Source organism: Microbacterium daqui, from assembly GCF_050408675.1.
Taxonomy (GTDB): Bacteria; Actinomycetota; Actinomycetes; order Actinomycetales; family Microbacteriaceae; genus Microbacterium.
This window is the reverse complement of record NZ_JBNTKF010000019.1, coordinates 1-40,733: the sequence shown is the minus strand read 5'-3', so window position 1 is coordinate 40,733 and position 40,733 is coordinate 1. Positions and strand designations below refer to the sequence as shown.

The 40,733-nt window shown below is 63.3% G+C and carries 33 protein-coding genes and 3 tRNA genes; 10 read left to right on the top strand and 26 right to left on the bottom strand.

The window, feature by feature from the left end:
* Positions 1 to 448: 448 nt before the first annotated feature.
* Positions 449 to 1,324, top strand: a complete 876-nt coding sequence (locus ACQUSY_RS10840; RefSeq protein WP_428904495.1) for an endo alpha-1,4 polygalactosaminidase — start codon at positions 449 to 451, stop codon at positions 1,322 to 1,324.
* A 3-nt stretch (positions 1,325 to 1,327) separates the two neighbouring features.
* Here the strand turns inward: ACQUSY_RS10840 and ACQUSY_RS10835 are convergent, their stop codons facing one another.
* The 13 genes from ACQUSY_RS10835 to ACQUSY_RS10775 form a co-directional block, all read right to left on the bottom strand.
* Positions 1,328 to 2,260 carry a PfkB family carbohydrate kinase gene (locus ACQUSY_RS10835; protein WP_428904494.1) on the bottom strand — a complete coding sequence of 311 codons (933 nt, stop codon included), beginning with the start codon at positions 2,258 to 2,260 and terminating at the stop codon, positions 1,328 to 1,330.
* On the bottom strand, positions 2,257 to 3,264 hold the full coding sequence (locus ACQUSY_RS10830; RefSeq protein WP_428904493.1) for an ADP-ribosylglycohydrolase family protein: 1,008 nt from the start codon (positions 3,262 to 3,264) through the stop codon (positions 2,257 to 2,259). Before ACQUSY_RS10830 ends, ACQUSY_RS10835 begins: the two co-directional genes overlap by 4 nt.
* Before the next feature lie 57 nt (positions 3,265 to 3,321).
* Positions 3,322 to 3,398, bottom strand: a tRNA-Met gene (locus tag ACQUSY_RS10825).
* Positions 3,399 to 3,420: 22 nt separating this feature from the next.
* Positions 3,421 to 3,492, bottom strand: a tRNA-Thr gene (locus ACQUSY_RS10820).
* A gap of 60 nt (positions 3,493 to 3,552) precedes the next feature.
* Positions 3,553 to 4,776 (bottom strand): peptidoglycan DD-metalloendopeptidase family protein, encoded by a 1,224-nt coding sequence (locus ACQUSY_RS10815; RefSeq protein ID WP_428904492.1) that lies wholly within the window; start codon positions 4,774 to 4,776, stop codon positions 3,553 to 3,555.
* A 154-nt stretch (positions 4,777 to 4,930) separates the two neighbouring features.
* Complete coding sequence (locus ACQUSY_RS10810; RefSeq protein WP_428904491.1) at positions 4,931 to 5,719, bottom strand: inositol monophosphatase family protein; 789 nt, start codon at positions 5,717 to 5,719, stop codon at positions 4,931 to 4,933.
* Complete coding sequence (locus ACQUSY_RS10805; RefSeq protein ID WP_428904490.1) at positions 5,716 to 8,055, bottom strand: YhgE/Pip family protein; 2,340 nt, start codon at positions 8,053 to 8,055, stop codon at positions 5,716 to 5,718. Before ACQUSY_RS10805 ends, ACQUSY_RS10810 begins: the two co-directional genes overlap by 4 nt.
* A gap of 18 nt (positions 8,056 to 8,073) precedes the next feature.
* Entirely contained in the window at positions 8,074 to 8,646 is a 573-nt protein-coding gene (locus ACQUSY_RS10800) for a TetR/AcrR family transcriptional regulator (RefSeq protein WP_428904489.1), read from the bottom strand.
* A gap of 175 nt (positions 8,647 to 8,821) precedes the next feature.
* Positions 8,822 to 10,813 (bottom strand): BCCT family transporter, encoded by a 1,992-nt coding sequence (locus tag ACQUSY_RS10795; RefSeq protein ID WP_428904488.1) that lies wholly within the window; start codon positions 10,811 to 10,813, stop codon positions 8,822 to 8,824.
* Between the two features lie 206 nt (positions 10,814 to 11,019).
* A tRNA-Tyr gene (locus ACQUSY_RS10790) sits at positions 11,020 to 11,104 on the bottom strand.
* Between the two features lie 132 nt (positions 11,105 to 11,236).
* Positions 11,237 to 12,142 carry a PfkB family carbohydrate kinase gene (locus ACQUSY_RS10785; protein WP_428904487.1) on the bottom strand — a complete coding sequence of 302 codons (906 nt, stop codon included), beginning with the start codon at positions 12,140 to 12,142 and terminating at the stop codon, positions 11,237 to 11,239.
* Positions 12,139 to 12,621, bottom strand: a complete 483-nt coding sequence (locus ACQUSY_RS10780; RefSeq protein ID WP_428904486.1) for an FBP domain-containing protein — start codon at positions 12,619 to 12,621, stop codon at positions 12,139 to 12,141. The genes ACQUSY_RS10785 and ACQUSY_RS10780 overlap by 4 nt, the downstream gene beginning before the upstream one ends.
* Before the next feature lie 9 nt (positions 12,622 to 12,630).
* Positions 12,631 to 13,536, bottom strand: a complete 906-nt coding sequence (locus tag ACQUSY_RS10775) for a bile acid:sodium symporter family protein (RefSeq protein ID WP_428904485.1) — start codon at positions 13,534 to 13,536, stop codon at positions 12,631 to 12,633.
* A 749-nt stretch (positions 13,537 to 14,285) separates the two neighbouring features.
* Between ACQUSY_RS10775 and ACQUSY_RS10770 the strand changes: the two genes are divergently transcribed.
* Complete coding sequence (locus tag ACQUSY_RS10770) at positions 14,286 to 16,046, top strand: HNH endonuclease signature motif containing protein (protein WP_428904484.1); 1,761 nt, start codon at positions 14,286 to 14,288, stop codon at positions 16,044 to 16,046.
* A 175-nt stretch (positions 16,047 to 16,221) separates the two neighbouring features.
* Here ACQUSY_RS10770 and ACQUSY_RS10765 read toward each other — a convergent pair whose 3' ends face one another.
* The 5 genes from ACQUSY_RS10765 to ACQUSY_RS10745 form a co-directional block, all read right to left on the bottom strand.
* Positions 16,222 to 18,102, bottom strand: a complete 1,881-nt coding sequence (locus ACQUSY_RS10765) for a glycoside hydrolase family 13 protein (RefSeq protein ID WP_428904483.1) — start codon at positions 18,100 to 18,102, stop codon at positions 16,222 to 16,224.
* Positions 18,103 to 18,143: 41 nt separating this feature from the next.
* A complete protein-coding gene (locus ACQUSY_RS10760) occupies positions 18,144 to 19,568 on the bottom strand; it encodes an alpha-amylase (RefSeq protein ID WP_428904496.1) in 1,425 nt (474 codons plus the stop codon).
* A gap of 7 nt (positions 19,569 to 19,575) precedes the next feature.
* On the bottom strand, positions 19,576 to 20,484 hold the full coding sequence (locus ACQUSY_RS10755) for a sugar ABC transporter permease (protein WP_428904482.1): 909 nt from the start codon (positions 20,482 to 20,484) through the stop codon (positions 19,576 to 19,578).
* On the bottom strand, positions 20,484 to 22,094 hold the full coding sequence (locus tag ACQUSY_RS10750) for an ABC transporter permease subunit (RefSeq protein ID WP_428904481.1): 1,611 nt from the start codon (positions 22,092 to 22,094) through the stop codon (positions 20,484 to 20,486). Before ACQUSY_RS10750 ends, ACQUSY_RS10755 begins: the two co-directional genes overlap by 1 nt.
* 68 nt (positions 22,095 to 22,162) lie before the next feature.
* Entirely contained in the window at positions 22,163 to 23,425 is a 1,263-nt protein-coding gene (locus tag ACQUSY_RS10745; protein ID WP_428904480.1) for a sugar ABC transporter substrate-binding protein, read from the bottom strand.
* A gap of 228 nt (positions 23,426 to 23,653) precedes the next feature.
* Here ACQUSY_RS10745 and ACQUSY_RS10740 point away from each other — a divergent pair, with 228 nt between their 5' ends.
* Positions 23,654 to 24,142: a YajQ family cyclic di-GMP-binding protein gene (locus ACQUSY_RS10740; protein WP_428904479.1), complete on the top strand. Its 489-nt coding sequence runs from the start codon at positions 23,654 to 23,656 to the stop codon at positions 24,140 to 24,142.
* A gap of 60 nt (positions 24,143 to 24,202) precedes the next feature.
* Here ACQUSY_RS10740 and ACQUSY_RS10735 read toward each other — a convergent pair whose 3' ends face one another.
* On the bottom strand, positions 24,203 to 24,742 hold the full coding sequence (locus ACQUSY_RS10735) for a MarR family winged helix-turn-helix transcriptional regulator (RefSeq protein WP_428904478.1): 540 nt from the start codon (positions 24,740 to 24,742) through the stop codon (positions 24,203 to 24,205).
* Positions 24,743 to 24,855: 113 nt separating this feature from the next.
* Here ACQUSY_RS10735 and ACQUSY_RS10730 point away from each other — a divergent pair, with 113 nt between their 5' ends.
* Positions 24,856 to 27,045, top strand: coding sequence for an MMPL family transporter (locus ACQUSY_RS10730; RefSeq protein ID WP_428904477.1), 2,190 nt, complete (start codon positions 24,856 to 24,858; stop codon positions 27,043 to 27,045).
* Positions 27,046 to 27,069: 24 nt separating this feature from the next.
* Here ACQUSY_RS10730 and ACQUSY_RS10725 read toward each other — a convergent pair whose 3' ends face one another.
* The 3 genes from ACQUSY_RS10725 to ACQUSY_RS10715 are packed head-to-tail and all read right to left on the bottom strand — an operon-like array spanning position 27,070 to position 29,566.
* Entirely contained in the window at positions 27,070 to 27,939 is an 870-nt protein-coding gene (locus tag ACQUSY_RS10725; RefSeq protein WP_428904476.1) for a metal ABC transporter permease, read from the bottom strand.
* A complete protein-coding gene (locus ACQUSY_RS10720) occupies positions 27,936 to 28,661 on the bottom strand; it encodes a metal ABC transporter ATP-binding protein (protein WP_428904475.1) in 726 nt (241 codons plus the stop codon). Before ACQUSY_RS10720 ends, ACQUSY_RS10725 begins: the two co-directional genes overlap by 4 nt.
* Positions 28,658 to 29,566 carry a metal ABC transporter substrate-binding protein gene (locus ACQUSY_RS10715; RefSeq protein WP_428904474.1) on the bottom strand — a complete coding sequence of 303 codons (909 nt, stop codon included), beginning with the start codon at positions 29,564 to 29,566 and terminating at the stop codon, positions 28,658 to 28,660. The genes ACQUSY_RS10720 and ACQUSY_RS10715 overlap by 4 nt, the downstream gene beginning before the upstream one ends.
* Positions 29,567 to 29,935: 369 nt before the next feature.
* Between ACQUSY_RS10715 and ACQUSY_RS10710 the strand changes: the two genes are divergently transcribed.
* The 3 genes from ACQUSY_RS10710 to ACQUSY_RS10700 all read left to right on the top strand — a co-directional run bounded on the left by ACQUSY_RS10710 (position 29,936) and on the right by ACQUSY_RS10700 (position 34,740).
* Entirely contained in the window at positions 29,936 to 30,766 is an 831-nt protein-coding gene (locus ACQUSY_RS10710; RefSeq protein ID WP_428904473.1) for an aggregation-promoting factor C-terminal-like domain-containing protein, read from the top strand.
* 79 nt (positions 30,767 to 30,845) lie between these two features.
* Positions 30,846 to 33,617 (top strand): DEAD/DEAH box helicase, encoded by a 2,772-nt coding sequence (locus ACQUSY_RS10705; RefSeq protein ID WP_428904472.1) that lies wholly within the window; start codon positions 30,846 to 30,848, stop codon positions 33,615 to 33,617.
* Positions 33,618 to 33,720: 103 nt separating this feature from the next.
* Positions 33,721 to 34,740, top strand: a complete 1,020-nt coding sequence (locus tag ACQUSY_RS10700; protein WP_428904471.1) for a zinc-dependent alcohol dehydrogenase family protein — start codon at positions 33,721 to 33,723, stop codon at positions 34,738 to 34,740.
* Positions 34,741 to 34,770: 30 nt separating this feature from the next.
* On the opposite strand, the gene ACQUSY_RS10695 is transcribed toward ACQUSY_RS10700, so the two are convergent.
* Both ACQUSY_RS10695 and ACQUSY_RS10690 read right to left on the bottom strand, forming a co-directional pair.
* Positions 34,771 to 35,280 (bottom strand): lipocalin family protein, encoded by a 510-nt coding sequence (locus ACQUSY_RS10695; protein ID WP_428904470.1) that lies wholly within the window; start codon positions 35,278 to 35,280, stop codon positions 34,771 to 34,773.
* A gap of 174 nt (positions 35,281 to 35,454) precedes the next feature.
* Positions 35,455 to 35,871, bottom strand: a complete 417-nt coding sequence (locus ACQUSY_RS10690) for a VOC family protein (protein ID WP_428904469.1) — start codon at positions 35,869 to 35,871, stop codon at positions 35,455 to 35,457.
* Between the two features lie 151 nt (positions 35,872 to 36,022).
* On the opposite strand from ACQUSY_RS10690, the gene ACQUSY_RS10685 reads away from it, so the two are divergent.
* Together ACQUSY_RS10685 and ACQUSY_RS10680 are read left to right on the top strand one after the other, a co-directional pair.
* Positions 36,023 to 37,315 carry a tocopherol cyclase family protein gene (locus ACQUSY_RS10685; RefSeq protein WP_428904468.1) on the top strand — a complete coding sequence of 431 codons (1,293 nt, stop codon included), beginning with the start codon at positions 36,023 to 36,025 and terminating at the stop codon, positions 37,313 to 37,315.
* Positions 37,224 to 37,643: a GNAT family N-acetyltransferase gene (locus tag ACQUSY_RS10680; RefSeq protein ID WP_428904467.1), complete on the top strand. Its 420-nt coding sequence runs from the start codon at positions 37,224 to 37,226 to the stop codon at positions 37,641 to 37,643. The genes ACQUSY_RS10685 and ACQUSY_RS10680 overlap by 92 nt, the downstream gene beginning before the upstream one ends.
* A gap of 264 nt (positions 37,644 to 37,907) precedes the next feature.
* Here ACQUSY_RS10680 and ACQUSY_RS10675 read toward each other — a convergent pair whose 3' ends face one another.
* Both ACQUSY_RS10675 and ACQUSY_RS10670 read right to left on the bottom strand, forming a co-directional pair.
* Entirely contained in the window at positions 37,908 to 38,063 is a 156-nt protein-coding gene (locus tag ACQUSY_RS10675) for a hypothetical protein (protein WP_428904466.1), read from the bottom strand.
* A 168-nt stretch (positions 38,064 to 38,231) separates the two neighbouring features.
* The gene (locus ACQUSY_RS10670) at positions 38,232 to 40,085 is read right to left on the bottom strand and encodes a DUF2207 domain-containing protein (protein ID WP_428904465.1); all 1,854 of its coding nucleotides are present in this window, start codon (positions 40,083 to 40,085) and stop codon (positions 38,232 to 38,234) included.
* Positions 40,086 to 40,161: 76 nt separating this feature from the next.
* Between ACQUSY_RS10670 and ACQUSY_RS10665 the strand changes: the two genes are divergently transcribed.
* Positions 40,162 to 40,596 carry a MarR family winged helix-turn-helix transcriptional regulator gene (locus ACQUSY_RS10665; protein WP_428904464.1) on the top strand — a complete coding sequence of 145 codons (435 nt, stop codon included), beginning with the start codon at positions 40,162 to 40,164 and terminating at the stop codon, positions 40,594 to 40,596.
* Positions 40,597 to 40,733: the final 137 nt, after the last annotated feature.

The following is a 40,733-nucleotide window of genomic DNA, read 5'->3' as shown; positions in this document are numbered from 1 at the left end:
CACCCAGCCGAAGCTAGACGAGGATAATTTGGCATTTGACAAGTGCACGCTGTTGAGTTCTCAAGGATCGGATGCTCCCCCACCAAACCATCACTGGCCTGCCAAAGGGCAACTTCTCTATCTTACCCAGCCGCTTCGTTCTGTCAAACCGACACGCGGTTTGTTTAGAACAGTTTGGGGCTGGATTTCCACTGTAGCTCATCCTTGCGGATCTTGCTAACCGGGATGTTCACCAGCTTGAGGGGAGCCAGGCCTTCTGGCCTTTCGCTCTACCCTGTGGGGCGAACAGGTAATAACTTACGCGGCTTCCGGGGGTCGGGCAAATTCGGCTCAAACCTCGGGCGTGTCGCAATACTGATTCCGCGGAATCACGCTAGTTTTTGCCTTTTGGGCGCTTTTCGCGTCATCGCCCTCGCGTGCGGTGATCTGTCGTCCGTACAGTGAGCACATGCTTTCTGCTGCTCCCCGCCGCACCACCATGGCGATCTGTGCGAGTCTTGCATTGGCGGCGTGTTGCACGGCATGCGCGCCCACGACGTCGACGGAATACGCGCTTCCTCCCGCGCACGGCTCCCTCTCCTACCAACTCGGTGGTTCCTATTCCCCGCCCGACGGCACCGCGATTGTGGTGCGCGACCGCACCGAGCTCCCCTCCCCCGAAGCCGACTACAACGTTTGCTACGTCAACCTCCTGCAGACGCAACCCGATGGTTCCGCTCCCGACGCGGCGGCCTACGGAACCACGGCATGGTGGCTTGCGAATCATCCGACGCTGCTGTTGCGAGACGGGGCTGGCGCGCTCGTCATCGATGGCGAGTGGAACGAGGCGCTGTTCGATGTATCGACTGCCGATAAGCGACAAGAGTTGTTCGGCATCCAGCAGGAATGGCTGAGCGGGTGCGCGAGCGCCGGGTTCGACGCGATCGAACCCGACAACCTCGACGCCAACGAACGATCCGACGGACTCCTCACGCATAGCGACATTCGCGACTACCTCACGATCGTCGTGCCCTACGCGCATGACGCTGGCCTCGCGATCGCACAGAAGAATGCGATCGATACCGAGCACGGGTTCGGCAACGAGGGTGCGACCTTCGTGAACGGAACCGAGGGATTCGACTTCGCAATCGTCGAGCAGTGCGGAGCGTTCGATGAGTGCGCCGACTACGCGGCGGTGTACGGCGAGCGCGTGTACGACATCGAGTACGACAGTTCCGGCTTCGCGCACGCGTGCGAGGAGTATGGGTCTGCGATCTCGATCGAGCTGCGCGATCGCGACCTCTCCACGCCGAGCGACGACGCCTACGTCGAAGAGCGCTGCTGACCGTTAGTGCTCAGCGGGCGACAGCAGGCTGTCGAGGTGCTCACGCGTCGGCGCGGTCGCCGGCCCTGGCCGGGTGACCGAATCGGCCGCCGCAACATTCGCTCGACGCAACGCCGTCGGCAAGTCGAACCCTTCCGCCAATGCCGCAGCCATGGTTCCGGTGTGGGTATCTCCGGCGCCCGTCGTGTCGACGGCGACAACGCGCGGCGCCGACACGTGACCGTGCGCACCGTTCGAGCGCCACGTGCATCCGGTGGAACCACGGCGAATGACGGTCGCTGTCTCCGGTCGCAGCCGAAGGCGCTCGCGAAGCGCGAAGTGCTGCTCGGCGGGCACGGAACCAGGGGTCAGCTTTTCGGCTTCTTGCTCGTTGAGCGTCAGCACGTCGGTGCGAGCGAGCAAGGCGTTCCACACCGGCTCCGGGATATCGGCGACCAGCGGACCCGGATCGAAAATGATCGTGGTGCCGAGCGGCAGCGACATGACCCACTCGGTCAACGCATTGCGTGAACCTTCGTAGACGGCGTCGTATCCCGAAACGCACACGACATCGGCCGCCTGCGGGCGCACCGCATCGAGGTGTTCAGGAGCAAGCCGAGACTCGGCACCCGGCGACGTGATGAAGGTGCGCTCAGCGTTTTCGTCGACGAGCGTGATGCACACGCCGGTGTCGCCGGTCGCGGCGGCGCCCGGAATGCGGGTGATGCCTTCGGCAGCGAGCGCGGCTGAAGCGAGTTGTCCGTAGGGGCCGGTTCCGATGACTCCGGCATAGACCACGTGCGCGCCATGTCGGGATGCGGCGGCCGCGAGGTTAAAGCCGCCGCCAACGAGGGCTTGGAGTGGCGACGCGAGGACGTCGCCGCCGGGTTCGGGTACCGCCGGAACCGTCACCGTGAGATCTACGATGATGCTTCCCGTGCTGATGACCCGGCTCATGCGGCCGCCCGCAACTCGAGGAGGCCATCGACGAGCGCGTCGAGGTCGAGGCCCGCGTTGACGGCGATGAGCTGTGCGCGTGCGTCGGCGGGGAAGGCGGCGGAACCATGGTGGGCTCCGAGCATCGCGCCGGCCATCGCGGCGATCGTGTCGCAATCGCCGCCAATGCTTGCGGCTTCGCGCACCGCGCGCCACGCATCGCCACGGAACAGGTGTGCGATGGCGATGGCCGCCGCAACCGACTCTTGCGTTGCGACGCTCGTGCCGACGAGGTCGGCGATCAGGTCGAGCGCGGTCTGCTCGTCGTTCTCATCAACGATGTCGAGTGCCCACTGCACGCGAGCAAGCATGTCGGGTGCCGGAACATAGTGACCGCGAGTGGAACCATCGGCGATCGCATCGAAAGCAAGGTTGATGCTGTCGTGCCAGTCGTATCCGGAGATACCGGCAGACACGATCGCTGCGACGGCAGCAGCTCCGGCGATCGCAACGCCCGTGTTATGGGTGACGAAGCTGGCATCGACAACGGCATCGACGAGTACGGTCGCGTCGTGCGCTGGCGTCGCGATACCGACCGGAGCGACGCGCATCGCAGCCCCGTTGGTGTCGCCCCATCTCCCGGAGTCGTGTGGCGAGGTTCCATTCGCCACCGCCGTGAGTGCACGGATCGTCGAGGGGCCGAGCAGGTCTGCGGAACCCCGTGCCTGCATGCGCTGCTGCCACGCGAGAAAGCGCTCGGCGAGCTGGTGCGGGTTGACGTGGCCGTGACCGTTGATGAGGAGCTCGGCAATCATGACGGCCTGATCGGTGTCGTCAGTGACGCGGGCAGCGGGCATGCCCCGGCTGATCTCGTTGTCTGCGGGTGCCTGCTCGAATCCGGTGAGGACGCCGTAGCGCTCGTGGATGAGCTCGCGCGAGAAACACTGCGTCGGCATGCCGAGGGCGTCGCCGATCGCGAGCCCCAGGAAAGATCCGAGTGCCCGGTCACGCAATGCGGCAGTCATGCGTTCAGCGTAGCGCGCGGGGGAAAAGCAAAAGGCCCCTTGCGGGACCTTTTGATTTGGTAGCAGGAGCGGGGCTTGAACCCGCGACCTCACGATTATGAGTCGTGCGCTCTAACCAGCTGAGCTACCCTGCCACAGTCATCCAGAAGATGGCTGAGCCCCGAGTCAGGATTGAACTGACGACCCCTTCCTTACCATGGAAGTGCTCTGCCACTGAGCTATCGGGGCGTACCTGAGCGATTCAGGCAACTAGAAAATCGTAGCATCACTTTTGAGTGGTTTTGACCACTACCCAGCGTGCTCCTTCATCCACGGCATCGGGTCGATGGTGGAACCATTGACGATGAGTTCGAAGTGCAAGTGCGCACCAAACGAACGACCGGTGTTGCCGGTCAATCCGATTGGGTCTCCGACCTTGACTTCTTGTCCTTCGACAACAGCGAGTGAGCCGTACTGCATGTGCGAGTAGTGGCTCGTGATGACCTCGCCGTCGATCACGTGATCGACATAAACAGTCACGCCATAATTGCCACCATTTTCGGTGGCGATACGAACGACACCATCGGCGATGCTCTGAATAGGAGCACCGGCGCCGGGGGTGAAGTCGATTCCTTCGTGCAGACGGCCATCGCGCATGCCATAGCCGTACGACATGTCAACACCGACCGCAAAGGGCCACTGAATAGCAGCGTTGCGGTTGTTGGTGAACACGTTGGACGAGTAGTTGATACCGGTCTCGTCGGCGATCTGCGCCGCGGTGACCTGCGAGTAGTCGCCCTCACGGGTGACCGTCGCGTTGTTCACTTCGCTCGATGCGACGAAGGCTTGAATCTCGGAGTCATCCACCGGCGTCAGCGATGCGGCCGCGGCCGTTTCAGGCTTCGCGGTTGGTGCGCCCATGAACGGCATGCTCATCGAGAGAACGAAAGCACCGATGACACCCATCACGCTCACCGAGAAACCGGCGGTCGCGATCTTGCGGAAGTTCGAGCGAGCCTTGCGGGGCTCGGAACCACGAACGTCGCTGAGCGGGTCGTCGGCGGTGGGCACGGTGGTCGGCTTTTCGACCACGTCGGTCAGCGCGATCTCACCGGTAAAAGCAAAGAGTCGAGCAGCGTGCTCGAAGGCGTCGGCGTGGTCGGCCGGGGTGTCATCCTTGACGGACGTCGCGGCGGGGCCGAAAGCAGCGCCGGGTTCCGAAGTGTGTTCAGCGACCGGTGCGGGTTCAGCAACCGGTGCGGGCGGGGCATCAGCAGCGGGGGTCTCAACAACCTCGGCCGCGGGAGCCTCAACGACTGTTGCCGCCGAGCGAACACGAGAGCGACGAGTCGGAGCCGGAGTGATAACCGGCGCAACTACGCTCTTCTCGACAAAATCGCCGAATTTAGTTACTGGTTGCGCAACGACTGCGGCGGTCGCCAAGGCGCGCATGGCACGACGAGTCAGAGGTGAAGTGGGTGTAGCCAAAGCCTCTGATGGCCGTGCGCCACCGTGTGCGCGTGCTTCGGTCACGCGCTCAGCTTGATTCGTCAATCGGGGAGGACTTTCGGGGTGTTCGCCATTCGGGTGGCGATTGGGGGGACTTGCACTCTCTCAGAGAGAAAGTAACGAATAGGTAAACACTACATGCGAGCGCCTGAGAACTCTATGGCAACGCCCACTCTTGTTAGGAATCTATCCGTTCAAGAATTTCACGCACGAGTTCTTTTGTACCGGCTACACACATGGGGCGGCCGGAATCGAGCATCGTGCGCCGCACTTCTCCCCCGGCTTCGGCAACGAGGAGAGCCCCCGCCGCATAGTCCCACGGCTTGAGTCCGCGCTCGAAGTAGCCATCCAACCGACCGGCTGCGACAAAGGCTAAATCCAATGCCGCTGAGCCCATACGGCGCAAGTCACGGGCGATCGGCATGACCTTGGCCACGTTAGCGAGATCACCCTCGTGGGTCGCGGGGTCGTATCCAAACCCCGAAGCGAGCAGTGCGCCAGCGGGCCACGCCGTCGACACCGCCAGACGCCGAGAACCCAGCCAGGCACCACCACCACGCGAAGCGGTGAACGTCTCACCGAGCGCCGGGGCTGACACCACGCCGGCGAGTGTCGTCCACGATTCGAGTGCGTCGCCACCTGTGACCGCAGCAATACTCACCGCATAAGAAGGGATACCGAACGAGTAGTTCACGGTGCCGTCAATCGGATCCACGACCCACGTCACATCCGTGGTTCCGCTCGCATCGCCAAATTCTTCACCGATGAAGCCATCGCCCGGGCGCTCCGCGTTGAGCCGGGTGCGGATGAGGTCTTCGACTTCGCGGTCAGCTTCGGTGACGATATCAGCCAGGGTCGACTTGCTCGCGGCAACCGCGACGCCCTCAGCACGGCGCCGCGCAGCGAGCGATGCCGCCTCGTCGGCGATGTCGACGGCGAGGGCGAGCAGGTCAGCTTCCGAAGTCATGCCTCCACGGTAGCCGGTGACGGCGTCGGTGCGGCTGGTTCGTCGTCGAGGTTCTCTGGCTGTTCACCCAACTCATTCGCATCGGTTTCGGCGGGGTCATCAATGTCTTCGAGCGTGTCGGGGCTCGTGACAGCGGAGCGCACACGATGCGTGCGCCGTGCGAACAACGCCGCCAGCGTCGAGATCAGGAGCGCCCCGACGAGCCAGCCACTGAGCACACCGATCGCAGCACTCACGCCAAGGTTGCCGCCCGCAATCATCGAGCGCATTGCCTCGAGCGAGTGCGTCAGCGGGAGTGCGGTATGGATGCTCTGGAAGAACGATGGCGCCGTTTGGATGGGGTACGTGCCACCGGCCGCGGAAAGCTGCAGCACGATCATGATCAGCGCGAGGAAACGACCGGGCGCGCCGAGGAGAGCGATGAGCGCCTGGTTGATGGCAACGAACGTCAGGCTCGTCAGCAACGCGATACCCCACAGCCCCCAGGGATTGACGGCGTGGATACCGACCGGGCCGGTCAAGATCATCACCGCGAGCACGCTCTGCGCGACCGCCATCGTTGCACCAGGAAGATATGACTTCACAGCCGCACCGATGGCGGTCCGCGATGAGACCAATGCGCGCTTGTTCATGGCCGGGAACATCAGGTAGAACGCGAGTGCCCCCACCCAGAGCGCGAGCGATAAGAAGTAGGGTGCGAGGCCGTGGCCGTATCCGGCAACCTCATTGAGGCGCGAGTTGTCGGTCGCGATGGGGTCGCTGGCGACGGTGCTGAGAGATTTTGCTTCGCCGTCGGTATAGGTCGGAACCTCGTCTGCGCCGTCGACGAGACCGTCACGAAGTTCGGTGGTTCCGTCGGCGAGTGTGTTGAGGCCCGTGGCGAGATCTGATGCCCCTGTCGACGCGTCTTGAGCGCCGGTTTCGAGGGACGCGGTGCCGTTCGCGAGAGTACTGGCTCCGGTTGCGAGGTCACCAACACCGGCCGCGAGATCGGTCGCGCCGGTGGATGCCGTCGCGATTGCGGAGGTCAGGGTGGGTGCGGCGTCGGCGAGGGCCTGCGTACCGGTGGCGAGTGTGGCAGCCCCGGTGCTGAGCGTGGTCGCCGACGTTGCCGCCGTCGTCGCGCCAGTCGCGAGTGCTGTCGCACCGTCGGCGAGCGCGGAGAGCCCGGTGCCGTCTTCGGACGAGCCGACGAGCTGGGTGCCGCCGGTGGCGAGCTGCTGAACAGAGGCGTCGGCCACGCTGAGTCCGTCGGCGAGATCTTGCGCTCCGGTGCTCAGCGCGCTGAGGGAGGCAAGTTTCTGTTCGTCGGTGAGCAGGGACCAGGCCGCGGTGAGGCTGTCGATTCCGGTCTTGAGGTCTTCGGCGCCGGTTGCCGCCGACGGTGTTTGAGCGGCGAGCGCGGTCAGCCCATCGCTCAGCAGCTGTGCACTGTCGCGAGCTGTTGCTGCTCCCGTCGCGAGCGTCGTGGTTGAGTTCGACAGCGTCGAAAGCCCCGTCGATAGTTGCGAAGCACCGGTGGCGAGCGCGGATGCTCCGGTGTTCAACTGCGTGGCCTGTGTCGGCAGATCCGCGGCGTTGAGCGACAGCAGCGCGAGACCCTGCGCCAACGTGTCAGCACCGGTCGAAGCTTCTCCTGCCCCCGTTGCCAACGTTTGTGCGCCCGTATTCAGCGTCACGGTTCCGCTCGCCAAATCGGTCAGACCCACCACGAGAGTGTTGGAACCATCTTTCGCTTCGTTCGCGCCGGTGGAGAGCTGGGTGGCGCCATCGCGTGCGTCAGTCATGCCGGTGTGGATGTCGGTGAATCCGAGGTAGATCTGCTCGAGGTACGCAGCACTCACTTCGCTCGCGAGACTCTCGCGCACCGACGTCGCAATCGTTGCGGCGATGGTTCCGCTGATCATATTGGCGCCATCGTTCGTTTCGATCGAGATGGTCGCGACCGAGGCGTCCACGGGATTCGCTTCTGCAGGCGATGCTGCGTGCTGCGAGAAGTTCTCGGGGATGGTGAGCACCGCGAGCACGTCGCCGTTTTCGAGTGCCGCTGCGGCGTCAGCCGCGTCATACTCAACCCAGTCAAAGTTGTTCTTTGCGGTCGAGTCGACGAGTTCTTTTGTGACCTCATCGCCCAGCTCAATTGTGCTGTCACCTGCCTTCGCGGGAACGTCGTTGTTGACGACGGCGGCGGGAATCTGGTCGAGATTGTGCGTCGGGTCTTGATTCGACCACGTCAACGCCCCGGCGTAGATCAGCGGGATGGCGGCGATGGCCGCGATGATCACACCGGTGCGGAGGCGAGAAATCAGGCGCGCAGAGGGGCGCTTTTTCGACATGAGTCGGCTTTCGGGGTTTCAGGCGGTGAGGGGCCGTGAGCTAAAAGAGAGGAAGACCGTGACGATACGCTCGGTCATCCGCGCGGGCGACTCAGGCTCATCGCCGTCGAGCCAACGGCCGATGAGAGCAAAGAGTCCGGCGGCGAGCACCAGAATGTGGTCAGGAATTTCACCCGCGGGAAGATCCCGGTAGGCAGCGCCGAGCGGCGAGGCCCGAATGATGCGCTCGGCGATAAACGCGATGACCCGATCGCTCAGGCGGCGGGAGCCGGCCTCACGCAGCGCGGTTTGGTAGAAGGCGTGGTGCGCATACAGGTGCGTGGTGAGCGCCGTCCAGGTCGGAGCGATTTGCGCTTCGCCGCGCTGCCCTTCGCCGGGCATTGGAATCAGATCAAGCTGCCGCTGAATACGAGCGAGGCCCGTTTCGGCGTAGGCCGTCTGCAGGTCACCGAAGTGCTGGTAGAACGTCGGTCGGCTCACGCCGGCGCGCGTCACGATGTCGGTGACGGTCGGGGCGACGCCCTGCTCGAGGAACTCCGCGATGGCGCGCATCAATCCTTCGCGCGAGCGTACGACGCGGGGGTCATCCATCAGTAGCCTTCTTTACATCTGTAAGTTATTTACATATGTAATTTAGTTCGCTGGCTGTCACGGCGCAAGGTGACGGGGCGCTTGTCAGCAAATGCAAAGAAAATGCCGGAACCACGGTGCGAGTACTTCCGCTTGTTGCGGGTCGAACCGTGGTTCCGGCAGGTGTTCTGCGACGTTACGCCTTCGGCGACTCGCCCTCTGCTGGGTCTTGCTCTGATGGTTCCGGAGCAGCAAGGGCCTCGCGATGAGATGCCTCGATCGCCTCGTGTTCGACCGATTCGAGAGCCTCGTGCTCGACGGCTTCGAGAGCTTCTTGCTCGGCCTTCTGCGCGAGGATGACATCAATCTGGCCGGTGCGGGCGTCGTCGTACCACTCGGTGAGCTCGGGGTTTTCGGTGTCGAGCCAGGCTCCGGCACCCTCGTCGGGCGCGGTCGCGGAGGCTTCGAAGACGAAGTCATCGCCGTGCTCTTCGATGCCGCGTTTGATGCCCTCTTCGATCGCGACTTCGGCGAACCTGTTACGGAGAATGAGCGGGTCAGTGGAGAGGTCGCGCCACCACGCGAACATGATGCCGATTATCACGAAGGCGAACGGGAGCGCAGAAACCGTGACGAGTGCTTGGAGCGCTGTGAGGGCGTCGCGTCCGCCGGCGAGAAGAAGTGTTGTCGCGATTGCCGAGAGCGCCACGCCCCACGTGATCGTGACCCACTTGGTCGGTTGCGGGTTGCCGCGCTGGCTCATCTGACCCATCACGATCGACGCAGAGTCGGCGCTCGTGACGAAGAAGATGATCACCGCGACCATCGCGATCACCGACGTGACAAGTGGGATCGGCAAGTTACCGAGCAAGCTGAACAGGATGTCTTGACTGTCTTCTGCCTGCGAGAGACCCGCGCCGCCTTCTTCCATGCGCATCGCGGTTCCGCCGAAAATACCGAACCAAATGAGGCACACAATGGACGGCACGATCATCACAACGAACGTGAACTGCCGGATCGTGCGACCGCGCGAGATCTTCGCGATGAACATGCCGACGAACGGCGTCCAGGAGACCCACCAGGCCCAGTAATAGGTGGTCCAAGTCTTCATGAACTCGGCGGTTTCAGCACCGTCGACGGGAGAACGCTGCATCATCGTGGTGAGGTCATTAAAGAACGCGACGCCGGATGACGGAATGAAGTTGAGCAGGAAGAGCGTCGGGCCGCCGATGAACACGAAGGCCGCAAGAATCGCCACCATCAGCATGTTGATGTTGGAGAGCACGCGAATACCGCGCTTCACGCCCGATACCGCCGACAGGATGAAGGCGCACGTCAGGACGGCGATGATCGCGATGATGATGCCGTTGCCGACGGGGCCAATGCCACCCACGATCTCGATGCCACGCGCGATTTGGAGCGCACCTATGCCGAGGGAGACGGCGGTACCGAACAGGGTCACGATGATCGCGAAGATGTCGATGACGGTGCCGACCGGGCCTTTCGTCTTCTGACTGAAGATCGGGTCGAAGATCGAGGAGATGAGGGGCGAGCGCGCACGGCGGTAGGCAACGTACGCGATCGCTCCACCGACGAGGGCGTAGTAAGCCCACGCCATCGGGCCCCAGTGGAACATCGTCTGCGCCATCGCGTGAAGCATGGCGTCGCGGGTTTCGGCCTCCCCCGAGAAGCCCGACGGCGGCGCCATGAAGTAGACGAGCGGCTCGTACGGGCCGTAGAAGAGGAGTCCGATGCCCATACCGGCGGAGAACAGCATCGCGACCCATGACACCGTGGAGAACTCGGGCTTCTCATCATCGGCACCGAGCACGATGCGGCCGCGCTGGCTGATCGAAACGATCAGCATGAAGAAAAACACCGCGATCGTCAACAGCGAGAACAGCCAGCCGAAGCCGGACGAGACACCGTTCAGCGCCGTGGTTGAGAAGGTTCCCATGCCCACGGTATCGAGCAGACCCCACACCACGAAACCAACCGCGAACGCGGCGGTGATAACAAAGACCCACCAGTTGGTGCTGAATTTTTTGCCGGTGTCGTCAACGCCGATGCCGGGGATCAGCGCGGGGTGCACGCCATACGGCGTATTGACCTCATGGAGGATGCGCTTCGCGGCGTCTTTGCGTCCGCGACGCGTAAATTCTGGCTCCGTTGACGATGATTGTGTCATTGTGGTGGCCCCCTATATGCAAGATTTTGCCCCATCAAGCCTATAAAGCGGGGATGCAATTTGCGCCCTGGCGTCGCTCAGGTGCGTGTGAGACGCGCGCGAGCATACCTGATGCCCTGGTGAGTGGGGGGCGGCGCCACGCAAGCGCGGGCTCCAACGCCGGATAAACGAAGAAGACCCTGACTTTCGTCAGGGCCTTCTTCGTCTGGTGGCAAGTGAGGGATTCGAACCCCCGAATGCAATGCAGGCTGATTTACAGTCAGCTCCCTTTGGCCGCTTGGGTAACTTGCCAGGTGCATCCCCGTCCGACTTGTACAGCCGACCGGAGGCGCGATTATTGATACTACCCTGCGAAAGCCGATCGGAAAAATCGAACTTGTCGCCCGCGAGTGTCAGCGTCGAGCGCCGTGAAACGATGCGCACTCACGTCTCGATGCGATCGTAGCTTTCGCCCGGTTGCGCAGGAATTTGCAACAGCGCACCCTCATGTCGAACGGTCGCAGCGGCAACATCCATTGCCCGCTCAACGCCAGCTGCCCAATCGACGGGCTGCGTAGCGGTGAGCGTCCACGACACCATCGCCGACAGCACCGCGTCGCCGGCACCCATTGTGTCCACCACGGCGCCAGGCATGTGCGCAATGCCGCGCTCGACGGCGACATCTTCGCTATCGATGCGGGCACCGTCGCGTCCGAGCGTGGAAACCACCACCGGCACCCCGCGCTCCCGCAACCAGCCGCGCACTGCTTCCACTCGCGAGTTGTACAGCAACTCGGTGTCGTCATCGCCGACCTTCACGAGCCGCGCGCGAGCGATGAGCGCCTCAAAACCGCGCACGAACTCATCGCGGTCGCGCATCATGCCGGCGCGCGGATTCGGGTCGATAAAGAGGTCAGCGTCGGAACCATCAAGTGCGGCGCGCAGGCCCATCACCTGCGCCGGGTCGTCGAGGGCCATACAGCTCACCACAACCGCGCGGGCGGAGCCGATGGCGTCGCGCTCGGCGCTGCCGAAGACGATTGAGCGGTTTTTCGACGCGTTATTAAAGATGTACGTGGGTTCGCCATTTATGCGCTCGCTAATAGCTCGAGCCGTGCCGAGTGGTGACGGCGTGGCGATCAGCGTCACGCCGAACGTCGAGAGGTAGGTACGCACGCGAGCGCCGTCGGCATCGTCGCCGACCATCGCGATAAGTGCCGCCGAGTGGCCGAGCCGTGACAGTCCGACAGCAACGTTGAGCGCCGCACCGCCCACAAACTCGCGCACGCCGCGTTCGTCGCGTAGCTCGTCGATCAGCGCATCGCCGACGACAACGACATCGGCTGTCATGCGAGCACCTGCGCGACGAGGTTTTCGGCGCGGAGCCGGGTCGAGTCGATGCGGCGATCAACACTCGCGCGTACCTCGCCGGGCGCGAGCGGAGCAGCCAACCGCACGTTGTCGTGACACGACAAATCCGCGCACATCATGGTTCCGATGCTGTCGCCCTTCTCCCCTGCGTGCCCCGCCTTGCGGGCGGTGAACATCGCGACCTGGTCGCCTGGCTGCATCGTGTGACAGATATTGCAGAGTGCCGAACGCACGCGGGAATGCCCGTCGGCGCGACGCAACACGATGCCGGTGGCTTCGTCGCCGGACTGCACGATGAGGTATCCGCGGCCGGCGTGACGCGGGTCGGCCCACGCGTAGAAATCCTGATGATCCCAGTCGGCAATATAGAAGCCGATCGGCACGGTGAGGTGCTTCATCTCTTCTGCGGTGGCATTGCGGAGCGTCTGCGCGACATCCGCCTCGGTCAAAGCCTGCATTGGCTGAGTCTATGAGGTGCGCGAAGTTTCGGCACCCTCCGTGTCGGCGTGCGTTTCTGGCGCGGTGCTGCGGTCGCGAATGATGAACCCGAAGGCGAAAGCGATGAAGAACATGAGTACGCCGTAGACGGCGGCGGGGAGGCTGAGTTCCATCGAGCCCATCACTGTCTGCGCGATCACGATCGCGAGGGTCGCGTTGTGAATGCCGATCTCGAACGACGCGGCGATCGACTGGCGCTTGCCGACGCGGGCGAGGCGCGGAACCACGTAGCCGACGGCGAGGCTGATGATGCAGAAGAGAACGGTGATTGCGGCGAGGGCACCGACGTTGTCGACGAGCAGCTGCCAGTTGCTGGCGACGGCGCCGGCAATCACGACGACGAGCACGATCATCGAAATGATGCGCACCGCGCGGTCGGCGCGCTTGGCGAAATCGGTCGCGAAGTGCCGCACGATCATGCCGAGCACGACCGGCAGCAGCACAATCGCGAAGACCTCAATGACCTTCGACCATTGCATACCGAGCTGGTCATCGAACGGCTTGAAATACATGATCGCAAGGTTCGTGATCAGCGGCAGCGTGACCACAGCGATCACAGAGTTGACGGCGGTGAGCGAAATGTTCAGCGCCACATCGCCACGGAAGAGGTGGCTATAAAGGTTCGCCGTGGTTCCGCCCGGCGAAGCCGCCAGCATCATCATGCCGACGGCGAGAATCGGCGGGAGTTGGAACCACAACACGAGTCCGAAACAGATCGCCGGCAGCAGAATGAGTTGGCACAGCAGCGCCAAGATGACCGCCTTGGGCTGTTTCACGACGCGCGCGAAATCGCCCGGTGTGAGGCTGAGGCCCAGGCCAAACATAATGATGCCGAGGGCGACGGGTAATCCGATGGTGGTCAACGCTGATCCCATGGCTCACAGTGTGGCCGAGAGTTGCGAGGAAGTCGATCATTTTGGGGTTGGGGGGCGGCTGAGCGGCGGTTGGTAGCTATGGTGGCGGGCGGCGGTTGGGCTGGGCGGCATGCGGGATAGGGCGGCGTGGGCTGGGGCGGCGGGCTGGGGCGGCCTGGGCTGGGGCGGCGGGCGGCTCGGGCGCGCGCGGCTCGGGCGCGTCACCCATGGAGTGAGCAGAACGAAACGGAGCACGCCGCTACTTCTNACCACGTCCGCCCGCACGAAGCGATCGCCTGGAACCGACCCGCCGACGTATACGCCGGCACCGCCAACCCCACCATCCCCAACTTCGAAATCGAAGAATTCCTGCCAACTACTTGACGCGGGACAAGCGGGCGCCTTGCCCCGCCCATTGAGCGGGTCGCTTTCCCTGTTGGTTGAGCGGGCGCCTTGCCCACTCGTTGAGTGAGCGCCTTCGCCCGTCCGTTGAGTGAGCGCCTTCGCCCGTCCGTTGAGCGAGCGCCTTGCCCCGTCCGTTGAGCGAGGACGTGCAGCGACCGAGACGAAACAGTGCCGCCGATTGTCCGTTACGTCGGAACGCACGGCCTCACCGTCGGCGTGTCGCGTGAAACGCGCCGCGCAACCCCGTGCCGGTTCCGACGTAGCGGGTGCCGAACTTTCCTCCACAGTTCGGTTGTCTGGTGTTCTCATCCACAGATTCTCTCGTATCTATTTACTAATATCTGTGGTGCATGTGAGAATGAGGTATGGCAAATTTGAGCGACGTTGCGGAGCTGATTCCCACCCTGTGTGGGCATGACGCTTCCGCTGTCGCGTGCCACTGCGAGGCGGCTGGGCCGGTGGATACTGGTGCTGGTGCGAGTTCCGGTGCGACGTCGGAGCAGTATGAGGCACGCATGCTTACGATGAACGACGACGAGATTCTTGCGATCATGCAAGAGAGCGCCGCGGTTGAACGTCAAGCGGCGCTGTTTCGTCAGATCGCGATCGGTATCGCGGTCGCTCGCTCCGCCCGCACCTTCGGGCACGGCGGCCTCGCCGCGAAAAAGGGACACCGTTCGGTGACCTCGCTCGTGCAAGACCTCCTCGGCGTCTCCCAAGCCGAAGCCTCACGACAAGTGAGTGTCAGCGGAGATCTCGTCGACACGACCGGAACCACCGGCCTGCCCGACTCCGTCGCAGGCAGTGGCGAACGCACTAATGGTGGCAGCATCCCCAAGGCGTGCCCGCCGCGGCCGTGGTTTGAGCCACTCCGCGTCGCGTTGCGCGCGCAATTGATTTCGAATGAGCAATCCAACACGATCCGCAAGGGCCTCGGCGAACCCCCAACCATGCCGCGCGACACCAACGGCATCCCACTCCCGATCCTGATCCCGCAGGCTGTCGACAACGGTGTCGACGCGGGCACTGACGGAGTACCGGTCATGGTGGAGCACACGCCCACCATTGAAGAAGCCGACGCGTTCGATCAGGGTGCTCGGGATGCGTGGGCTCTCGCGGCCGAACAACTCATCGCCGAAGCGCAGGTGCGCAAGATTAATGAGCTCGGCGCGCACGCCCGGTACATTCGCGACAAGCTCGACCCCGAAGGCGCCAAGCGCAGGTTCGAGCAACGGTACGAGGCGCGGGCTTTTCACATCACGACCGTTCCCGACACGGGTGCGACGCGCATCATCTGGACGCTTGATGACCAAACCGCGCTCATGATCACCGCCGCCCACGACGACGCCCTCCGCCCCCGTCGTGGCGGGCCGAGGTTTGTGGATTCTGCCGAGAAGGCGAAAGCGAAAGCTCTCGTGGAGGATCCGCGCACGAATGCTCAGCTTGCGAGTGATCTGATGACGGACATCTTCCGCGCCGGGATTCTCGCTGACGCCAAATCGGTGTTCGGCACCCGGCAGGCGGGTGTGCGTCTCGTGCAGGTCATTAACGACCACGGCCATCGCTCCGACATCACGCATGCCGAAGATCGCCTTATCGTGTTGCCCGGCAAGGTTGCCGATCAGCAGTTGTGTGACACCGAAAGCATCCACGTCACCGTCGACACCGATGGCAACCCCCTCAACCTCGGCCGCTCCAAGCGTCTGTTCACGCCGGGGCAGAAGATTGCGCTCGCGATTCGTGATGGCGGCTGCCGCTGGACCGGCTGCGAACGCCCCGCCTCGTACACCGAAGCCCACCACATCGATCCGTGGGAGTCAGGCGGGAAGACCGATATCGACCGTGGAATCCTGCTGTGCCAATACCATCACCTGCACTGCCACGACAACGGCTGGCACATCACCCGCGAAGGTAAGGGCGAGTTCATGCTGAACCACCCCGACCATCCACCCCAGCCCCTCCCGCCGAGGGCGCCGCTCGAGTACGCGTTCAAAGACATCACCCTGCCGGGCCCCCGATTCCGGGCACCCCAACCACCCCCGGGTCAACCACCGCACGCACGAGAATCGGGTCGAGCATCCGACCGAGATTCGGGTCGAGAACCCACCCGCCGCGCGGCGGCCTGACCCGAACACTCAACGGGCGAGACGCGCCCCGGCCTCACGATACGACTGGAGGGCCGATTCGAGTTCGAGATGGCCAGCCGACACGAGGGTTCCGATGCCGTGCATGAGGTCCCACAGCGCGACCTCGCCCGTCGGCCAATCTAGGTCGCTAGCGATCGAATGAAGATGTCCTCACTCAACTTGCCAGGCGCACGCCGGGGAGCGCCCACATCGCGAACGCGGGGCCCTCGGCTTCGAGGAGGACGGAACCATCGGCTCCGGTCGCGAGGGTCACGTTGCCGAACAGATCGACAGCCTGCGACGCACCCGGCAGTGCCTGCGCATCAAGCTCAACCGACAAGTCGCCACGAGCCGCGACGACCAGCACCGTCTCATCAGCACTCTCGCGCACGAACACGAGCGCCTCATCGTCAACGTGCACGAACCGCATGCCGCCGGTCTGCAATGCGGCGTGCGCATGACGCAACGCAATCAGCTCGCGATACAGAGCGAGCCGCTCGGCGACAATCGGGTCACCCTCAGTACCCCACGGAATCGGCGTGCGACTGCTCTCACCATCAGCGCCCGTCAAGGCGAACTCGTCGCCCGCGAACACAACCGGCACCCCCGGCACCGTGAGTGACAAACCAACAGCCAGCGGCATGGTTCCGTCAGCCGCATTCGTCTCAAAGCGGGCGGTGTCGTGCGTGTCGAGCGGCAACATGTTGCCCAGCCGCACGCGCCACGGAATACCCGCCGTGAATCGCGTCATCGCCGCCACCACATCACGCGCCGTGTAGCGCGGAATGCCACCGATCGGCTGCGTGAAGAACCACGGCTCGGTGAGCTCTTCGCCGTCGTACGACAGCCACGGTGTGCCGGCCGGCTCGCTCAGCCAACCCCACACCGGACGAGTAAACGATGGATAGGTCATCGCGCCGTGCCAGGCGTCGCCCTGCAGGTCACTCGTCGCGTCGTTGGTCGATTCACCCAACAAGATCGCATCGGGGTTCGTCGCGAGAACCGTCTGCAACAGCGTCTGACGTACCTCGGCATTGAGGTCGATGTCGCCATAGCGACCGGTCATATTGGCGACATCAACGCGCCACCCGTCGAGACCAAACTTCAGCCAGTGCGCGACGACCGAATCCTCGCCCTCAACGAAACGACGCCGCAGCTCGGTCGATGCCCAATTGAACTTCGGCAGCGTCTGCGCGCCCATCCACGTCGCGTACTCGGTGTTGTCGTCATTCGTGAAGTAATAGAAGTCGCTCTCAGGCGCACCCGGGTGACCGTAAGCGGCTTGGAACCATTCATGCCGGTCGCCGGAGTGGTTGCTGGTGAGGTCGCCAATAATGCGCATGCCTCGCGCGTGCGCGGCATCGATGAGCCGCCGGTACGCATCATCACCGCCGAGTAGCGGATCAACCGAGAGGAAGCTCGACGCGTCATACCGGTGGTTCGACGCCGCCGGAAAGACGGGAGTCAGGTACAGCAGCGTGACACCAAGATCTTCGAGGTGATCGAGGTGATCGATGATGCCATCGAGGTCGCCGCCGTAGAACTGCTGCGAGCGGCCCGGCAGCACCGGGTCAACCGGCGTCTCCCACGATGCCGCGATCGCCCACTCCGGCGTCGGGTGCTGATCTACCTGTGCCGAGCGCGCGAAGCGGTCCGGGAAGATTTGGTACATCACCGCTGCGCTCAGCCACGCAGGTGGGGGCGGAGTCGTCACGAACGCGAAGTCCTCAGCGTCGAGCGTCTCAGCCGCGTGTAGGCCCGACTGATTCAGCCAGTGCACGGTGCCGTCTGCGTGCACGAACACGAACCGGTACCCGTGGCGCGGGTTCTCGACCACGACGTCGGCCTGCCACCAGTCCCACCCGTCGGCGCTTGAGACGAGCACCGCATCGCTCCACCGCGGCTCGTGGTCGGGGTTCGACCGGGTGCGCACCGCGGTCAGCGGCCCATACCTCTGCGGCACTCGAACCCGCACCTGCACCGTGTCGCCGAGAGCTGGTGCCTGGGTCGAAACGTAGAGAGCGGAACCATCATGATGAGGCAACGAACCGGTCACGGTGCGCCTAACCTTTCGTAGTCATTGTGTCAGCGCGGCCGTCAGCCCCGAGCGTCGACGTGGATCGCCGCGCTTTGCCCGGGCGCCATAGTAAACGTCACGGCACCATCTTTCACCGCGAACGTCGCGGCGCAGTCCGCCACCAGAACATCGCAATAGATGCCGTCGGGCATCGACGTCGACAGCGTCAGCGCCACTTCGTCCGTGCCCTGATTGACCGCGACCGCACCCTTGCCTTCGCGTTCGAAGCCGTACGCGTCAGCGACAGTCACGCCCGGCATCCGCGCAGCATCCCCCACCGCAATGCGGAACTTCACCATGGGCGCGACTGCATCCCACGCGTGCACGCACGTGCGCTCGCCGTCGGCAAAATCCTGTGGCCCACGGGCGCCCTCTGCACACGTCACCGGCTCTATGGTTCCGCTCGCCGTCGTCGGCGCACCCATGTCGCGATCCGTATACGCGTAGCCGGAGTAGACCACGGGCGTGCCGTAGTCGTCGGCCAACATCAGCACGTTTGCCATGGCGTACGTATCGCCGTCGCGATACGTGATTTGTGATTCGCCGCGCTCGGTGTCGTGGTTGTCGACAAACACGATGGCCTGGTCTGACGGCACGTGCTGCGGGCGCTCGGTGCTGAGATCGGGCTCGGTGAACGCCCCAGCGACAAACTGAATGCCGAGGTCTCGGGCGTACGTGAACTCGAACACGCTGCCGGCGGCGAGGTATTCTTCAGGCAGCACGGGTTCGCCGGAACCACGGATCACTTCGCTCATGATGATGGCGTCGTCGGGTAGCTCGGCGACGATCGCCTCGACGTCGGTCGCGGCGATGTGCTTTGCCGCATCAATGCGGAACCCGGCAACACCGAGCGACAGCAGATCGTTGAGGTACGCCACGATCGTGTCGCGCACGTGCGGGGCGGCCGTGTCGAGGTCGGCGAGATTGACCAGCTCGCAGTTTTGCACCTGCTCGCGATCGCGATAGTCACGAATGTCGTTGTCGCCCGTGAGGCCGCAGTCGTGGAAGTCGGCTGGCTCATACAGACCGGGATAGCGGTCGTGCTCGTAGGCACTGCCGGCAAAACCAGTACCCGGCTCGCTCTGCCCCGACATGTGGTTGATGACGGCATCGGCAATGATGTCGACGCCCGCGGCATCGCACCGTTTCACCATGTCGGCAAACTCATCGCGCGTGCCGAGCCGAGATTCGAGTCGATAACTCACCGGCTGATACGACACCCACCACTCTTCACCCGCGATGCTCTCCTGCGGCGGCGAAGTTAGCACCCACCCGTAGCCGGCCGGCCCGAGCGTCGATTCGCATTCGTCAGCAAGTGCCGTCCACGGCATCTGAAACAGTTGCACGCCGACATCGCTGCGGCCAGCTGCGGCACCCGGCGCACAGGCAGTCAATGAAAGCGCCGCGAGAGCCAGAGCGGCTCCCGCCGCGACAATGCGCATCATCACGCGCTTACTTCACCGCACCCGCGGTCAGACCGCCGACGATGTACTTCTGTAGGAAGAGGAACAACGCGACCACCGGTAGCGCCGCCATCACGGCACCGGCGGAGAACGCCGACCAGTCGGCGTAGCGCGGGTTCGATACGAGCTTGGTGAGACCAACGGCCAGGGTCTGCGAATCGGTTTCGGTCAACAGCACCGAGGCGACAACGAACTCGTTGACCGTCGCGATGAAGCTCAGCAGCGCAACGACCGCGAGGATCGGTGCCACCAGGCGCAGGATGATCGTGAAGAAGATGCGGGCGTGGCCAGCACCGTCAATCTTCGCGGCCTCGTCGATGTCTTTCGGAATCGTGTTGAAGAAGCCGTACATGAGGTAGGTGTTCACGCCGAGCGCGCCACCGAGGTACACGAGGATCAGCCCGGCGTGGGTCTCAAGGCCAATCGACGGGAACCAGTCACCGAGCGTTGAGACGAGCAGGAAGATCGCGACGACCGCCAGAATCTGCGGGAACATCTGCACGATGACGATCGACATGAGTCCGAAACGACGACCCTTGAAGCGCATGCGGGAGAACGCATACGCGGCGAGAGCGCCGAGGAACACCGTGGCAACGCTTGTGATGCCGGCAACGATGAGGGTGTTGCCGAACCACGGCATGAACGGAACCTGTGGGTCGTTGAGAATGCGAATATAGCTGTCGAGACCGATCGTCGAGAACAGTGCGTTCGAGCCGGTGAGGGTGCCGTTCGGGTTCAGCGACGACGAGATGACGAAGATGATCGGGAACAGCGAGAAGATCACCATGACCACGCCAACAACGTGGCGCCAGCCAGTCTGGCTGAACCAGCGACCGAAGTTAAACGGGCGTTTCGTCGGGATCGTCGAGATGTCGGTGGGAAGTGCTGCGGTAGACATTAGTTCAGCTCCTCCAGGCTCTTGGTACGGCGGAACGCAATGATCGAAATCACGGCGACGATTACGAAGATCAGAATCGAGTAGGCGCTCGCGAGACCGTAGTCACGCGTCTGCCCGGTGAAGGCCACCTTGTAAACCATCGAGATCAGGATGTCGGTGAAGCCGACCGGAATCGGGGCCGCCGTGTCACGCGGGCCACCGTTGGTGAGCATGTAGATCACGTTGAAGTTGTTGAAGTTGAACGCGAACGAGGCTATCAGCAGCGGCGCAACACTCACCAGCAGCAACGGTAGCTTGATGAGGCGGAAGATGGCCCATGGCTTCGCGCCGTCCATCTTCGCGGCCTCAAGTGCGTCTTCGGGGATCGACTGCAGCGCCCCCATGCACACCAAGAACATGTAGGGGAAGCCGAGCCACAGGTTCACGATCAAGATCGAAACCTTCGCGAGCCACGGGTCGGTGAGCCACGGAATATCGGCGCCACCGAAGAGCACTTCGTTAATGAAACCGAACGACTGGTTCATCATGCCGGCCCACACCAGCGCCGACAGGAACGACGGCACCGCGTACGGCAGGATCATGAGCGAACGGTAGATCTTTCGGCCCTTCATACGCATGTCATTGAAGACAATCGCAAGGAAGAGACCGAGGAAGAAGGTGGTGGCCACCGAGAGGATCGCGAACGCGAAGGTCCACGCGGTGACGTACATCAGCGGCTGCATGAGGCGCTGATCGGTGACGGCCCGAATGAAGTTGTCGAAACCGACGGTCGTGACCCAACCGGTGGAGAGTTCGGAACCATCGGGTGCGACGAAAGAGCCGGCCCCGTTGTCGGAGAAGACGACGCCATCGGCATCGGTGATCGAGCCGGTTACGGGGTCGTAGGTCAGCGGCGAGGTGTAGAGGTATCCCTTTGATCCGTCGCTACTGCGGAGGGCCCCGTCGTTCGGGTCGTCAGACAGCGGAACCGAAACGGCGTTGAGTTCGTCAGAGCGCGAGGCGACCTCAGCGAACTTGAGGGAGCGCCAACCATCGAGCGCGACAGCCTTGCCATTCTCCATTTGCGCATTGGGCGCTTCCTGCAGACCTGACTCCGTGGTTCCGACCCACGTGTCACCTTCAGGATCGGTCACCAGCAGACCGAGCTCGCCGCCTCCGTTCTCGACGACGGTGACGTCGTACGAGGCGGACCCTTCGACGCGCTCGAGCGACGTCGCCATGATCGAGCTAACGGCTTGGTCCTTGTTGAGGCTGTGGCCGGTGCCCTGGTTGGTGAAAGCGATGTATCCGGTGTAGCCAAGGACAAACACCTGGAAGAGGAGAAGGAAGATGACGCCCGGAGCCAGGTACTTAGCGGGCAGTTTGCCGCGGCTGAAGTAGATCCAGTTGACGATGATCGTGACCGCTGAGATCAGCGCGGCGACGCCCCACTGCTCGTAGCCGATCAGCACGATCAGCGCGTAGATGGCGATGGCGTCGACGATGCCGAGCATCGCGATCTTGCCGATGATCGTCCACAGTCCACCGCTGGCATGCTCTGCGATGTGAGCTGCGCGACGCTGCTGTTTGGTGCGCCGAACCGGTGGCTCGACTGGCGCCTGTGTGGTCATCCCACTTGACCCTTCTCCGTACGAAAGAAATCTGTGGGTGCGACGTGACCGCCGCACCCACAGAGCAATTACTTGATAGCTGCCGTAACGTCAGTTACGAGCTTTGCCCATACCGTCGTCGGGTCGCCACCGTTGATGATCTCAGCCTGAGCGATGCCCCAGTACTGCCACACAGCACCCATGGCGGGAACAGCGGGCATCGGAACAGCGTCGGCACCAGCGGCTGCGAAACCAGCGAGGATCGGGTCGCTCGATGCTTCTTCTGCCGCAGCCTTCAGCGCGGGGAGGATGTTGCCAGCCTTGTAGAGCTCGAGCTGAACGTCGGCGGTGCCGATGTAGTTCACCAGGAAGTCGTTAGCGGCAACCTTGTTCTTCGACTCGCTGGAGATGTAGAAGCCCTTTACACCAGCGAACGGCTGAGCCGGGTTTGCGGTCGGGCTCGGGATCGCGTCAACAGCAACGTTGATGCCAGCGTCAACAGCTGCGCCAACGTTCCACGGGCCGGTCAGCCAGTAGGCCGACTTGCCGGAGAGGAAGTTCTCCTTCGCGATCGCACCGTCGATGTCGGTGTTCAGCGCGCCGGTGCCGTTCTTGCCCTGTGCGGAGAGCCACTTGGCGAACTCGGTGCCGCCAGCCGAGCCGAGCTCGAGTTTGGTCGGGTCGTACCCACCCTCAGCGTTCAGGCCGAAGACCGGAGCACCGAAAGCCGTCTGGAACGGGTAGAGGTGGTAGGGGTTACCCTCAGCGCCCTGCTCAACAACGAACGGCTGGGTGAGGCCAGCGGCTGCACCCGTCGCCAGCATGTCGTCGAACGACGCTGCCGCGTTCGGAGCGATGTCAGCGTTGCGCAGCACGGCGATGTTCTCGACGGCGTAGGGCAGGAGGTAGACGTTGCCTTCGTAGGTCGATGCCTTCAGCGCAACGTCGAGGTAGTCAGCGGCCGAGTCACCGAGCTCGAGGGGAGCAACGACACCGTTCGCGGAAAGTTCGCCAGCCCAGTCGTGTGCACCCATCGTGATGTCCGGCCCCTTGCCGGTCGGCACCTGCTGGATGAAGTCGTCCTTGATGGTGTTGTTGTCGCGGCCAACGAGGTCAACCTTGATGCCGGTCTTTTCTTCGTAAGCGTCAGCGGCACCCTGCAGGGCGTCGACGCGCTCAGCGTCTACCCAGACGACGATGGCGTTATCGCTCGGCTCGCCTGCGCCGGTGTCGCCGGATTCTTCGGGCTTTGCAGTGTTGGTCGGAGTTGCCGAGCCGGAGCAACCAGCAAGCAGTGCGCTCGTGGCGAGCAGTGCGCCGAAAACCAGGGCGCCCTTCTTGTTCACCTTCATTGGTGTTGCCTCTCTGATGTGGTGAGCCGAGGGCTGTCGGAGGCTATGGCCGGCCGACGTTGCCCTGGCGATGTGATTGCAAGCGCTTACAGTATGCACATCGTTCGACCCGATGCGCAACAGGAGATTGTGCCAAATAATCAGGCTGTATCCAGATTGTGATTGTGGAAACGCTTACAAGCAAGACCCCGTAGGGCGGTTTTCGCCCGGGACGGATACGATGTGGGTATGGCTGACTCCTCATTCGACATCGTCTCCAAGATCGACCGCCAAGAGGCAGACAACGCTCTGAACCAGGCGAAGAAGGAGGTCGAGCAGCGCTACGACTTCAAGGGCACTGAGGCCTCGATCGACTGGAGCGGCGACTCGATCATCATCAAGGCGAACTCCGAAGAGCGCGCGAACGCCGTTCTCGACGTTTTCCAGACCAAGCTCATTAAGCGCGGCATTTCGCTGAAGAGCCTGGACTCGGGCGAGCCCCTCGCCTCCGGCAAGGAGGTGCGCATCACCTCGACGCTGAAGGAAGGCATCTCGCAGGAGAACGCGAAGAAGATCGGCAAGATCATTCGCGATGAGGGTCCGAAGGGCGTCAAGAGCCAGATTCAGGGTGACGAACTGCGCGTGAGCTCGAAGAGCCGCGACGACCTCCAAGAGGTTCAGCGCCTCCTCAAAGCAGCCGATCTCGACGTCGACCTGCAGTACGTCAACTACCGCTAAGCGGATGTGAATTTCAAACGGCCCCAGTGATGATCACCGGGGCCGTTTCGCGTTTAGGAGTTACGGGGCGTCGAGATCCGCGGCCATACCGCGAAGAAAGTCGATCACCGTCTGGCGCTCGTCGGGTGTGAGCCGCATGACCGAGGGCACGCGCTTCGCATGCTGACGCCCGACCGATTGCATAGCTGCCTCGTGGGTTTCGGGCGTGATCGCGATCGCCAGCGCGCGCCGATCGGTCGGATGCGCGGAGCGCGTGACGTGGCCTCCGGCCTCAAGCCGGTCAAGAAGCTTCGTCGTCGACGCCGTCGAAATACCGAGGTGCGCCGAAATGGAACCAGGGGTCGCCACGGTCTGCGTGTGCAGACACGCGGCCAAAAAGTGGAGCGCCCGCATATCGGTGTCATTGAGCTTCATGTAGCGCCGCGACGCTTCGGAAATGCGCTGTTCTGCGGAGCGCAACGCGCCGAGCGCCTGCATGACTTCACTCACCTGCGCGATGTCGTCGGCAGACATGGCGGAGCGATCGACCAGTCGACCGGTCGGGTCGCTGGCGTCGAGGCGATAGATATTCGCCCCACTCACGCCACCTTCCGTTGCCATGGCTCTAGCATATTCGATCACTCGCGAATATTATTTCTTGCTAGGCTAGCAATCTGTTAGGCGAGAGATCATCGCCGATCGTCTCAACGCAGCCACCACCGAAACGAGAGAGCATGTCCCGCCCCAAGAAATGGTGCCGAATTCTCATCCCGGCCCTGCTGATCCTCGCCTGGTTCACCGGCGCGGGCCTCGGTGGCCCGCTGTTTGGCAAGGTCGATGAGGTGTCGTCGAATGATTCGACGGCCTACCTCCCTGACTCGGCAGACGCGACCGCGGTGCAGAAGGTGCTCGGCGACTTCAGCGGCGAGAACGCGATTCCGGCGATCGCGATCTTCACCAGCGACAGCGCCCTCACCGATGCTCAGCTCGACAGCATCACGACGGCACTCGAGGCGGCACCCGAGATCGCCGGCGTGAACGACAAGCTCTCCCCCGCGATCCCCTCCGAAGACGGCATGGCGGCCCAGGCCTTCATTCCGATCGACGCTGACAGTGATGTCGGTGACGTCGTGATGGAGCTCAGCACCCAACTCAAGACCGATGTCGCCGACGGCATCACGGTCGCCATCACCGGCCCCGCTGGCTTCACCGCCGACCTCATCGCTGGCTTCTCCGGTATCGATGGCCTCCTCCTCGGCGTCGCCCTACTCGCCGTGCTGGTCATCCTGATCCTCGTCTACCGCTCGCTCCTGCTCCCGGTCGCTGTGCTCTCGACGAGCCTGTTCGCGCTGTGCATCGCGTTGCTCACAGTGTGGTGGCTCGCGAAGTGGGGCGTGCTGCTGCTCAGCGGCCAGACCCAGGGCATTTTGTTCATCCTCGTGATCGGTGCGGCCACCGACTACTCACTGCTGTTCGTCTCCCGCTTCCGCGAAGAGCTGCGCGTCACCGAAGACAAGTGGCAAGCCACGATGCGCGCATGGAAGGGGTCAGTGGAACCAATTCTCGCGTCGGGCGGGACGGTCATCGCGGGTCTGTTGTGCCTGTTGCTGAGTGACCTGAAATCGAACAGCACGCTGGGGCCGGTGGCGGCACTCGGCATCGTCTTCGCCATGCTCGCCGCGCTCACGCTTCTGCCCGCTTTGCTTTTCGCATTCGGCCGCGCGGCGTTCTGGCCCCGTCGCCCGCACTTCGAGCCTGACGTGGTGAAGGCCGAACAGGGCATGCCGCAGAAGGGAATCTGGGCGTGGCTCGCGCGCCAGGTTCGCAAGCGTCCGCGCGCGATCTGGATCGTCACGACGCTCGTCCTGCTCGTGGGCGCGGTTGGCGTCACGCAGCTCAAGGCCGACGGGGTCGCGCAGTCTGAACTCGTGCTTGGCACGTCAGAGGCACGCGACGGCCAAGCCGCCCTCGGCGAGCACTTCCCCGGTGGTTCCGGAAGCCCCACTTACATCCTGACGCCGGAGACCGAGCAACAGGCGATCGTCGACATTTTGCTGGGGCATGACGGCATCTCGAGCGTCTCGATTTCAGCGAAAGACTCAGTGACGGGTTCGGCGTCGGTCACCGCTGACGGGATCGTTGCGCAGGGCCCTCCGGGAACGGAACCGCCGACACCGACGGTCGTGGATGGCAACGTATTGCTGCAGGCAACGCTCACCGACGCGGCCGACTCGGAAGCCGCGGCGACGACCGTGCGCGACCTGCGCACGCAGCTCGACGGCACCGGCGCGCTCGTCGGCGGCGTGACCGCAACGGCCATCGACACGAACGATGCGTCGATTCACGACCGCAACCTGATCATTCCGCTGATCCTCGTCGTGATTCTTGTCATTCTGATGCTGCTGTTGCGGTCGGTCCTCGCACCGGTGCTCCTGATTCTCACCACGGTGCTGTCGTTCGGAACAGCCATGGGTGTGTCAGCTCTGATGTTCAACGGGGTCTTCAACTTCCCCGGCGCCGATGCCGCGGTTCCGCTCTTTGGCTTCGTGTTCTTGGTGGCACTCGGCATCGACTACAACATCTTCTTGATGACGCGCGTGCGCGAAGAGTCGGTCAAGCACGGCACACGTCACGGCGTGCTGCGCGGCCTCGCGATCACCGGCGGCGTGATCACATCGGCTGGCCTCGTCTTGGCGGCAACGTTTGCGGCGCTGTCGGTGATTCCGATTCTGTTCCTCGTGCAGCTCGCGTTTATCGTCGCGTTCGGCGTGCTGCTGGACACGTTCATCGTGCGATCGCTGCTCGTGCCCGCACTCACGTACGACATTGGCCCCGCGATTTGGTGGCCGTCGAAGCTGGCACGCGCTGATCAGCCCGAAGACCCGGCCGTCGACGGCGAGCCGGTGGCCGCTAGCGCAAAGTAGACAGAAGGCGATCGCCGTGGGGTGTCAGTGCACAGCTGACACCCCACGGCGGTTTCGCGTGAGGAGGCGCGGAACAATGCCTTGCGTGGGGCTGAAGAGGTAGACGATCGCGAAGATGGCACCCTGAGTCAGCACCACCAGGGCACCCGAGGCGGCGTCGAGGTAGTAGCTGAGCGTGATGCCGACGACGGCCGCGACCGCGCCGAGAAGTGGAGCGATCCACAACATGCGTCCGAAGCGATCGGTGAGCAGGTACGCCGTGGCCCCAGGGATGATCAGCATGGCCACAACGAGCACGACGCCGATCACTTGAAGCGCCACGACACTGGTCAGCGCGAGCACGCCGAGGAGGAGCGCGCTCAACAGTTTCGGCCGCAGGCCAATCGCGAAAGCGTGCGCGGGGTCAAAGGCAAACAGCGTGAGATCGCGGCGCTTGATAAGTAACACCGCAATTGCCACGACGGCGAGAATAGCGATCTGCAACAGGTCGGCATCGGAGACCCCGAGAATGTTGCCGAAAATGATGTGCCCGAGGTCGGTCTGACTCGGAATGATCGAGACCAGTACCAGGCCGAGCGCGAACAGCGTTGTGAACACGATGCCGATCGCGGCGTCTTCTTTAAGACGGCTGGTGTCGCGAATCGCGCCGATGAGGGCGACCGCGAGCAGCCCAAAGACGAGGGCGCCCAGCGCGAACGGGACCCCGAAAAAGTAGGCGAGGACAACGCCAGGCAACACGGCGTGCGAGACTGCGTCACCCATAAGCGACCAGCCGATCAGCACCAGCCAGCACGACAACAGTGCACACACGACGGCGGCCAGAATCGTCGCCCCGTACGCGCGCAACATGAACTCGAACTGGAACGGCTCAAGCAACGCATCAACCCAACTCATGCCGCCTCCTCCCAACCGAAAGCACGCGCCAGAATCCGTGGTTCCAACCCCTCCGCCACGTCGCCGTGAAACAGCACGCGGTTGCGCAACAACACAACGTCGCGCGCGAGTTCCGGAAGCCCCGCGAGGTCGTGAGTGGAGACGAGGACGCCGCGACCCTCGGCTGCCAGCTCAATCAGCACCCGCGTGATCATCGCCTCTGACGGCTTGTCGACGCCGGCGAAGGGCTCGTCGAGTAGAAGCACCCGGGCGTCCTGAGCGATCGCCCGCGCCACGAACGCCCGCTTCTTTTGTCCGCCCGAGAGCCGACCAATCTGGCGATTCGCGAGATCGCTCAACCCGACGCGGTCGAGGGCGGTGTCGACGGCAGCGCGGTCTGCACGCGAGGCGCGACGAAGGACGCCCTGCTTGCCGTAGCGGCCCATCATCACGACGTCGCGCACACTCACCGGAAACGACCAGTCGACTTCTTCGGCCTGCGGCACATAGGCGACGGCTCCAGAGGCACGGGCGGCTTGCGGGGTCTCGCCGTCAATGCGCACGGAACCACGAGCCGGGTTGATGACACCCATGATGGTGCGAAACAGGGTCGATTTGCCTGACCCGTTCATGCCGATGAGCCCGGTGACGGTTCCGTGGGCAACCTGCAGGTCAACGCCGTCGAGGGCGACGACGTCGCCGTAGCGCACGGTCACGCCCTGCACATCAATGGCCAGTGTCATGGGGCTCCTTGCGCGAGTGCCGCGACGATGACGTCAACGTCGTGTCTGATGAGGTCGAGATAGGTGGGCACCGGCCCGTCGTCGAGTGAGAGCGAATCGACGTAGAGCGTGCCGCCGAAGCGGGTGCCGGTCGCGGAGACAACCTGCAGCATGGGTCGTTCTGACACGGTCGACTCACAAAAGACAGCCGGAACCTCGGTGCTGTTGACGACGTCAATGACGGTTGCGAGGCGCTGGGGTGTCACCTGTTGCTCCGCGTTGACCGGCCAGATGTACGCCTCCGTCAAACCGACGTCACGGGTGAGATAGCTGAACGCCCCTTCGCACGTGACGAGCGTGCGGTGTGATTCGGGGATCGTGGCAAGTGCCGCAACGAGGTCCGCTTGCACGTCGTCGAGCTCGGCGACGTACGCTTCGGCGTTCTGGGTGAAATCGGCGGCGTACTCGGGAGCGAGCTTTGTGAACTCAGCAGCTAACACGGTCGCGAAGTGCTGCACGTTAGCCGGGCTCATCCAAGCGTGCGGATTGGGCTTGCCTGCGTACGCGTCGCTCGCGATGTCGATGGGAGTCAGACCGTCGGTGAGCGTCACGACCGGAACGTCGAGATCTGCGACGAACTGGTCAAACCAGGCTTCGAGCCCCCACCCGTTTTCGATCAGCAGGTCGGCATCGACGCCCTGACGAATGTCGCCGGGCGTCGGTTCGTACCCGTGAATCTCGGCACCGACCTTTGTGATCGATCGCACCTCAATATGGTCACCGCCAATTTCGCTGGCGATATCGGCCAGCACACTGAAGGTGGCGACGACAACCGGCTTCTCCCCCAATGATTCGACAGGGGCGCTGCATGACGCGAGCCCGGCGGTGACCGCACTCAGCACGGCGACGCCGACGATTCTGCACATTCGTCGGCCAGCATTTTTAGGCATGCCGAAAACAGTACCTTTTCGGTGCACCTAAATCAACGTCGGACATACACATAATTGCCCGCAATTCCGCGGAAGTAACGGAATGGTAACGGCGTCATGGGTGGGTGACGTGAGGCAATCTCAACGCCCGATGCGCGCGACCTCGGAAGCCCCGTTTACATGGTTTGTTCAGGCTTTTCATCAGTTTCGCCCAGATCAGACGCTCAGGGTTTCTGAGGTGCCGCCCCGAACGGCACACTCGCCCGCCGAAGCCCACGCACCCGAGCGTGAGGGCCGTGACTGCGAAGCCACAGCGGCGCGCTCTGCCACCGAGAGTCGGTGGGTTCCCACACAGAAGTATTCGTTATGCCCTTCTTCCCCCTTTCTTCCCGCCCGACCCGTCACGCTCCGTCGAAGCGCACCTCTGCCTTCGCCCTTGCCGGTGCCATCGTCGCAATCGGCACCCTCGGAGTCTCCGCTCCGGCTGTTGCCGCAGCCCTGGTTCCGACCGCGTCCAAGCAGATGATGCCGGCCGTTCAGATCACCGAACTCCGTACTGCCATCACCACCGCCGAATCTGCGGTGCAGGATGCTGGTGCGGCCAACGCCGAGTTTTACGCCGCGAACATCTCGGTCGAAACCCTGACCGTCAATTCACAAGAGCTTCGCGCCGACATCGACAATGCGATGAACCTGAGTGGGGTGCCCGCGCGAGCCCTGGCCGCCAAGACGGCACAGATCACGACCGAAACCGAAAAGGTTGTCGGCGCGACGGCCGCCCTGCGTGCTGATGTTGTGGCAACGCAGGAGCGTATTGCTGCGGAGCAGGCCGCGGCCGCACAGGCCGCCGCCGAAGCTGCAGCCGCCGAGGCTGCAGCGGCCGCGAACACCCCCGATGGTGCGCGCAATACCGCCGCCACGATCGCACTGAACGACTATGGCTGGGGTGCAGACCAGTTCTCGTGCCTGGAGTCGCTGTGGAACAAGGAGTCGGGATGGAACTTCCAGGCCGAGAACCCGAGCTCCGGTGCCTACGGCATTCCGCAGTCTCTGCCCGGCGACAAGATGTCGTCGGTCGCGGGCGATTGGGCCACGAACGCCACGACGCAGATCATTTGGGGTCTGCAGTACATCGATGCCGTGTACGGCAGCCCGTGCGGTGCGTGGGGTCACTCGCAGGCGACCGATTGGTACTAAGCCGCTGATTTTACGGCCGGTGCGCGACGTCATGTTGTGCACCGGCCGTTTTGTCTGTGGGTGCTGAGAGAATCGACGGGTGACGGCAAACGCAACACCCTCCTGGCGTGATCGCCTCGGTGTTACCTCTGCACCCGGCCGAGACGGCCATGCCGACCTCGGCCTCCTGTTTCAGCTGCGCACGTTGAAGCGCGAAGGCAGCCAGTGGACGTCACCACAGGCCTCGCCCGCGACGTCCGTGCGCAAGCGCGGCACGCAGCGTCTCGGGGTGCGGCCCGCGCTCCGCAGCAAGAGCGGCAACTGGGTTACCAGCGACATCACCTGGGGCACACTCACCTACAAGGTTGAGCGACTCGGGCTCGATGCTGCCCAGGTTTCGTGGTTCACGCAGTTTGCTGCGCTGCACCGCACGAGTGGTTCCGGCTACCGCGCGTCGGAGAGCGATTGGCTCTACCTCGACGATTTCGCGAGCCAGCTGCTGTGGCCGTTGCTGGAGTCAGCCGCGAGTGCCGGCATCACGCTGCTGACGGGTAAGAAAGCGACGCGCGTTGATCTCGCACCAGCGGCACGCGTAGTTGCTGAGGTTGCGCCAGACGGAACCACGGGGCTGCGGATTGCGCCGATGGTCACGATTGACGACGTGGGCGTGACTCCGACGGGTGTTGTGGCCGATCACGGCATCTATGTGTGCACGTTTGACCCAGACCTTCGTGTGATGCTGGCGCCGGTGCCGGGCGCGGGGCTCGACCTGGTGCGTGACGAAGCCGAAGTCATTCGGGTGCCGGAGGCCGACGTCGAGGAGTTCTGGGAGCAGGTCTACCCGACGCTCACGACGCAGATTGGCGTCGCGGGGCGCGGTATCGAGCTGCCCGAAGTGCGCGAAGAGACGGTGCTCGTTGTCGAGTATCGCCCCGGCGACACCGTGCTTATGCGCTGGGAGTCGTGGATTGGTTCCGCTCACCAGCCGCTTGCCACGGGCCCCGTCGATGTGCCCGAGAAACTGACCGGTGCGGATGCCGCGGTGTTCGTGGCCGAAGAGCTGCCGATGCTGGAAGCGAGTGGCATTCGTGTGCACGCAATCGGTGAGAAGCCCGAGTATCGGGCGACCGTCGAGGCGCCGACGCTGCGTCTCACTGCGGTGCCGACCAACGACAACGACTGGCTAAGCCTGGGGTTTGTCATCATGCTGGGCGATTACATCGTGCCGTTTGCTCGAGTGTTTGCTGCGCTCAGTCGGGGGCAGACGAAGTTGTTGCTGGTCGACAAGTCGTATCTGTCACTGAAGCAACCCATTTTCGACAGTCTGCGTGAACTCATTCAGGAGGGGGCGCATCTTGAAGAGTGGGAGACCGGCGCGATCGTCAGCCGCTACCACGCTGACCTATTCGAGCCGTTTGAAGATGAGTCTGACCAGCAGCCTGAGGCTCTCGCGTGGCGGTCGGCGGCGCGTGCACTGACCGGTACCCCGTCGCCAATCGACGTGCCGGCGGGCATCACCGCGACGCTGCGCGGGTATCAGGTGGAGGGGTTCCGTTGGCTCGCGCACCTCGATGCGCACCGTCTCGGCGGCATCCTCGCCGATGACATGGGCCTCGGTAAGACGCTGCAGGCGATCGCGCTGTTGCAGCACACGCAGGGGTCGGATCGGCCGGCACTGGTTGTGGCACCGACGTCGGTTGTGGGCGGATGGGGCGATGAGATTCGCCGCTTCGCTCCTGCGCTCAGCGTGGCGGTCGTTGGCTCGACGAAAGATGTCATTCCTGCGGATGCCGACGTGGTCATCACGTCGTACGCGCTGTTTCGTTTGGAGTTCGACCGCTTCGAACGTCAGCGCTGGCGCACCCTCATTCTTGACGAAGCGCAATACATCAAGAATCCCGCGTCTCAAGTGCACGAGTGTGCGTATGCGCTGAACGCCGACGTGAAGTTCGCCCTCACCGGCACCCCGATGGAAAACAGCCTGCTCGACCTGTGGGCGCTGTTGCGGGTCGTGGCGCCTGGGCTCTATCCGTCACGACTGCGGTTCACCGACCGCTACATCAAGGCCCATTCGGCAGAGCGCATCGCCGAGTTGCGGGCGCGGATTCGCCCGCTCATGCTGCGCCGCACGAAGCAGAACGTTGCGCTCGAGTTGCCGTCACGCACCGAGCAGACGGTGACTATTGACCTCGGACCCGAGCATCGGCGCCTCTATGACCTGCATCTACAACGCGAGCGGCAGAAGATTCTGGGTCTCGTCGAAGACCTCGATCGCAACCGGTTCATCGTGTTCCGCTCGCTCACGCTGCTGCGCATGCTGGCACTCGACCCGTCGTTGATTGGTGATGAGGGCACGCGGCCGGGAGCCACGACCAAGCTTGATGAGTTGCTCGACCGCATTGAAGACTTGGCGGCCGAGGGGCATCGCGCCCTCGTATTCAGCCAGTTCACGTCGTACCTCGCGCTGGTGCGTTCGCGGCTTGAGGCACGCGGCATTCGGTACGAGTACCTCGACGGAACCACGACAAACCGCCCTGAAGTGATCTCTCGTTTTCGAGAGGGGGACGCTCCGGTGTTCCTCGTCAGCCTCCGGGCGGGTGGTGTTGGCCTGACGTTGACCGAGGCCGATTCGGTGTTCTTGCTCGACCCGTGGTGGAACCCGGCAACCGAGGCGCAGGCCATCGACCGCACCCACCGCATCGGTCAGACGAAGCCGGTCATGGTCTACCGGTTGGTCGCGCGCGACACGATCGAAGAGAAAGTGGTCGCGCTCGGCGAATCGAAGCGTGCGTTGTTCACCGAAGTCATCGATGGTGGCGATCTGTTCGCCGGCGCGTTGACGGCCGACGATGTACGGGGATTGTTGGCGTAAGTTCGGCAGATTCGCCCTGCAGCGTATCTGACTGCGCCAAACTGGTTCCACAGATTTGTGCGGGCAGCCGATGACCGGGTGCCGGTTGAGCTGAAGGAGAATCATGCGCGGAGTAGTCATGCACGCCCCCGGAGACGTTCGCGTCGAAGAGCGCCCGGATCCGGAGATTCAACTGCCAACCGATGCGATCATCCGAGTGACCGCGACCTGTATTTGTGGTTCCGACCTCTGGCCCTATCGCGGACATGACCGCGTGAACCGTAAGAACATGGGTCACGAGTACATCGGCGTTGTGACCGAGATCGGCGCCGACGTGACGTCGCTCGCGGTCGGCGATCACGTTGTCGGTTCGTTTATGACGAGCGACAACACGTGCGAAATTTGCGAGGCGGGATTCCAGTCGCGTTGCATTCACACGACCGGCATGGGCTCGATCGGCACACAGGCGGAATACGCGCGAGTTCCGCTCGCCGACGGCACGCTCGTGAGGATGCCCGGCGAACCGTCGGCTGATCTGGTGCCGTCGCTGCTCGCCGCATCGGATGTGTTGGGCACCGGCTGGTTTGCCGCTGTCGCCGCCGAGGCAGGCCCCGGCAAGACCGTTGCCGTGGTTGGTGACGGCGCGGTTGGTTTGCTCGGCATCCTGGCCGCGAAGCAGCTCGGCGCCGAGCGCATCATTGCGATGAGTCGTCACGCCGACCGCCAGGCCCTGGCCCGTGAGTTCGGTGCGACCGACATTGTTGAAGAGCGCGGCGATGAGGGCGTTGCCCGTATCAAGGAGCTCACCGGCGGCTACGGCGCCCACAGCGTGCTCGAAGCCGTCGGCACACAGGAGTCGATGCAGCAGGCGATTCGCGCGTGCCGTTCCGGTGGCCATGTCGGCTTCGTCGGCGTCTCCCACGGTGTCTCACTCGATGGTGCTGAGCTGTTCGGCAAGACCGTTCACCTGATGGGTGGCCCGGCTCCCGTGCGACGCTTCTTGCCCGAACTGATCCAGCTCATTTGGGACCGCAAGATCAACCCCGGCGCTGTCTTCGACATGACGCTCCCGCTGGAGGACGCCGCCGAGGGTTATCGCGCGATGGACGAACGCCGCGCAATCAAAGTGCTATTGACACCCTGACCGCGCGACGTTCAAACGCAACGCGAAACACTAACTCTCTTCGAGTTCATCACTACTTACGCTTCGGCCATCCTGCCTCGGGCGAATGAGCGGCGCTAAGTCAAACCCCTGGGCAGTGGCATGGTCGAGAAACTCACGCTCGATCTCAGGGTCGATAGTTGACGTGCGAGCGAGCAACCAAAGATTCTTGTGGTCGGGCGTACCGACCAACGCGTGCTTGTAGTTTTCGTCGATCTTCAGCACCCAGTAGTCCCCTTCGGTGAAGGGCATCCACCGGAGAAGCTCCGGCATGAACGACACCCGCAGCTGGGCGGGTTCGCCCTCCACGGGCTTTGCTCGGCCTATCGACTGGACCGGCTTACCGTCCTCGTCATAGCACCGGTTGTCGACGCGAACGGTGCCATCGTCGTTCATCGTGTAATGCGCGGTGACGCATGTGGCCTTGTCGTCTTCCCAGCGCATGGGAAGACGGGCAATTTCGAACCATGGGCCCAGATACCGCTCGAGGTCAAGCGCAGGCAGGGATACAACGTCAGTCATCGTGATCTCCGTTTCGTGTCGTTGCCCGTCACACTACGGTGCGTGAACACCCACACCAATGGGGTTGACGATGCCTACGCGGGCGGCTATCTCTGGCGGTCGCGCTCGATAGGTGGAGGCACGATCCGTCATCGAAGGCAGTGTCGCGTGCAAGAACCGAACAGGAAGTCGCGCTCACGACGAACCTTCGCGGGCCGCTTTCGCGGCAGCACGCTCTTCATCAGACCGGCCCACACAAATCTGTGTGCCGTCGACGTCTTCAACGGTAAACCAGCCGGCGCCGTCGGCGGTGCGTGCGTCGACCACGAGCTTCATTCCGCGTGTGAGGAGGTTCTCTAGCTCCTGCTCGCGGGTGTTGCCCGAGGCGACCGCGTCGAGATGAATGCGCGGCACAAACGTGTCGCCCACCTCACCGTTGTCGGGTGGCTGGAACGCGAAATACACCTCGGTTCCGGGGATCCGATACGTGATGAAGTCGTTTGCCGACGTGATGTCGCCCTCCGGCTCGAGCCCGAGGATTTCGGCCCAGCGGGCGCCACTGGCCGCGTGATCACGGCACGTGATGTTGATGGCTTCTAGTCGTGCTGACATGATGCTCCTTTGCGTCGGATGCGACGATACGCCGTCCCTGGGACATTGCACCAGAGCCAGTGCCAGCCGCATTCAATCGGCGATTTTGTCAGATGAGACCTCGCGATGAAACCCCTACCCCGGGGGCGGCAATTGCCCGTACCGTGGGGGCATGCGGTCGCCGATGCAGTACTTCCGTGGGGTGCGTCACCCCGAGGGCTACCACGGTCGCGGGCGCAAGCGCGAATTCTTCGAGGGCTGGTACATCAAGCTCGTCTCCCCCGATCTCTCCCAGCGCTGGGCGCTGATTCCGGGCATTTTCCGCGGCGGCAGCTCCGATGGTTCCGTCGACGAAGCCTTCATCCAGGTGCTTGATGGCGTGGGCGGGCGATCCTGGTATTTTCGGTTCACGTCTGACGAGTTTGAGGCTGATGAGTCGCGCATGGCGGTCACGGTCGGCAGCAACCGCTTCGATCAGAGCGGCGTCATGCTCGACCTCCCGATGATCAGCGGATCCCTTTCGTACGCGACGCCGATCGACCCGTATCCGGTGACGCTGCGGCGCCCGGGAATCATGGGCTGGTACGGCTACCTGCCGATCATGGAGTGCTTTCACGGCATCGTGTCGTTCGGCCACGGCCTCGCCGGCACGCTCGTCATTGAAGACAAGCTCGTCGAGTTCACGGACGGTCGCGGGTATATCGAGAAAGACTGGGGCACGGCGTTTCCGTCCAGCTACGTGTGGCTCGCAAGCAATCACCTGCGCGATGCCGCTGGCGCCGAAATCGCGGGCTCGCTCGTAGCGTCATGCGCGATCATTCCGGGCGTCGGGCGCACGTTTCGCGGGTCGATCGTTGCCCTGCGGTACCCCGATCGGCTCGCGACCTGGGCGACGTGGAACGGCTCGCGCGACGACGAGCTCACGATCGACGACTCCCACGTACGCTGGCGCATGCACGGCCCCGATGGCACCCTCACCCTTCGCGCCGAGCGCTGCACAATGGTTCCGGCGCCCGCAATCAACAGCGACTCGGCCGCCCGGAGCGCATCGCCGGCGGCAGTGATCGCGGCGATCGCTTCGCCATCATCGCCCAGCTCGAGCGCGCCGGATGCATGGAATTCGCGCGCCTGCACAACGAACACCGCGATCGCATCGCGCAGTTGCGATGCCGGGGTTTGCGGTGTCGTTGTCATGTCTTCACCCTCTCACCAACCTCCGACGTTGAGAGGGCAAATATGGCCGATCAGAGGGCAGTTAGCTGGGAGAAATTGTCGCGACGGAGCGCAGTCGAAATCAGCCCCATTCGTGAGCCCGTCGCCTCAGGAATCGCCACGCTTTGCCCGCACCGCGGGCTCCACGCCAGGCTGGCCCGATGCTTATCACGTACGCCGCCGACAAATATCCCTCACGCGAAGATCTGGTCGATCTGTACGACGCTGTCGAGTGGGCTGCATACACGAATGACCCGGATCGCCTGGCCTCAACGGCGGCCGCCTCATTCACCGTGGCGACCGCGAGAGATGAATCGGGCATGCTCGTCGGCCTCGCACTCGTCGTCGGCGACGGCATGACAATCGCCTACTTGCAAGACGTTCTCGTTCGCCCTTCCCACCAGCGGCATGGCATTGCGCGCGAGTGGCGCCGACGGGCGTTCGAGCCTTCCGCCGACGTGCGTCAGAAGGTTCTCATGACCGACGATGAGCCGGAGCGGCGCGCGTTTTACGAGTCGATTGGCTTCACCGAGGTTCGCGAACTCCCGTTTCCCATTCGCGTGTTTGCGCGGCTCGAATAGACCCAAGTCCCACTCAGCGAACTCATGAGAAACAAATCACAAAAAGATAACGACAAACCCTTCCCTTCGTTACCCCGCCGTTATATAGTCATTGCACGGTAGTTGTTTTGCTGTGGCAGCTACCGGCATGTGATTGCAGGACACTCTTGGTGCAAGGGATAGAACCGGCCGGAAGCCTCTCCGGCCGGTTCTACATTTCTCCCGGCAGAACGCCTAACCCATACACACGCAACAACTCGCGAACCGCACCCCATGGCTCCGCCGTCACCCCATGGTTCCGCCGTCACCCCATGGCTCAGCCGTCACCCCATGGCTCCGCCGACACCCCATGGTTCCGCGCGCACCCATGGTTCCGACCCGCGCCAGCTCACTCCAGAACTGAGCGCCTGGTTCCGGAACCACCACCACCGCCGTGCACACACCACCAGCCGTCGACAACAACCGTTATGCACGCACACCTGTGACTCATGAGGCTCATGTGGCTGGTGGGGCACTTATTGCGTGCGGACCATTTTCAATCGTGCATAACGGTCGTTGACATCGCCCTCACGACCCGGAAACCCCGAAAATCCGACAGACCGTGAACCCTCAAACCCCGCCGCCTCCGCCGCCGCCACCGCCACCGCCGACGGAGCCGCCACCACCGGAACCACCGCTCGATGATGAAGACGAAGACGCCGGCGTGAACGACTGCACGACCGAGTTCAGCGCGCTCACCGTGAACGCTGTGCGGCCGGTGTACCAGTACGGCTCGTAGCCACCGACGGCGTAGTAGTCCTCGAGCGTCTTGGTCCACTTCTTCTCAAGCCCGAAGACCACAGCGAAGGGCAGCAGCGGCTCGTAGAGCTTCAGCATCGACGCCGGGTCAGCCGTGTTCACGCGCACACGCTCAGCTCCCTCGGGCGACTGCAGCATGCGGATGCGATCAGCCTCAGCCCAGTCCATGAACATCTTGAGCCCCGCGAGGTGGTCACGCACTTCAGCACCGCGGTCGGTGAAGGGTTTCTTCGACACGAGCGATCCCATGAACATCGACAGCACCGCAACGCCACCCGCCACGATGAATCCGAAGCCGTTGTTGCTCTGCACGTAGATGATGCCGGCCGTCAAGAACGCGAGCGCCGTCAGCACCACACCGACCAGGAAGAAGACCACCCGCAGTAGCGGGCTCGGCTTGCGGCGCAGCCCACCTCGCAACTGTGCCTTCTTCGTGTCCAGGCGCATTTGTTGCAGCTTGGCGGCGCGACTCGATGACGGCTTGCCGCTCACGGTGGTTCCGGGCAGCAACTTCATGCCGAACAGAATCGACAGCATGCGCGCGCCGTTGCCGTCGCCAGCGCGGGTCGCATCGACCAATTGCAGCACGTATTTGCCACGCTTGCCGTCTTCGCGGATCCGCAACGACCCCCGCACAGCCTGCTCCAAAATCTCAGCGGTCACGGCGTGCTGGTTGCCCAGCAACACCGCCGCGTTCATGCCATCAACCCCGGCGGGCGGCTCGTACTGCGGAACGATGATGCCACGCCCACGCGCATCGCGCAGCGCGGTCGCACGCACCACTCCGGCACCCAACAGCCCCGCAACACCAGCACCCGCAACACCCAACTGCCACGGCGCCGCATCTTGCGACATGTACGAACCGTCGAACGCCGTGATGGTTCCCTCATCAAAACCGATCGCAATCGTGACGCCCTGATACCGGTCGAGCGAGACACTCGAGAACTCCCACGTCTGCCCGTCTGCCGACGACGTCAGCGTGCACGGCGTATTCCCGCCACTGTCACCCCGATAACACGACGCCTTGCCGTTCAGCCCCGCCGCCAGCTCCGGATCAACATGCAACGTCATCGACACCTCGCCGAACGGCTGAGCCCACTCCGCACCAATGACATCCCAATAAAACTCGTCGACATTCTCAGCCGAGTAATTGCGCATCACATTGTCGACCGTGTACGTGAAAACGTAGGTCTCCACACCGTTGACGTAGTCGTCACCACGCGACGTCATGAGGTAGCTGCCGTCTTCGGTTTCCGTCTCGGCGTTGCGCGAGGCCCCGTTTTCATCCGTGATCGAAATCAGGTGCGGCTGCAACGGCGCCCCGTTGTACGTCGTCGGCAGAATGCGCCGCATGCCGCGGTTCGTGTCGAGGTTTATGAAATTCGCGACGAACGTCTCGGTCACCAGCAACGAGCCGGTACCATCCTCGCCAGGCGTGAGCTCGTAATCCACGTGCACGCTGTCGAAGGTGAAGTCATCGACACCAGCGGCTACAACATCAGAGAGCGGAACCACGGAGCCAGCAGAGAGCGGAACCACGGAGCCAGCAGAGAGCGGAACCACCGGTTGCGTCGCAGACGGAACCACGGCGGCTGCGGGCAACGCCACGACGCCGAGGCCCAACGCCAAACCAACAGCGACGAAATACTTCCGCAGTCTGCTCATGGGGCTATCTTAGGAATCGAAACCCGCGTTCGTCGCCATGTGACGCACATTATATTCATACGTATATAATGTGGCCATGAGTACCCGACGACTTGCGACCGACGCGTGGGAGAGCCTGTTCCGCGCCCAGCACGAGATTCTCGCGGAGCTCTCGACTGATTTCGACAACCGCGAGATCTCCCAGGGCGAGTACGACGTGCTCCTCACCGTGACTCGAGCCCCCGAGATGACGGCGCGACTGCGCGATGTCACCGCCCGCATGCTCATCAGTCAGCCCAGCGTTTCACGCCTCGTCGACCGCATGGTTCAGCGGGGCCTGCTCACCAAGTGCGCTGACCCAGAAGACGGTCGCGGCTCGCTTCTCACGGCAACCGATGAGGGCGCTCACGCATTCCGCGTGCTGGCCACCGATCACGCGCGTTCGATCGCCCACCGCATGTCGGTGCTTACACCCGATGAGCTGCGCACCCTGCACGCGCTCACCAAGAGACTCCGCGCAACGCACCCCTAACGCAACGCGCCTCTAGGGCGTGTTGATCAAGAGGTTCCGCTCCTCGGTGGGTGAGTCTTGAACGGTGACGCGACAGGAGATCTCTGACGAGGTGTGGGCCGTGATGGAGCCGTTGATGCCGACGGTGACCGGTCGGT

Coding starts and splice junctions, on each gene's coding strand:
- ACQUSY_RS10840 (WP_428904495.1), top strand. CDS start 449: ATGCTTTCTGCTGCTCCCCGCCGCACCACCATGGCGATCTGTGCGAGT.
- ACQUSY_RS10835 (WP_428904494.1), bottom strand. CDS start 2,260: ATGAGCCGGGTCATCAGCACGGGAAGCATCATCGTAGATCTCACGGTG.
- ACQUSY_RS10830 (WP_428904493.1), bottom strand. CDS start 3,264: ATGACTGCCGCATTGCGTGACCGGGCACTCGGATCTTTCCTGGGGCTC.
- ACQUSY_RS10810 (WP_428904491.1), bottom strand. CDS start 5,719: ATGACTTCGGAAGCTGACCTGCTCGCCCTCGCCGTCGACATCGCCGAC.
- ACQUSY_RS10805 (WP_428904490.1), bottom strand. CDS start 8,055: ATGTCGAAAAAGCGCCCCTCTGCGCGCCTGATTTCTCGCCTCCGCACC.
- ACQUSY_RS10800 (WP_428904489.1), bottom strand. CDS start 8,646: ATGGATGACCCCCGCGTCGTACGCTCGCGCGAAGGATTGATGCGCGCC.
- ACQUSY_RS10795 (WP_428904488.1), bottom strand. CDS start 10,813: ATGACACAATCATCGTCAACGGAGCCAGAATTTACGCGTCGCGGACGC.
- ACQUSY_RS10785 (WP_428904487.1), bottom strand. CDS start 12,142: ATGACAGCCGATGTCGTTGTCGTCGGCGATGCGCTGATCGACGAGCTA.
- ACQUSY_RS10780 (WP_428904486.1), bottom strand. CDS start 12,621: ATGCAGGCTTTGACCGAGGCGGATGTCGCGCAGACGCTCCGCAATGCC.
- ACQUSY_RS10775 (WP_428904485.1), bottom strand. CDS start 13,536: ATGGGATCAGCGTTGACCACCATCGGATTACCCGTCGCCCTCGGCATC.
- ACQUSY_RS10770 (WP_428904484.1), top strand. CDS start 14,286: ATGGCAAATTTGAGCGACGTTGCGGAGCTGATTCCCACCCTGTGTGGG.
- ACQUSY_RS10760 (WP_428904496.1), bottom strand. CDS start 19,568: ATGATGCGCATTGTCGCGGCGGGAGCCGCTCTGGCTCTCGCGGCGCTT.
- ACQUSY_RS10755 (WP_428904482.1), bottom strand. CDS start 20,484: ATGTCTACCGCAGCACTTCCCACCGACATCTCGACGATCCCGACGAAA.
- ACQUSY_RS10750 (WP_428904481.1), bottom strand. CDS start 22,094: ATGACCACACAGGCGCCAGTCGAGCCACCGGTTCGGCGCACCAAACAG.
- ACQUSY_RS10745 (WP_428904480.1), bottom strand. CDS start 23,425: ATGAAGGTGAACAAGAAGGGCGCCCTGGTTTTCGGCGCACTGCTCGCC.
- ACQUSY_RS10740 (WP_428904479.1), top strand. CDS start 23,654: ATGGCTGACTCCTCATTCGACATCGTCTCCAAGATCGACCGCCAAGAG.
- ACQUSY_RS10735 (WP_428904478.1), bottom strand. CDS start 24,742: ATGGCAACGGAAGGTGGCGTGAGTGGGGCGAATATCTATCGCCTCGAC.
- ACQUSY_RS10730 (WP_428904477.1), top strand. CDS start 24,856: ATGTCCCGCCCCAAGAAATGGTGCCGAATTCTCATCCCGGCCCTGCTG.
- ACQUSY_RS10725 (WP_428904476.1), bottom strand. CDS start 27,939: ATGAGTTGGGTTGATGCGTTGCTTGAGCCGTTCCAGTTCGAGTTCATG.
- ACQUSY_RS10720 (WP_428904475.1), bottom strand. CDS start 28,661: ATGACACTGGCCATTGATGTGCAGGGCGTGACCGTGCGCTACGGCGAC.
- ACQUSY_RS10715 (WP_428904474.1), bottom strand. CDS start 29,566: ATGTGCAGAATCGTCGGCGTCGCCGTGCTGAGTGCGGTCACCGCCGGG.
- ACQUSY_RS10710 (WP_428904473.1), top strand. CDS start 29,936: ATGCCCTTCTTCCCCCTTTCTTCCCGCCCGACCCGTCACGCTCCGTCG.
- ACQUSY_RS10700 (WP_428904471.1), top strand. CDS start 33,721: ATGCGCGGAGTAGTCATGCACGCCCCCGGAGACGTTCGCGTCGAAGAG.
- ACQUSY_RS10695 (WP_428904470.1), bottom strand. CDS start 35,280: ATGACTGACGTTGTATCCCTGCCTGCGCTTGACCTCGAGCGGTATCTG.
- ACQUSY_RS10690 (WP_428904469.1), bottom strand. CDS start 35,871: ATGTCAGCACGACTAGAAGCCATCAACATCACGTGCCGTGATCACGCG.
- ACQUSY_RS10685 (WP_428904468.1), top strand. CDS start 36,023: ATGCGGTCGCCGATGCAGTACTTCCGTGGGGTGCGTCACCCCGAGGGC.
- ACQUSY_RS10680 (WP_428904467.1), top strand. CDS start 37,224: ATGCTTATCACGTACGCCGCCGACAAATATCCCTCACGCGAAGATCTG.
- ACQUSY_RS10670 (WP_428904465.1), bottom strand. CDS start 40,085: ATGAGCAGACTGCGGAAGTATTTCGTCGCTGTTGGTTTGGCGTTGGGC.
- ACQUSY_RS10665 (WP_428904464.1), top strand. CDS start 40,162: ATGAGTACCCGACGACTTGCGACCGACGCGTGGGAGAGCCTGTTCCGC.